This window comes from Mesorhizobium sp. LMG 17147 (genome assembly GCF_024297145.1).
Taxonomy (GTDB): domain Bacteria; phylum Pseudomonadota; class Alphaproteobacteria; order Rhizobiales; family Rhizobiaceae; genus Mesorhizobium.
Genome location: NZ_JANCTC010000022.1, coordinates 1 through 55,386, shown reverse-complemented (window position 1 = coordinate 55,386; position 55,386 = coordinate 1). Strand labels below are relative to the sequence as shown.

At 62.5% G+C, this 55,386-nt stretch carries 57 protein-coding genes and 4 pseudogenes (1 of these 61 only partly in view); 18 read left to right on the top strand and 43 right to left on the bottom strand.

Going from position 1 to position 55,386, the window contains the following annotated elements; translation table 11 throughout:
* On the bottom strand, window positions 1-16 hold the 5' end (the start) of the coding sequence (locus tag NMG46_RS25840) for a LysR substrate-binding domain-containing protein (RefSeq protein WP_254820230.1). It extends 839 nt beyond the left edge of the window; only the first 16 of its 855 coding nucleotides appear in the window; the start codon lies at window positions 14-16; its stop codon lies beyond the left edge, outside the window.
* 114 nt (window positions 17-130) lie between these two features.
* Between NMG46_RS25840 and NMG46_RS25835 the strand changes: the two genes are divergently transcribed.
* Together NMG46_RS25835 and NMG46_RS25830 are read left to right on the top strand one after the other, a co-directional pair.
* Complete coding sequence (locus tag NMG46_RS25835; RefSeq protein WP_254820229.1) at window positions 131-538, top strand: 4-oxalocrotonate tautomerase family protein; 408 nt, start codon at window positions 131-133, stop codon at window positions 536-538.
* 139 nt (window positions 539-677) lie between these two features.
* Entirely contained in the window at window positions 678-2,900 is a 2,223-nt protein-coding gene (locus NMG46_RS25830; RefSeq protein ID WP_254820246.1) for an AMP-binding protein, read from the top strand.
* Window positions 2,901-2,918: 18 nt separating this feature from the next.
* Here NMG46_RS25830 and NMG46_RS25825 read toward each other — a convergent pair whose 3' ends face one another.
* The 4 genes from NMG46_RS25825 to NMG46_RS25810 form a co-directional block, all read right to left on the bottom strand.
* Entirely contained in the window at window positions 2,919-3,182 is a 264-nt protein-coding gene (locus NMG46_RS25825; protein WP_254820228.1) for a hypothetical protein, read from the bottom strand.
* A 189-nt stretch (window positions 3,183-3,371) separates the two neighbouring features.
* Complete coding sequence (locus NMG46_RS25820) at window positions 3,372-4,187, bottom strand: phosphatidylcholine/phosphatidylserine synthase (RefSeq protein WP_254820227.1); 816 nt, start codon at window positions 4,185-4,187, stop codon at window positions 3,372-3,374.
* A gap of 3 nt (window positions 4,188-4,190) precedes the next feature.
* Entirely contained in the window at window positions 4,191-4,889 is a 699-nt protein-coding gene (locus NMG46_RS25815; protein ID WP_254820226.1) for a phosphatidylserine decarboxylase, read from the bottom strand.
* A gap of 127 nt (window positions 4,890-5,016) precedes the next feature.
* On the bottom strand, window positions 5,017-6,165 hold the full coding sequence (locus NMG46_RS25810) for a DUF4375 domain-containing protein (RefSeq protein WP_254820225.1): 1,149 nt from the start codon (window positions 6,163-6,165) through the stop codon (window positions 5,017-5,019).
* A gap of 415 nt (window positions 6,166-6,580) precedes the next feature.
* Here NMG46_RS25810 and NMG46_RS25805 point away from each other — a divergent pair, with 415 nt between their 5' ends.
* Window positions 6,581-7,447, top strand: coding sequence for an SMP-30/gluconolactonase/LRE family protein (locus NMG46_RS25805; RefSeq protein WP_254820224.1), 867 nt, complete (start codon window positions 6,581-6,583; stop codon window positions 7,445-7,447).
* A gap of 5 nt (window positions 7,448-7,452) precedes the next feature.
* On the opposite strand, the gene NMG46_RS25800 is transcribed toward NMG46_RS25805, so the two are convergent.
* The 4 genes from NMG46_RS25800 to NMG46_RS25785 form a co-directional block, all read right to left on the bottom strand.
* Window positions 7,453-7,800 (bottom strand): antibiotic biosynthesis monooxygenase, encoded by a 348-nt coding sequence (locus tag NMG46_RS25800; protein WP_254820223.1) that lies wholly within the window; start codon window positions 7,798-7,800, stop codon window positions 7,453-7,455.
* An 87-nt stretch (window positions 7,801-7,887) separates the two neighbouring features.
* Window positions 7,888-9,774: an ABC transporter ATP-binding protein/permease gene (locus NMG46_RS25795; RefSeq protein ID WP_254820222.1), complete on the bottom strand. Its 1,887-nt coding sequence runs from the start codon at window positions 9,772-9,774 to the stop codon at window positions 7,888-7,890.
* Window positions 9,775-9,794: 20 nt separating this feature from the next.
* Window positions 9,795-10,169, bottom strand: a complete 375-nt coding sequence (locus tag NMG46_RS25790) for a helix-turn-helix transcriptional regulator (RefSeq protein WP_254820221.1) — start codon at window positions 10,167-10,169, stop codon at window positions 9,795-9,797.
* 60 nt (window positions 10,170-10,229) lie between these two features.
* Entirely contained in the window at window positions 10,230-11,660 is a 1,431-nt protein-coding gene (locus NMG46_RS25785; protein ID WP_254820220.1) for a LysM peptidoglycan-binding domain-containing protein, read from the bottom strand.
* Between the two features lie 113 nt (window positions 11,661-11,773).
* On the opposite strand from NMG46_RS25785, the gene NMG46_RS25780 reads away from it, so the two are divergent.
* Entirely contained in the window at window positions 11,774-12,385 is a 612-nt protein-coding gene (locus tag NMG46_RS25780) for a TIGR00730 family Rossman fold protein (protein WP_254820219.1), read from the top strand.
* A gap of 139 nt (window positions 12,386-12,524) precedes the next feature.
* Here the strand turns inward: NMG46_RS25780 and rarD are convergent, their stop codons facing one another.
* The 8 genes from rarD to cysS form a co-directional block, all read right to left on the bottom strand.
* Entirely contained in the window at window positions 12,525-13,457 is a 933-nt protein-coding gene (gene rarD, locus NMG46_RS25775) for an EamA family transporter RarD (protein WP_254820218.1), read from the bottom strand.
* A gap of 154 nt (window positions 13,458-13,611) precedes the next feature.
* On the bottom strand, window positions 13,612-14,151 hold the full coding sequence (locus NMG46_RS25770) for a hypothetical protein (RefSeq protein WP_254820217.1): 540 nt from the start codon (window positions 14,149-14,151) through the stop codon (window positions 13,612-13,614).
* A gap of 4 nt (window positions 14,152-14,155) precedes the next feature.
* Window positions 14,156-15,778, bottom strand: coding sequence for a citramalate synthase (gene cimA / locus NMG46_RS25765; RefSeq protein ID WP_254820216.1), 1,623 nt, complete (start codon window positions 15,776-15,778; stop codon window positions 14,156-14,158).
* Window positions 15,775-16,731, bottom strand: a complete 957-nt coding sequence (gene pip, locus NMG46_RS25760) for a prolyl aminopeptidase (RefSeq protein WP_254820215.1) — start codon at window positions 16,729-16,731, stop codon at window positions 15,775-15,777. The genes cimA and pip overlap by 4 nt, the downstream gene beginning before the upstream one ends.
* Entirely contained in the window at window positions 16,728-17,204 is a 477-nt protein-coding gene (locus tag NMG46_RS25755; protein WP_254820214.1) for a GFA family protein, read from the bottom strand. The genes pip and NMG46_RS25755 overlap by 4 nt, the downstream gene beginning before the upstream one ends.
* The gene (locus NMG46_RS25750; protein WP_254820213.1) at window positions 17,201-17,692 is read right to left on the bottom strand and encodes a GFA family protein; all 492 of its coding nucleotides are present in this window, start codon (window positions 17,690-17,692) and stop codon (window positions 17,201-17,203) included. The genes NMG46_RS25755 and NMG46_RS25750 overlap by 4 nt, the downstream gene beginning before the upstream one ends.
* A gap of 6 nt (window positions 17,693-17,698) precedes the next feature.
* Entirely contained in the window at window positions 17,699-18,085 is a 387-nt protein-coding gene (locus NMG46_RS25745) for a VOC family protein (protein ID WP_254820212.1), read from the bottom strand.
* Window positions 18,082-19,551 carry a cysteine--tRNA ligase gene (cysS, locus tag NMG46_RS25740; RefSeq protein ID WP_254820211.1) on the bottom strand — a complete coding sequence of 490 codons (1,470 nt, stop codon included), beginning with the start codon at window positions 19,549-19,551 and terminating at the stop codon, window positions 18,082-18,084. Before cysS ends, NMG46_RS25745 begins: the two co-directional genes overlap by 4 nt.
* Before the next feature lie 419 nt (window positions 19,552-19,970).
* Here cysS and NMG46_RS25735 point away from each other — a divergent pair, with 419 nt between their 5' ends.
* A complete protein-coding gene (locus NMG46_RS25735) occupies window positions 19,971-20,120 on the top strand; it encodes a hypothetical protein (RefSeq protein WP_254820210.1) in 150 nt (49 codons plus the stop codon).
* A 57-nt stretch (window positions 20,121-20,177) separates the two neighbouring features.
* Here NMG46_RS25735 and NMG46_RS25730 read toward each other — a convergent pair.
* Window positions 20,178-20,938, bottom strand: a pseudogene (locus NMG46_RS25730) (SOS response-associated peptidase).
* A gap of 121 nt (window positions 20,939-21,059) precedes the next feature.
* On the opposite strand from NMG46_RS25730, the gene NMG46_RS25725 reads away from it, so the two are divergent.
* The 4 genes from NMG46_RS25725 (at window position 21,060) to NMG46_RS25710 (ending at window position 23,427) form a co-directional block, all read left to right on the top strand.
* Window positions 21,060-21,485 (top strand): NUDIX hydrolase, encoded by a 426-nt coding sequence (locus NMG46_RS25725; RefSeq protein ID WP_254820209.1) that lies wholly within the window; start codon window positions 21,060-21,062, stop codon window positions 21,483-21,485.
* A gap of 48 nt (window positions 21,486-21,533) precedes the next feature.
* A complete protein-coding gene (locus NMG46_RS25720) occupies window positions 21,534-21,911 on the top strand; it encodes a TIGR02301 family protein (RefSeq protein ID WP_023677748.1) in 378 nt (125 codons plus the stop codon).
* A 373-nt stretch (window positions 21,912-22,284) separates the two neighbouring features.
* Window positions 22,285-22,542, top strand: a complete 258-nt coding sequence (locus NMG46_RS25715) for a hypothetical protein (RefSeq protein ID WP_008874920.1) — start codon at window positions 22,285-22,287, stop codon at window positions 22,540-22,542.
* 81 nt (window positions 22,543-22,623) lie between these two features.
* Window positions 22,624-23,427: an alanine and proline-rich secreted protein Apa gene (locus NMG46_RS25710; protein WP_254820208.1), complete on the top strand. Its 804-nt coding sequence runs from the start codon at window positions 22,624-22,626 to the stop codon at window positions 23,425-23,427.
* Between the two features lie 33 nt (window positions 23,428-23,460).
* Here the strand turns inward: NMG46_RS25710 and NMG46_RS25705 are convergent, their stop codons facing one another.
* A complete protein-coding gene (locus tag NMG46_RS25705) occupies window positions 23,461-24,792 on the bottom strand; it encodes a dihydroorotase (RefSeq protein WP_254820207.1) in 1,332 nt (443 codons plus the stop codon).
* An 83-nt stretch (window positions 24,793-24,875) separates the two neighbouring features.
* Between NMG46_RS25705 and NMG46_RS25700 the strand changes: the two genes are divergently transcribed.
* The 3 genes from NMG46_RS25700 (at window position 24,876) to NMG46_RS25690 (ending at window position 28,571) form a co-directional block, all read left to right on the top strand.
* Entirely contained in the window at window positions 24,876-25,736 is an 861-nt protein-coding gene (locus tag NMG46_RS25700) for a folate-binding protein YgfZ (RefSeq protein WP_254820206.1), read from the top strand.
* Window positions 25,736-26,368, top strand: a complete 633-nt coding sequence (locus NMG46_RS25695) for an HD family hydrolase (protein WP_023677753.1) — start codon at window positions 25,736-25,738, stop codon at window positions 26,366-26,368. The genes NMG46_RS25700 and NMG46_RS25695 overlap by 1 nt, the downstream gene beginning before the upstream one ends.
* A gap of 64 nt (window positions 26,369-26,432) precedes the next feature.
* A complete protein-coding gene (locus NMG46_RS25690; RefSeq protein WP_254820205.1) occupies window positions 26,433-28,571 on the top strand; it encodes a bifunctional diguanylate cyclase/phosphodiesterase in 2,139 nt (712 codons plus the stop codon).
* Between the two features lie 129 nt (window positions 28,572-28,700).
* Here the strand turns inward: NMG46_RS25690 and NMG46_RS25685 are convergent, their stop codons facing one another.
* From NMG46_RS25685 to NMG46_RS25645, 9 genes and pseudogenes are all read right to left on the bottom strand, one after another.
* Window positions 28,701-28,973: a DUF3303 domain-containing protein gene (locus NMG46_RS25685; protein WP_254820204.1), complete on the bottom strand. Its 273-nt coding sequence runs from the start codon at window positions 28,971-28,973 to the stop codon at window positions 28,701-28,703.
* Window positions 28,974-28,995: 22 nt separating this feature from the next.
* On the bottom strand, window positions 28,996-30,459 hold the full coding sequence (locus NMG46_RS25680; RefSeq protein ID WP_254820203.1) for a RimK family protein: 1,464 nt from the start codon (window positions 30,457-30,459) through the stop codon (window positions 28,996-28,998).
* Window positions 30,456-31,562 carry a peptidase C39 family protein gene (locus tag NMG46_RS25675; protein ID WP_254820202.1) on the bottom strand — a complete coding sequence of 369 codons (1,107 nt, stop codon included), beginning with the start codon at window positions 31,560-31,562 and terminating at the stop codon, window positions 30,456-30,458. The genes NMG46_RS25680 and NMG46_RS25675 overlap by 4 nt, the downstream gene beginning before the upstream one ends.
* Before the next feature lie 208 nt (window positions 31,563-31,770).
* Window positions 31,771-32,562 (bottom strand): anti-sigma factor, encoded by a 792-nt coding sequence (locus NMG46_RS25670; RefSeq protein WP_254820201.1) that lies wholly within the window; start codon window positions 32,560-32,562, stop codon window positions 31,771-31,773.
* On the bottom strand, window positions 32,559-33,077 hold the full coding sequence (locus tag NMG46_RS25665; RefSeq protein WP_254820200.1) for a sigma-70 family RNA polymerase sigma factor: 519 nt from the start codon (window positions 33,075-33,077) through the stop codon (window positions 32,559-32,561). The genes NMG46_RS25670 and NMG46_RS25665 overlap by 4 nt, the downstream gene beginning before the upstream one ends.
* A 152-nt stretch (window positions 33,078-33,229) precedes the next feature.
* A complete protein-coding gene (locus tag NMG46_RS25660; protein WP_254820199.1) occupies window positions 33,230-35,944 on the bottom strand; it encodes a DUF2339 domain-containing protein in 2,715 nt (904 codons plus the stop codon).
* A gap of 84 nt (window positions 35,945-36,028) precedes the next feature.
* Window positions 36,029-36,181 (bottom strand): hypothetical protein, encoded by a 153-nt coding sequence (locus NMG46_RS25655; protein WP_254820198.1) that lies wholly within the window; start codon window positions 36,179-36,181, stop codon window positions 36,029-36,031.
* Window positions 36,182-36,194: 13 nt separating this feature from the next.
* A complete protein-coding gene (recO, locus tag NMG46_RS25650; protein WP_254820197.1) occupies window positions 36,195-36,980 on the bottom strand; it encodes a DNA repair protein RecO in 786 nt (261 codons plus the stop codon).
* A gap of 115 nt (window positions 36,981-37,095) precedes the next feature.
* A pseudogene (locus NMG46_RS25645) lies at window positions 37,096-37,502 on the bottom strand (porin); the annotation flags it as partial.
* A gap of 285 nt (window positions 37,503-37,787) precedes the next feature.
* On the opposite strand from NMG46_RS25645, the gene NMG46_RS25640 reads away from it, so the two are divergent.
* From NMG46_RS25640 to NMG46_RS25630, 3 genes and pseudogenes are all read left to right on the top strand, one after another.
* Complete coding sequence (locus tag NMG46_RS25640; protein ID WP_254820196.1) at window positions 37,788-38,591, top strand: CPBP family intramembrane glutamic endopeptidase; 804 nt, start codon at window positions 37,788-37,790, stop codon at window positions 38,589-38,591.
* 107 nt (window positions 38,592-38,698) lie between these two features.
* Window positions 38,699-38,932: pseudogene (locus tag NMG46_RS25635) on the top strand (transcriptional regulator); the annotation flags it as partial.
* Window positions 38,933-39,095: 163 nt separating this feature from the next.
* The gene (locus tag NMG46_RS25630) at window positions 39,096-40,211 is read left to right on the top strand and encodes an adenylate cyclase (RefSeq protein ID WP_254820247.1); all 1,116 of its coding nucleotides are present in this window, start codon (window positions 39,096-39,098) and stop codon (window positions 40,209-40,211) included.
* A 46-nt stretch (window positions 40,212-40,257) separates the two neighbouring features.
* Here NMG46_RS25630 and era read toward each other — a convergent pair whose 3' ends face one another.
* The 9 genes from era to rpoZ form a co-directional block, all read right to left on the bottom strand.
* Window positions 40,258-41,184 carry a GTPase Era gene (era, locus tag NMG46_RS25625; RefSeq protein WP_023677765.1) on the bottom strand — a complete coding sequence of 309 codons (927 nt, stop codon included), beginning with the start codon at window positions 41,182-41,184 and terminating at the stop codon, window positions 40,258-40,260.
* Window positions 41,181-41,906, bottom strand: a complete 726-nt coding sequence (gene rnc / locus NMG46_RS25620; protein WP_254820195.1) for a ribonuclease III — start codon at window positions 41,904-41,906, stop codon at window positions 41,181-41,183. The genes era and rnc overlap by 4 nt, the downstream gene beginning before the upstream one ends.
* Window positions 41,907-41,910: 4 nt before the next feature.
* Window positions 41,911-42,660 carry a signal peptidase I gene (gene lepB / locus NMG46_RS25615; RefSeq protein ID WP_254820194.1) on the bottom strand — a complete coding sequence of 250 codons (750 nt, stop codon included), beginning with the start codon at window positions 42,658-42,660 and terminating at the stop codon, window positions 41,911-41,913.
* Between the two features lie 77 nt (window positions 42,661-42,737).
* Entirely contained in the window at window positions 42,738-43,151 is a 414-nt protein-coding gene (gene acpS / locus NMG46_RS25610) for a holo-ACP synthase (protein WP_254820193.1), read from the bottom strand.
* On the bottom strand, window positions 43,148-43,729 hold the full coding sequence (locus tag NMG46_RS25605; RefSeq protein WP_254820192.1) for a DUF2062 domain-containing protein: 582 nt from the start codon (window positions 43,727-43,729) through the stop codon (window positions 43,148-43,150). Before NMG46_RS25605 ends, acpS begins: the two co-directional genes overlap by 4 nt.
* A gap of 231 nt (window positions 43,730-43,960) precedes the next feature.
* Window positions 43,961-44,371 (bottom strand): VOC family protein, encoded by a 411-nt coding sequence (locus NMG46_RS25600; RefSeq protein WP_254820191.1) that lies wholly within the window; start codon window positions 44,369-44,371, stop codon window positions 43,961-43,963.
* Window positions 44,372-44,437: 66 nt separating this feature from the next.
* Window positions 44,438-45,016, bottom strand: a complete 579-nt coding sequence (pyrE, locus tag NMG46_RS25595; RefSeq protein ID WP_254820190.1) for an orotate phosphoribosyltransferase — start codon at window positions 45,014-45,016, stop codon at window positions 44,438-44,440.
* A gap of 127 nt (window positions 45,017-45,143) precedes the next feature.
* The gene (locus NMG46_RS25590) at window positions 45,144-47,372 is read right to left on the bottom strand and encodes a bifunctional (p)ppGpp synthetase/guanosine-3',5'-bis(diphosphate) 3'-pyrophosphohydrolase (RefSeq protein ID WP_254820189.1); all 2,229 of its coding nucleotides are present in this window, start codon (window positions 47,370-47,372) and stop codon (window positions 45,144-45,146) included.
* A gap of 111 nt (window positions 47,373-47,483) precedes the next feature.
* The gene (gene rpoZ / locus NMG46_RS25585; RefSeq protein WP_023677773.1) at window positions 47,484-47,885 is read right to left on the bottom strand and encodes a DNA-directed RNA polymerase subunit omega; all 402 of its coding nucleotides are present in this window, start codon (window positions 47,883-47,885) and stop codon (window positions 47,484-47,486) included.
* A 279-nt stretch (window positions 47,886-48,164) separates the two neighbouring features.
* Here rpoZ and NMG46_RS25580 point away from each other — a divergent pair, with 279 nt between their 5' ends.
* Window positions 48,165-48,746 (top strand): NYN domain-containing protein, encoded by a 582-nt coding sequence (locus NMG46_RS25580; protein ID WP_023677774.1) that lies wholly within the window; start codon window positions 48,165-48,167, stop codon window positions 48,744-48,746.
* Window positions 48,743-49,420: a uracil-DNA glycosylase gene (locus NMG46_RS25575; protein ID WP_254820188.1), complete on the top strand. Its 678-nt coding sequence runs from the start codon at window positions 48,743-48,745 to the stop codon at window positions 49,418-49,420. Before NMG46_RS25580 ends, NMG46_RS25575 begins: the two co-directional genes overlap by 4 nt.
* A 26-nt stretch (window positions 49,421-49,446) precedes the next feature.
* On the opposite strand, the gene NMG46_RS25570 is transcribed toward NMG46_RS25575, so the two are convergent.
* From NMG46_RS25570 to dapA, 5 genes and pseudogenes are all read right to left on the bottom strand, one after another.
* Window positions 49,447-49,968, bottom strand: a complete 522-nt coding sequence (locus NMG46_RS25570; protein ID WP_254820187.1) for a hypothetical protein — start codon at window positions 49,966-49,968, stop codon at window positions 49,447-49,449.
* 107 nt (window positions 49,969-50,075) lie between these two features.
* Window positions 50,076-50,303 (bottom strand): hypothetical protein, encoded by a 228-nt coding sequence (locus tag NMG46_RS25565; protein ID WP_254820186.1) that lies wholly within the window; start codon window positions 50,301-50,303, stop codon window positions 50,076-50,078.
* A gap of 170 nt (window positions 50,304-50,473) precedes the next feature.
* A pseudogene (locus NMG46_RS25560) lies at window positions 50,474-51,201 on the bottom strand (GH25 family lysozyme).
* Window positions 51,202-51,303: 102 nt separating this feature from the next.
* Window positions 51,304-51,783: an SsrA-binding protein SmpB gene (gene smpB, locus NMG46_RS25555; protein WP_254820185.1), complete on the bottom strand. Its 480-nt coding sequence runs from the start codon at window positions 51,781-51,783 to the stop codon at window positions 51,304-51,306.
* A gap of 25 nt (window positions 51,784-51,808) precedes the next feature.
* The gene (dapA, locus tag NMG46_RS25550; RefSeq protein ID WP_254820184.1) at window positions 51,809-52,690 is read right to left on the bottom strand and encodes a 4-hydroxy-tetrahydrodipicolinate synthase; all 882 of its coding nucleotides are present in this window, start codon (window positions 52,688-52,690) and stop codon (window positions 51,809-51,811) included.
* 227 nt (window positions 52,691-52,917) lie between these two features.
* Here dapA and NMG46_RS25545 point away from each other — a divergent pair, with 227 nt between their 5' ends.
* Window positions 52,918-54,957 (top strand): lytic transglycosylase domain-containing protein, encoded by a 2,040-nt coding sequence (locus tag NMG46_RS25545; RefSeq protein ID WP_254820245.1) that lies wholly within the window; start codon window positions 52,918-52,920, stop codon window positions 54,955-54,957.
* Window positions 54,958-55,039: 82 nt separating this feature from the next.
* Here NMG46_RS25545 and NMG46_RS25540 read toward each other — a convergent pair.
* Window positions 55,040-55,386, bottom strand: a 347-nt coding sequence (locus NMG46_RS25540) for an ISAs1 family transposase (RefSeq protein WP_254820183.1), incomplete at its 5' end; no start/stop codon positions are given.

The window sequence follows — 55,386 nt, the reverse complement described above, 5'->3', positions numbered from 1 at the left end:
GATCGAACACCTGCATAATTCGATACTATCAAAGTGTTTATCAGAAACAATTCGATTTTTCTGATCAAAGAACGATGGCATGATTTTCTCGACGGCGAAGAGACGCCGCTTGAAGCCGAGGAGAAGAAACATGCCGATCATCAATGTCAGCGTTACCGGCAAACCCGACACCGGTTTGTCAGCCGCCATTGCCAAGGAGGTAACTGAACTGACGGCCATGCATCTGCGCAAAGACGCAACGATTACAGCTGTTGCCATTTCCTATCACGACCCCGAGCACTGGTTCGCCGGCGGCAAGTCGCTGGCCGAGCATGGCGCCAACACGGCTTGGCTCGACATCAAGGTTGTCGACGGCACCAACACCAAGCTCGAGCTGGAGGCGTATCTGCAGGCAATTTTTGCCGCATTCGGCCGGCTTCTGGGCAAGGTGCATGAGGAAAGCTACGCCCTCGTGCATGAAGTGCCTGCGGCGGCCTATGGCTTTGGCGGCAAGACGCAGGAATTCCGCTTCATCAGCGGAAGGATGAAAGCGGCGTAGCTGCGATAGGCAGCCGAATCCAGGGATGACAGGAGAAAAGGAAAATGGAGCCGCATTGACGTTGATCCAACTTCGGCTAGGTTCTCACCCGAAGCGGCCACTGAAGAGCCGTGACGTGAGATTGTTGGGAGATGCGGCGATGATCCTGACACTGGCGCTGCTTGCGGGTCTTGTCGCGGCCTGGCTGCTGATCGGCGTGGTGGAGACGTTCCGCCTCGGCCTGCGTTTGAGCCAGGCGCTGCTCTACGTGCCGTTCAAGCTCGCCTACCGGATCAGCGACGAGCGCATCAAGATTGCCCGCAAGTCGGCGGCCCCGGTCATCTACGTCGTTTGGCATCAGTCACGCATCGAGCCGGCGCTGATGCTGTCGCTGCTGCCGGAGGACACGCTGCACATCCTCGACCAGGCTTCGGCCAGGTCGCCGTGGCTGGAGCCGTGGCGTGAGCTCGGCCGCACCATCGCCTTCAACGCCGAGCATGTCTTCGTCAGCCGCAGATTGGTGCGGGTGCTGAAGGGCAAGGGCCGGCTCGCCGTTTACCTGCCGGATGCGGTCGAGCCCGACGTCAAGTCGTTTCGGTTGTTTCGCGCCATCACCCGTATCGCCATGCAGGCCGACGCGCGCATCGTGCCGATCTTCGTTGCCGGCGCACGCAGCCTGCCGGCTTCACTGACGCCGGCGGACAAGGCGCCCCGCCACTGGTTTCCGCAGCTGTCGATCAGCGTGCTGGAGCCGATGACCATTGCCGAGCTGGTGGCGCGGAATCCCGATCAGGCCTCCAACACAAATGCGTTGTTCGATCGCTTCGCTGAGGCCAGGCTTTTCGGCAACGATCTCGATCGCGGCCTGTTTCTTGCCATGCGCGATGCCGCCGACCGGGTTGGCGCTTCGCATCCAATTGTCGAGGACGTCATTGGTGGCGCGCTGAGCTACCGGAAAATGTTCATCGGCGCCAGGGTTTTGGGCCACCGCTTCGAGGCAATTACAGCGCCGGGCGAAGCGGTTGGGCTGCTCCTGCCCAACGCCAATGGCGTCGTGCTGTCGTTCGTCGGACTTTTGTCGGCTGCGCGGGTGGCAGCAATGATCAACTATACCGCCGGCCCGGCCAGCGTCACCGCCGCCGTCCGCACGGCGATGATCCGCACCGTGGTCTCCTCACGCGCCTTTGTCGAAAAGGCCAACCTCGCCGACATCGTCGAGGCGGTGGAAAAAGGCGGGGCGAAACTGTTGTGGCTGGAGGATGTTCGCGCAAGCGTGACCGTGCTGGACAAGGCCGCAGCCGCCTTGCTGTGGCGCTGGCCGCTGCAGCGCCAGGATGCGGCCAAGCCGGCGGTGATCCTGTTCACCTCCGGCTCGGAAGGCACGCCCAAGGCCGTGGTGCTGTCGCACCGGAACCTTCTTGCCAATGCGATGCAGGCGGAAGCCCGCATCACCATCTCGCCTGCCGACATCCTGCTAAACGTGCTGCCGGTGTTCCACTCGTTCGGGTTGACCGGCGGCACCATCCTGCCCCTGGTCACCGGAGTAAAGCTGTTCCTCTACCCGTCACCGCTCCACTACAAACTTATTCCGGAGGTGGCGCGCAAGGTCCGGCCAACGGTGATGTTCGGCACCGACACGTTCCTCGCCAACTATGCCCGCACCGCCAAGGACGGCGATTTTTCCAGCCTGCGCTTCGTCGTCGCCGGTGCCGAGGCAGTGAAGCCGGAGACGCGCCGGGTTTACCGTGAGCGCTTCCAGGCCGAGATCATCGAAGGTTTTGGCTTGACCAAGGCCGCACCGGTGGTTGCCGTCAACACTGCCATCCACGGCCGCGACGGGACGGTCGGGCGGCTGCTGCCGGCCATGCGCATGAAACTCGAACCGGTCAAAGGCATTAGCGACGCCGGCCGGCTGTGGCTCGACGGGCCGAACCTGATGATGGGCTACATGACCGCCGATAGGCCGGGCGAGCTGCAGCCGCTCGAAGGCTGGCACGACACCGGCGATATCGTTTCGGTCGATCGCGAAGGCTTCATCACCATTCGCGGCCGCGCCAAGCGCTTCGCCAAGATAGCCGGCGAGATGGTATCGCTTGGTGCGGTCGAGATGCTGGTGCAGTCGCTGTGGCCGGAAGAGCATCACGCCGTGGTGGCAGTGCCGGACAAGCGGCGCGGCGAGCGCCTCGTTCTGGTCACCACCGCCGATAATGCAGATCCCGACGAATTGCGCGAATTCGGCAAAAAAGCCGGGGCGGCCGAACTGATGGTGCCGAACGACATCGTCAAGGTCGAAGAGATCCCGGTGCTGGGCTCCGGCAAGACCGACTATGTCTCGACTAGAAAGCTGGCGCTCGAGAGGCTGGGACTGAGCGCAGCCGCCTGAGGTTTGCTGTCGAAAACTCTAGAGGACCACCACCGACAACAGCAGAATGACGCCGACGGCCATCATCAGCAGGCCCGGCCAGTTCTGCGACAGGCCGAGAAAACGGAGCCCGCGCTGCCGCGGCTCCAGCGTCGGACCTGGTGTTGCGAGATTGGGCGTCGGACTATCCGGCGCGGTGGAGACAGCGGCCGGCTCACTGAGCCGCCCGCGCAAGATGGCCGCAACCGCCATATAGACGAGGCCGGCGACAGTTAGTAACGCGCCGATGAGGATAACAGCCATTTCTCCTCGTTTCCGATGGTTCTGCCCGATGCGGCAGCTTGCGCGGCGTTGACGACGTATCACGACCAGCCGCTCAAACGGACCTACCAACACAAACGGTCTGGCCGCCCAGCAAGTTCCGAAAACGGATTTTTGAGGTGCGTTCCACAGCGCCGCGTGCTCTGCGAGCCGCTCCCAAGTCAAAATCCGTCAGCCAATGTCCGACGACGGCGCCTTCTCACCCTCGCGCTTGGCGCGTCTCGAATAGGCGCGCACGCTGAACGGCAAGAAGACCAGGTAGCCGGCAACCGAAGCCGTCAGCGTATACCAGGGATAGGTCATCAAAAGCAGGACGTAGAGAACGACTGCGAGAATGATCGGCAGCACCCTGTCGCCCGGTATCCTGACGCTCTTGCCGGAATAGACGGGCAGTCTGCTGACCAGCAGGAACGCCACCAAGATTGTAAAGCCGGTGGCAATGAAGGCCGCCAGGCGGCTGGGTTCAAGCCCAAGCCTGAGGAAGAACAGATAGAGCGGCAGCATCACCAACACCGCACCCGCCGGCGCCGGCACGCCGACGAAATATTCGGTCTGCCACTGCGGACGGTCGAGCTCTTCGTCGAGCACGTTGAAACGGGCAAGCCTCATCCCACAGGCGATGGTGAACAGCAGCGCGGCGATCCAGCCCGGCGAACCTGCCCTGTCGAGTAGAAAGGCATAGAGCACCAGCGCCGGTGCCACGCCGAAATTGACGATATCGGCCAGCGAATCCATCTGGGCGCCGAATTTGGAAGTCGCCTTCAGCATTCGCGCCAGACGGCCGTCGATACCATCGAGGAAGGCGGCGAGCAGCACCATCACCACCGCTGGCTCGAAGCGGCCCTCGAAGCCGAAGCGAATACCGGACAGGCCAGCGCAGATGGCAAGCACCGTGACCAGATTGGGCAGCACCATGCGCATCGGGATTTCGCGAATGCGCGGGCCACCGCCGCCATGCGCCTCGAATTTCTTGAACGGCGGCGCCACCGGTCAGGAGATCCGCACGAGCGGCGTTGCAGCAACGCCGCCGAATTCCGCCAGCACCGTCTCACCGCCAACCGCGGTCTGGCCGACGGCGACACGCGGCGTCGCGGTCGAGGGCAGGAATACATCGACGCGCGAGCCAAAGCGGATCAGCCCAAAGCGCTCGCCGGTGCCGATGGCGCCGCCGGCCTCGGCCCAGCAGACGATGCGCCGCGCCACCAGGCCGGCAATCTGCACCGCGGCGACCGTTCCATTGGGGCTTTCGATGACCAGCCCGTTGCGCTCGTTCTCGGTGCTTGCCTTGTCGAGTTCGGCGTTGAGGAATTTTCCTGGCCGATGCTCGATCCTGGAAATGCGGCCACGCACCGGAGAGCGGTTAACGTGGCAGGAAAAGACGTTCATGAATACCGAGATGCGGGTCATTTCGCCGCCGCCGAGGTTAAGCTCGCGCGGCGGCACGGCCGGGCCAACCGCCGAGACGATGCCGTCGGCCGGGCTGACAACCAGCCGGTCGTCGATCGGCGTGACACGCTCGGGATCGCGGAAGAAATAGGCGCACCAGGCCGTCAGGATGAGACCGATCCAGAACAGGGTCGAGGAGAAATAGCCAAGAAAGAGTGTCGCCGCGCCGAACGCAGCGATAAAGGGATAACCCTCGCGATGGATCGGAACGAACGCATTCTTGATCGTGTCGACGAGGCTCATGGGATCAGGACAACCTTGGTTCCAAGTCCGGCCTCAATAGCGGAAACACCCCGCGGTCGCAACGCGACAATGGGAGCGCTCGGGGGTGGCGGTCGCCGCCGTCTCAGAACGGCCAAGCGGAATCCACTCAGGCACCCGCTGCTGCCGCTTGGTCGAAATACTCCTCGAGCTCGCGCCGATCGGCCTCCGCCAGGCTCTCTTCGTGGCTGCCGCGCAGCGCGCCGCCGTTCGGGGTCGACTGGAGGAAGAATACATGCCCGTCGGCCATAACCACCCAGTTCACAACTGCGCCGCCTTCCCTAGGCACGACCGAGTTCGCCGAGACGACAGCATCGGTCGGATCGAACCCGGCCCTGCGTAGCAAGAGGTCGACAGCGACCGGCGCATGATAGGCTGCGGCCAATTCGAGCACCGTTTCTATTGCCTGCGCTTCAACACGGGCAAGTCTCTTGCCGACGCGCGGGGCGCCGGCAGCGAATGGATTCTCGCCCGGACGCGCGACGGACGGATCCTTCGGGGCGATATATTCATAGACGGCCGCATGCGTGGGCGTGGCGACGGCTAGACGCGGCTCCTTGGCATTGGTGCGCAGCTGAAAAGCCAACAGTTTTTCGCCCTCGACGTCCAGCACCCTTGCCATGCCGAGCGCCAGCTTGACCTCGGGCCTAGGCGCCTCGGCGCATGCAAGGCCGACGCCGACATCACGCCAGCCCGTCATTTGATTGACCAGCTTGCCAACAGAACGATGGAGTAGCCTCGGCTCGCGCCGGGGATTGGCCATGGCCAGTTGATGGATGGCGTCGTCGCAGTCGGGATCGTCGACAATTTTCAGTTCGGGCCACGAAGCGATCCAACGCGCCGAAAGCGCAAGCATCGACGCGGCCTTATCGGCTTCATAGAAAAGCTCATCAAGTGTGTCGAGGAAGTCGTCACGGCCGCCTTCGAAGCCGGTCTGTTCCTCAGTCTCCTCGGGGTGCTCCGCGACCCAGGCAGCCATTTGGTCCAGAGCGCCTAGTTGTTCATGCGCGCCCATTGCGGCAAGGCCAACGCGTGCGTCGGCAATGACGTCGGCGAGAATTCCATAAACGTTGCAGTTGTGAATGAGCTGACTGTGGCCGCCATTATTCACCTGCGCCAAATAGAGGTCGGCATGGTACACCTGCATCGCCTTCTGGTTTATCTCGAAGCGCGTGTAGAGCGCCTTGCTGAGCATGGCGTCGACGAAACCGTCAACGGCTACAACGAGCTTGAAAGGCTCATCAACCGCCTGTTCCACCGCGGAGCGCGGCACAATTACCGAAGGTAACGGCCTGCCTACGAATGACTGCTCGGAGCGAGCCGGCGAAATGAGCGCCGACCGACGAAATTTCCCCTTAGCCCAGCGAGAAAATCTTTCGAACACGTCAACCCCTTTTGTGCTTTGGCAACAACAGGATTCTGCGGGCCAACGTGATTCTTGCATTTGACTTTCCCGTCCGCAAGCACCGGCCGGTTATACTTCATTGAAGAAGAATGAGTGAAGGCGCACGGCGCATCGCGCGGTTCCGTGCGGCTACTCAGGTCAAATATAAACGACGCCGTCGCCATCCTCATTGTCGGAACGCAGCACTCTCGCCCGTCCTTGGCAAGACAGCGCCTCTCATCGGCCTTTCGGCCATGACGATCTGCGCAAACCCGGAGGTTCTCGGCCCATGCAGAAATCAGCAGCTAGGCAAGTGCAAGTGGTGATGAACGGCTTGGCTTTCGGCGAGTCACCGCGCTGGCACGATGGCCGGCTGTGGTTCTGCAACTGGGGTACGGGCCAGATCATCGCCGTTGACGCCCTAGGCAACAGCGAGATCGCGCTCACCGTGCCGGCCACCCTGCCCTATTCCATTGACTGGCTGCCGGACGGGCGCCTGCTTGTCGTATCCGGCCGCGAAGGGCTGATCCTCAGGCAGGAGGCAGACGGGACATTGGTCATCCATGCCGATCTGAGACAACTATCAAAGAGCCCGTGGAACGAGATCGTCGTCGATGGACGCGGCAACATCTATGTCAATGGTGGTGGGCCTGCTCCGGGTCCCGGCCAGCATTTCGGCCCCGGCGCCATCGTGCTGGTAGCGCCTGACGGCTCGGTTCGGCAGGTAGCTGAGAACCTCGCCTTCGCCAATGGCATGGCGGTGACGCCTGACAACAAGACGCTGATCGTTGCCGAGTCCCACGCCAACCGGCTGACCGCCTTCGACATCGCTGCCGATGGCGGCCTTTCCAACCGCAGGATCTGGGCCAATCTCGGCAACGGTTTTCCCGACGGCATCTGCCTCGATGCCGAAGGTGCGGCCTGGTATGCCGATGTTCCGAACAGGCATTGCGTACGGGTGCGCGAGGGCGGCGCGATGCTCGAAAGCGTCGACGTCGACCGCGGCTGCTTCGCCTGCATGCTCGGCGGCAGCGAGGGAAAAACGCTGTTCATCGTCGCCGCCGAATGGCGCGGCTTCGAACATATGATCAGCGATGCCCGTACCGGCCAAGTGCTCAGCGTCGACGCTACTGCGCCAGGCGCCGGCTGGCCGTAGAGAGCTTACATCCCGGGAATCCGCTGATAGTTGGCAATATCGGCCTTGACGCCAAGTCGCGCAATGGTCTCCTGAGGATTGAAGCCGCTGCGCTCATGCGCAGCCTTGATGATCGGCACGACCTTGTCGACAGCGGCCTGCCCTTCCCATTCGACAATGGTCACGAGGTTGAACTCGCCCGGCCCCGAGAATTGCTCAAGCAGGAAATCCTGGACGAACCCTTGCTGCTGGCGCAGCAATTCATGCGTCATCCGGACCTTGGCAAGAATCTCCTCGCGGGCGTTGGCCGGAACGACAAACTTGTCCACCCGGAATACGCTGCCGCCACTAACTGCCTGATTTATCCCATTCATATCGATTGTCTCCGTTTTGAACGACGCATCTTGCTGCGATCCAAAACGGCCTACGATCTCAACTTAAGTTGAGGTCAAGCACGATTTTCAGCTCACCTCCGAGGTGCGGCGGCGGACGACGACGCCGAACTCGTCACTTTCGCGGGCAATGCGCAGCCGCTCCTCGGCCTCGCTTGCCTCGCGCTGGCGGTCCCACATCGATGCATAAAGGCCGCGCTTGGCCATCAAGGCGGCATGGGTGCCGCGCTCGGCGATCTGGCCGTCCTGCAGGACGATGATTTCGTCGGCGGAAATCACTGTAGACAGCCGATGGGCGATGACGAGGGTGGTGCGGCCCTGGCTGACCAGGTCGAGTGCCGCCTGGATCTCCTGCTCGGTGTGGCTGTCCAGCGCCGAGGTCGCCTCGTCGAGCATCAGGATCGGCGGAGCCTTCAAGATGGTGCGGGCAATCGCCACCCGCTGCTTCTCACCGCCGGAGAGTTTCAGCCCGCGCTCGCCCACCATTGAGCGATAGCCGTCGGGCAGCCGCTCGATGAACGGTCCGATCTGGGCCAGTTCTGCCGCCTTGCGCACATCCTCCTCGCTGGCGCCGATGCGGCCGTAGCGAATGTTGTAGGCGATGGTATCGTTGAACAGCACCGTATCCTGCGGCACCATGCCGATGGCGGCGCGCAAGCTCTCCTGCGTCACGTCGCGAATGTCCTGGCCGTCGATCAGAACCTTGCCGCGCTGGATGTCGTAGAAACGAAACAAAAGCCGCGAAATGGTCGACTTTCCGGCTCCGGAGGGACCGACAATGGCCACCGTCTTGCCTGCTGGCACCTCGAAGCTGATACCCTTCAGGATCTTGCGGTTGGCGTCGTAGGAAAAATGCACGTCACGGAACTCGACATTGCCGGCGCTGACGACCAGTGGCTTGGCGCCCGGCCGATCGACGATCTCGCGCTTGACGTCAAGCAGATCGAACATGTTTTCGATGTCGGTCAGGCCCTGGCGGATTTCGCGGTAGATCATGCCGATGAAATTCAGCGGCACCGAAAGCTGCATCAGCATGGCGTTGACGAAGACGAAGTCGCCGACGCTCTGTGTGCCTGCCTTCACCTCGAGTGCCGACAGCACCATGACGACGGTCATGCCGATGCCGAAGATCACGCCTTGGCCGAAGTTCAGCCAACCAAGCGAAGTCCAGGTCCTGGTCGCCGCCACCTCATAGCGCGCCGTGGAACGGTCGAAGCGCTCGGCCTCCATGGCTTCGTTGTTGAAATATTTGACTGTTTCGTAGTTGAGCAGCGAATCGATCGCCTTCGTGCTGGCTTCATTGTCGCTGTCGTTCATCTCGCGGCGGATCGAAATACGCCAATCGCTCGCCCTGACGGTGAACCAGACATAGAGCCAGACCGTGACCGCGATCACCAAGACGTACAGCCAGCCATAGGTGACGGCGAAGATGCCGGCGGTGAGCGCGAATTCGACGATCGTCGGCGCAGTCGCCAGCATGGTGAACCGGACGATCGTCTCGATGCCTTTAGTGCCGCGCTCGATGACGCGCGACAGTCCGCCGGTGCGCCGTTCGAGGTGGAAGCGCAGCGACAATTCGTGCATATGCACGAAGGTGCGGAAGGCGAGCCGACGCACGGCATGCTGGCCGACCCGTGCAAACAGGGCGTCGCGCAGCTGGTTGAAGCCGAGCTGCACCAGCCGCACGGCATTGTAGGCGACGACCAGCATGACCGGCGCCAGCAGGAAGGCCGGCAGCGGCGGCGGCGATTTGCCATCGCCGGCCAGTGCGTCGGTCGCCCATTTGAAGAAATAGGGTCCGGCCACTAGGGTCAGCTTGGCGACGACCAGCAGCACGGTGGCCCACACCACCCGGGCCCTCAGGTCGGCGCGGTCGGCCGGCCACATATAGGGCCAGAGATTGCGCAACGTTCTGAAGGTCGAGCCGGAATCGGCGGAAACGGTTTTCTCGGCCATTCTTGTTTACCTTTTATATCTTAGCGGCCGGAGCAGCAGGAATCGACCAGCGCGGCCAGCGATGCCGAAACATCGGCGAGCGCGGCGCGGTCGAGCTCATAGCGCGAGCGCTGGCGGTCAGGCTCGAAGCGGATCAGCCCGGCCTCGACCAGGATCTTCAAATGCTGGGAAACGGTGGACTGCGCCAGATCGAGATGCTCGACGACCTCGCGACAGCAGCACGAACGGCTGGCGGAAAGGTGTTTGAGAATTTCGATCCGCGCCGGATGCGAAAGGGCCGCGAGCCGGACAGCGACAGCGCGGCTATCCGGCGTGCATTTGGCCAGCGTGCAGTTGGCCGGCGCGCGTTCATCTGCCGCCCGGCGTCGGTCCATTACGGGGGGAGATTCGATCATCGTGCATCGGCGATAAACGATGACTGGCCCTGTCGCAAGCTATCCTGATGGGCAGAACGGCTACTCGGTCTTGACTGGCGCCGTCGTCATCTGGTCGCCCATTGCCTTGAGATCGGCGGGCTCGCCTTCCTTCGATTTCTCCGGCACCTTGAACACCTGCCCCGGCCAGATGCGGTTCGGATTGCTGATCTGGTCCTGGTTGGCGAGATAGATGGTCGAGTAGCGCATGCCTTGGCCATAGACTCGCCGCGAAATCCGCCACAGCGTGTCATGGCGGCGGATAATGACTGCGCCATCGGCATGTTCGAGCTTAGGAGCGACGGTCTCGGGAGACTCGCCCGGGGATGATGCGACGGCCATTTCGGCCGGAGCCTCGGTGGCAGGAGTGGGGGTGGTTGCCGGCGTTTCGGCGGCTGTTGCCGGTGTAGTCGGCGCGGCTTCGGTCGCCGGCGCATTCGGCTCGGCCGGTTTTATCCCGGCAGGCTTCGGCCCGGCCGGCGCCACGGCGGCAACCGCCTCGCCTGGCTCGCGCTCGAACGGCACGGCGGCACGGGCCACCACCCTCACGCCGTCGGCGTCGAGCGCGTCGACATGGATGGTGTAGGTGCCGACCGGGATGTCACGTGTCGCTTCGACCAGGAAGTGGCGGTCGGGCGAGGTCTTCGCGTCGCCGAGCAGGATATCGTTGGCATAGGCGCGCACCTTGCGGCCGGGATCAGTGACGCCGGCAATGAAAATCTTGTTGCCGTCGATTTCGACGGCTTCGACGACGACCTTGGGCTCCGCCGCGGGAGCAGCAGGCGCTGCCGGTGTGGCGGGCGCCACCGGAGCCGGTGCGGCTTCAATGGCGGCCGGCGCGGCGGCGGCCGGCAGTTCGGTGCCAGTGGCAGGCAGTGCGGCATCAGATTTTGCCTCAGGGGCCGGAACAGTGAGCAGTTCGGACGGCTTGCCCGGCTCCTCGACCATTGCCAGCACTTGGCCGGTGGAATTCTGGGGGATCGAAACGACGGCGGTCTGCGCCGAGGCGGTCACGACATTGCCAGCCGTCGAGCGCAGCGTGATCGTGTAGTCGCCGGGCTTCAGCGGATCGTCGAGAATAATGGCAAAGGCGCCGTCGGGACCGGCGACCGTCGAGCCGAGCACAGTCGAACCGTTGAGAATCTCGACCTTGGCGTTGGTTGCCGCATTGCCGGCGACGACGATCGAGCCGTTGCTTTCGACGCGCACGATGTCGAAGGTCGGCACGATTGCACCTGCTGCGGTCGGCGCAGCGGGCGCTGCCGCATCGGTGGACGCCGCGGGCGCAGGCGGCAACCGGCCCTCGGTCGCCGGAGCGACCGGTTTCGAAGCCGGCGGCGTCAGCGCCGCGACCTCCGCAGGCCGGGTAGAACTGAGATACGGGTCGAGCGCGCCCGATAGATAGGCGGTTCCCGCCGCGGCGACAGAGCCGCCAGCCGCGAACAAAAACGCCTTCAACGGATTAATTGCCATGTTTCCCTGCCCCTTAGCCACCTAATTCGGTCTAGCCTGTTTTACCAAATCCGACAAGAAAAAGCCCGCCCCAGGGCTTGACCATGCCAATAGTCCCTATCACCAATCATAACATGAACACGATTCGATCTGTCTGCGTCTATTGCGGCTCGTCCCCGGGCCGAGATGAAACTTATATCAAGGCCGGACATCTGCTTGGCCGCTCGATCGCCAAGTCCGGCCTGCGTCTGATTTATGGCGGTGGCACCAAAGGGATCATGGGTGCCGTCGCTGAAGGGGCATTAAAGGCCGGCGGCAAGGTAACCGGTATAATTCCGCGTTTCCTGATCAACCGGGAGGCGACCGAAACCGCGCTTAACCGGCTCGACGAGCTCGTCATCACCGACAATATGCATGAGCGCAAACACAGGATGTTCGAGAAATCCGACGCCTTTGTGGCGTTGCCCGGCGGCATCGGCACGGTCGAGGAGATCGTCGAGATCATGACTTGGGCCCAACTCGGCCACCACCGCAAGCCGATCGTCTTCGGTAACGTCGGAGGGTTCTGGGATCCGATGCTAGCGCTGCTCGACCACATGGCAACGGAAGGCTTCATCCACACGGCGCAACGGGTAAAGCCGCTGGTGGTCGAGGATCCGGAAGCAATCGTCGCCGCCATCATGGTGGCGGGATCGTCCGTCGACGCTCCGACGGAGGGCGTACAGTCGGTGATTGATAAGATGTAGAGTGAATAGTGAATAGTGAATAGTGAAACACAAGACGTTCCAGACCGCGCCTGTCTATCCACTACTGACTATTCACTATTCACTCCTCTCCCTACTGCCTTCCTTAAATCCGCAATAACCCGCCAGCCGCCTTTCTTCGTTACGCGGCTCGAGCGGATGCGGCGACAGTCTTGCGCACCGACGAAAACATCGACCAGGAGTACATCGCCAGCGCCGCCCAGATCAGCCCGAAGGCTATGGCCTGAACGCTGCCGAAAGGTTCGCCGAAAATCAGCACCGCGATCAAAAAGACGATGGTCGGCGCGATATATTGCATGATGCCGATGGTGGAGAGGCGCAGCAGCCTGGCGCCAAACGCAAACAACAGCAGCGGCACGGCGGTGACCGGCCCGCAGCCGATCAGCAAGGCGGTGTCGTTCAACGAGCTGGAGACGAAATGATCCTGTCCTGTGGCGATCAGGAAAATGATGTAGCCGAGCGCCGGCACCGACAGCAGCAGCACTTCAAGCAGGAAGCCCTGGCTCGGGCCGATTGGCAGCGTCTTGCGGAAGAAGGCATAGGCGGCAAAGGAAAAGGCCAGCACCAGCGACACCCAAGGCAGCTTGCCGGCGTCGATGGTCAGCACCGCGACGGCGATTGCCGCGAGCACCACCGCCACGATCTGTAGGCGGTCGAGCCGTTCGCCGAGCAGCAGCGCGCCGACAACGACGCTGACCAGCGGGTTGATGTAGTAGCCAAGCGCGGTCTCGATGGTGCGGTCGACCGCGATCGCCCAGACATAGATGCCCCAGTTGACCGAGATCAGCGCCGCCGTCAGCACCGCCATCGAAATGATGCGCGGCGAACGAACTGCCGCTTTGAAATCGGCAGTCCTGCCTGCCCAGACCAGGACAGCGGCGGCGATCGGCACTGACCAGACGATGCGGTGGGCGATGACTTCGGCCAGCGGCAGATGCGCGACAGCCTTCATGTAGAAGGGCAGCAGCCCCCAAAGCAGGTAGGCGCCAAGCGCCAGCAGAAAACCGCGACGAGCTTTGGTGTCGGCCTCGATGTGAAGTGCTTGGGTAGTCATGGGCGAAGGCTATGCGCCAGCGGCTTGCCCAAAACCATCGCAAATTGCTGATGGATCAATGGAGTCTCGCTGATGGTTCAACCCGACCACCAAACATTGAACAATCGCGCCGTGTACGAGAGGGTAAAAGGCCCAACCAACACGACATGCGGTCTCAAGGCTGAGCTGGTTTCTCGTTAAGTTCGAAAAAGACGCTGTCGGGCGAACCCTCATCGTGCCTGAAGCCCGTCAGCTCTGCCGCAAGATCGAGGGGAAGGTCAAAAACAAAATCGACCTCGGAACCCTTGGTATCTTCTTCATCCTGTTTGGAAAAACACTGCTGCTTCAGCGCTTCGAAAGAAGCGGGGAGATCACCCGTGACATGCAAGTCCCTCACAGTCTTGTCACCGCTGTGCCAGACTTTCCAAATGTTCCTTCCGTTGCGCCAGAGCTCGGCGCGGCCGAACATGACATGCTCTTCTATGTGCGCGATAACCACTTCCCGCCCTTGCGAGATCGCCGCCAGATATTGTTGAGGTGGGTTTGGGAAGCTGCAGGGATCCAGAATGATAATCGCCCAGTTCTTTTCGCTGGCATAGGCATTCACTGGCGCTTCGAAAATCTCCGATGAATCGCCAATTTCGCGCCCGAACAAGGCCGCAGCTTCCTTTATTTCATAACCACGAAAACCAAGCCAGCTTATCGAGAAGCCCATCTCCCTACTCCGCCGCCACCAGTCCCGCCATCTCCCGGTTCTTCATCAGCTTGTAGACGATCGAATCCATCAGCGCCTGGAACGAAGCATCGATGATGTTTTCGGAGACGCCGACCGTCCACCAGCGCGCGCCGGTGCCGTCATGCGATTCGATCAGCACGCGGGTGATCGCCTCGGTGCCGCCATTGAGGATGCGCACCTTGAAGTCGGCCAGCTCGAGATCGGCGATCTCGCTCTGGAATTTGCCGAGATCCTTGCGCAGCGCAATGTCGAGCGCGTTGACCGGGCCATGGCCTTCGGCGACCGACATCTTCTCCTCGCCCTCGACCAGTACTTTCACAATCGCCTCCGAGACCGTCTTCAGCTGGCCGTTGGCGTCGAAGCGGCGCTCGACCATGCAGCGGAACGAGGTGACGCGGAAGAATTCCGGCAGGCCATGCAGCATCTTGCGCGCCAGAAGCTCGAAGCTGGCGTCGGCGCCTTCGTAAGCGTAACCCTCCGCCTCACGTTCCTTGACCACGGCGATCAGAGCGTCGAGGCGACGGTCATCCCGGGGCACGTCGATGCCGCGCCGCTTCAGCTCGGCGAGGAAATTGGCCTTCCCACCTTGGTCCGAAACCATGACGCGGCGGCGGTTGCCGACAGTCTCTGGCGGCACATGCTCGTAGGTCGCCGGCTCCTTGGCCAGCGCCGAGGCATGGATGCCGGCCTTGGTGGCGAAAGCGGAGGCGCCGACATAGGGCGCCTGCGCTTCGGGCGCGCGGTTCAGCAACTCGTCGAAGGCGCGGGACAGACGCGATACACCGGTCAACGCCTCTGCCGAAATGCCTGTAGCAAAGCGGCCCGAAAAGGCCGGCTTCAGCGCCAATGTCGGCACGATCGAGATCAGATTGGCGTTGCCGCAGCGCTCGCCGATGCCATTCAGCGTGCCCTGGATCTGGCGCACGCCGGCCTCCACGGCGGCAAGCGAATTCGCCACCGCCTGGCCGGTGTCGTCATGGGCGTGGATGCCGAGATGGTCGCCCGGTATGCCGGCGGCGACCACCTTTTCGACGATGGCGCGCACCTCAGAGGGCTGGGTGCCGCCATTGGTGTCGCACAGAACCACCCAGCGCGCGCCGGCTTCATAAGCCGTTCTGGCGCAGGCCAGCGCATAATCGGGGTTGGCCTTAAAGCCATCGAAGAAATGCTCGCAGTCGACCATCGCCTCCTTGCCGGCAGTGAGCGCCGCCTCGACCGAGGTCTTGATCGCCTCGAGGTTCTCCTCATTGGTGCAGCCGAGCGCGACGCGGACGTGGTAGTCCCAGCTCTTGGCGACGAAGCAGATGGCATCAGATTTGGATTGGATCAGCGTCGTGAGGCCGGGGTCGTTCGAAGCCGACACGCCTGCCCGCTTGGTCATGCCGAAGGCAACGAATTTGGCATCGGCCGTGCGGCGCTCGGCAAAGAAGGCGGTGTCGGTTGGATTGGCGCCGGGGTAGCCGCCCTCGACGTAGTCGATGCCGAACGCGTCCAGCAGCTTGGCGATGGCGATCTTGTCCTCGACGGAAAAGTCGATACCCGGCGTCTGCTGACCATCGCGCAGCGTGGTGTCGAACAGATAAAGGCGCTCGCGAGCCATGGTCATTTCCCGGCAAACATGTCCGTTGCGCGGATCAGCCTGTCGAGGATGCCCGGCTCCGAATAGGCGTGGCCGGCGCCTTCGATCAGATGGAAGTCCGCTTTCGGCCACGCCTTGTGCAGCGCCCAGGCATAGCGCGCCGGGCACGGCATGTCGTAGCGGCCGTGAACGATGGTACCCGGGATATCCTTAAGCTTCCATGCATCGCGCAGCAGCTGTCCCTCTTCCAGCCAGCCGGCATGGACGAAATAGTGGTTCTCGATGCGGGCGAAAGCCAGGGCATAATCATCCTGGCCGAAGGGACCGCTGGTTTCCGGTTCCGGCAGCAGCGTGATCGTCTCGCCCTCCCACAGGCTCCAAGCGCGGGCGGCCTCGACCCGCGCCACAGGATCGTTGCCGACCAGCCGTTTGCGGTAGGCGGCCATCATGTCGGCGCGCTCAGCCTCCGGAATGGGTGCCAAAAACCGCTCCCACTTGTCGGGGAACATCTCCGAGACGCCGAACTGGTAGTACCATTCGAGTTCGGCGCGGGTCAGCGTGTAGATGCCGCGCACGACCAGTTCGCTGACCTGCTCGGGGTGGGTCTCGGCATAGGCCAGCGCCAGCGTCGAACCCCACGAGCCGCCGAACACCAGCCATTTGTCGAAGCCGCACATTTTTCGGAGGCGCTCGATGTCGGCGACCAGGTGCCAGGTGGTGTTGGCTTCGAGCGAGGCATTGGGCGTCGATTTTCCGCAGCCGCGCTGGTCGAACAGAACGAGGTCGTAGAGCTTCGGGTCGAACAGCAGCCGGTGCTTTGGAGAAATGGTGCCGCCCGGCCCGCCATGCAGGAAGACAGCCGGTTTGGCCCCCTTGGTGCCGGAGCGCTCCCAATAGACCTGATGGCCATCGCCAACGTCGAGCATGCCGGACTCGAAAGCCTCGATCTCGGGATAGAGGGTACGGAATTCGCTGCTCATAATTTCAGGCCCTGCTGCGGCCAGTTGGCCGTCTCGTGATCGGGATGCTGGAAGGAGATGATGGATTCCTGTCGCGCGTAGAAATCCGGGTCGTCGTGGATCGGTGCGTCGAAGATCGTCTCGACCCAAGGCAGCCTGGCGGCGTAGTTGACCTGGATCTGCGGCGCCAGATCGGAACGGTCGTCGAAGGCGCCGATGGCGATCTCCAGCGCGCCGGGCTGGCGGTAGGTCAGCGGTGTGCCGCAGCGGGCGCAGAAGCCGCGATCGATGTTGACCGACGACTGAAAGTAACTCGGCTCCTCGCGCACCCATTCGAGGCCGTCGCTCGGCACTGTCACCAGCGCGCCGAAAAACGACCCGAACTGTTTCTGGCACATGCGGCAATGACAAATGGACGGGCGACCGAGCGCCCCGTGGATGCGGAAGCGCACGGCGCCGCACTGGCAGCCGCCGGTACGAACGGTTTCGGTCATGATTTTTCCTCCGGCGGCCATTGTTCGGTGTCGTGGTCGGGATGTTGGTAGGAGACGAGGTCGGCGAGATAGGAGGCAGACGAGACGTCGGCCATCGTTTCCTCACCGGGCAATTCGTGAACATGATCCACATAGGGGAGCTTGGCTTCGACACCCCATTGGATCGTCGGCGCAATCTCCTCGGGGTGGTCGAATACGGCGATGGCGAGCGCCACGCCATCGGGCGCTTCGAAGGTCAGCGGCGTACCGCATTCGGCGCAGAAACCGCGCAAAGCCGCGTTGGACGAGCGGAAGCGTTTGGGCTCGCCGCGCGTCCAGTCCAGCCTGGCGCCGCGCACCGAGACCAGCGGCAGGTAGAAATTGCCGCTCGCCTTCTGGCACATGCGGCAATGGCAGACGGAAGCATCGCCGAGCGTGCCTTCGACGCGGAAGCGCACGGCGCCGCACTGGCAGCCGCCTGTATACACCGGTCTGTTGTCGAGGCTCATCGCGCACTACTCCGGAGCATGGCAGACCGCCTCGACATTGTTGCCGTCGGGATCGAGGACGAAGGCGCCATAATAGTTCGGATGGTAGTGCGGGCGCAGGCCAGGCCCACCATTGTCTTTGCCGCCGGCGGCGATTGCGGCAGCGTGAAAGGCATCGACCTCGGCGCGGCTGCGCGCGGTGAAAGCGACATGCTGATGATGCTTCGACTTGTCCTTGCCGGCGTGCAGCCAAAACACCGGCCGGTCGCGGCCGTAGCCGCCGACCTTGGCGCCGCCGGTATATTCCTGCGGCACCATGTAAAGCAGCGAGGCGCCGAGCGGCGCCATCGCCCTGTCGTAAAAAGCCTTAGACGCGTCGAAATCCGAAACGGTGATGCCGAGATGATCGATCATCTTTTTACCTCCCAGGTGATGATGCGTTGGCCGGTGACGGGGTCCTTGCCGTCCTTCAACTGGATGCCTTGCGTCAGCAACTCGTCGCGGATGCGGTCGGCGTCGGCCCAGTTCTTGGCGGCGATCAACGTGAGGCGTTGGGCGATCGCCTTGGCAACGGCGTCTTCATCCACCTTGGCTGTTGTGACGTCGAAGCCGAGGAACAACAGCGATGCCTTCAGTGAAGCGGCAGCATCGTTGTCTTCGGCGGCAGCGTTGCCGTTACCAGCGTTGAAATCAACGGCATCGCCAGCCAACTGCGTCAGCAACTGGAATGCGGCATAGGTGGCAAGGTCATCCGACAGCGCTTCGATCACATCCGCCGGCACCGGCTTTGCCGTCGGCGGCGCCAGATCGGCCGCTCGCTTCCATTTGCGCAACGTATTCTCCGCCTCTTCCAGCTTGCGCACGGAAAAGTCAATCGGCTCGCGATAATGCGTCATCAGCATCGCCAGCCTGAGCACCTCGCCCGGCCATTTGCGGCCGCCAAAGGTATCCGTCTCCAGCAATTCGGTGATCGAATAGAAATTGCCCAGGCTCTTGGACATCTTCTGCCCTTCGACCTGCAGGAAACCGTTGTGCATCCAAACCTTGGCCATCGTTTCGGTGCCGTGGGCGCAACGCGATTGCGCGATCTCGTTCTCGTGGTGCGGAAAGATCAGGTCGAGACCACCGCCATGGATGTCGAACACCTCGCCGAGATAGGCGGCCGACATCGCCGAGCACTCGATGTGCCAGCCCGGCCGACCCCTGCCCCACGGGCTGTCCCAGCCCGGCTCCTCGGGCGAAGACAATTTCCACAGCACGAAATCCTGCGGGTTCTTCTTGTGCGCGTCGACGGCGACGCGGGCGCCGGCCTGCTGCTCATCGAGATTGCGCTTCGACAACTGCCCATAATCCGGCATGGAAGCGGTGTCGAACAAGACTTCTCCAGCCGCGACATAGGCATGGCCGCGTTCGATCAAGCGTTGAATCAAGAAGATCATGTCGACTTTGCCGTCGGGCCTGGGCTCGACGAACTCGGTGGCGCGCGGCTCGACCGTCGGTTCCAGGCAACCGAGCGCCGCAACGTCCTTGTGGAACTGACCGGCGGTCTTTTCGGTGACCCGCCTGATCGCTTCGTTCAACGACAGCTTGCCCGATGCAATTTCGCCGCCGAAATCGCGCAGCGCGCGAGCGTTGATCTTGTCGTCGACGTCCGTAATGTTGCGGACATAGGTGACGTTCGCTTGCCCGTAGAGATGGCGTAGCAAACGGAACAGCACGTCGAAGACGATCACCGGCCGCGCATTGCCGATATGGGCGAAGTCATAGACCGTCGGGCCGCAGACATACATGCGCACGTTGCGCGGATCGATCGGGAAGAAATCCTCCTTGCTCCGCGTTAGCGTGTTGTAGAGGCGCAGGCTCTTCGATGCGTCAGACATACGTGCGTTCCCGGTGTGTTACTTTGGTTGAGCATGATCTTTCGGGATCGTGCTCTGGATGAAGCCAGTTACGCCGAGGCGCAAATCGGGCTCCAGCCTGCTGGCCGGGGCGTTTGTCCAATCTTGGAGGAGATGAGGCGAAAACGTCCAGGACCAGCGCGAGGCTAGCCGATAATGCAAATGCCACAAATGGCGAAAGGCGTTTTCATGGCCGGCTTTATCGCCTTGCCCGGTGTTGCCGTCAAGTCGCTACCTTCGCCAAAAATATCGTTGGATCACAGGAAATGCGGCACTGAAACATTTTATTAAACATGTCGGCACTGTCATGAAACATTCGCCGGCTAGATCAGCAAGCGTCACGATTTGGTCGGATTCGGCCAGCAAACGCAGACACGAAGACGTTACTAGGGAAGAGAAGAATGCCCAAGCAGGAACCCAGCCGTGCCAAGCAACCGGCGCTCGCCAGCTATTACCGAGCGATCGGTCCGGCAGCAATCGTCGCCGCTCTTCTGCACACCGCGAAGAAGAAGAAGCCGGCACAGAAGATCGTCTCGCCGCGCGCTGCCTGAGAATGCGGTCGGGTGAAGATTGAGGCGCTCACGGCGAGCCAGTAACAGTAGCTTTTGCTAAAATAAACTCATCTGATTGTCGTTCGCGCCGGAGTTCTGGCGCTTGACCTTCTCGGGCTCAGCTCGATGACGCCCTTCTCCTGAATCTCCGACCCGGTATTGGCGACCTTATTGACGAGGTCGGAAACCGGGATCGCTTCGAAGAAATCGGGCTGGGCGGGTCTCAGCAGATCGGCCACGTCGCGCGGCTCGAGCGTGCGGCAATCCAGCCAGCGTGCGAAATCCTCGGGATGGATCACTACCGGCATGCGGTCGTGGATATGCGCAGTATCGGCATTGGCGTGGGCGGTCAGAATGGCGCCGGTGTCCATTTCCGAGCCGCCCGGCTCGGCATAGGTCTCAATCAGCCCGGCGAAGGCGACAAGCCCGCCCTGTCTTGGCCGCACCCAATAGGGCTGCCCTCTTCTGCCACCGGTCTGGTGCCATTCGTAGAATCCCGAAGCCGGCACCAGGGCGCGGCGATGGCGCATGGCAGCGCGAAACGACACCTTTTCCGAAGCCCCCTCGGAACGCGCGTTGAACAGCAGCGGGAAGTTACGCGTATCCTTCACCCAAGCAGGGATCAGGCCCCAGCGCACCAGAATCGAGCGGCGGTCGGGCAGGTTCGAGCCCGGCGCCTGCGTCAATCCGGCGAGCGCCATCAGCACCGGCTGCGTCGGCGCGATATTGTAGCGGGCCGGAAACTCCTCAAGTTCCGCCAGGCCGAGAAAGGCAGCGGTCTGGTCCGGAGTGGCTGTCAAAGCAAAGCGTCCGCACATGAATTCAGCTTTCGATTGGTGGCGTATGAAAGTGGCCATGGAACCTGCCTTTCGCAACCGCTAAAGCTGTTCGCCGACGGTCGGTCCACAACGGGCTGTGCCAATCGAGCGATCCGGAGCCATGGAAGCACGCAAGATCATTCCGGCAGTCTCGGCCTGCGTCGTGCGCGAGAACACGGTGCTGCTGGTCAAGCGGGCCAGGCCGCCCTCGCAAGGCCTCTATGCCTTTCCCGGCGGCAAGGTCGAAGCCGGCGAGACGCTGGAACAGGCAGCACGGCGCGAATTGCTGGAAGAGACCGGATTGCAGGCGCGCAGCTACCGGCCGCTGCGGGAAATCCACATCGACGGCAGCGGGGACGGACATCCGGTCGACTACTGGCTGACGGTGTTTGGGGCCGATTATGCCGGCGGCGAGGCGGTTGCCAGCGACGACGCCGAAACCGCGGCTTTCTATACGCTGGCCGAAATGATGGCGATGCCGCTCGCCGATGCAGTGTTTGAAATTGCCGACGATCTACTCGGTCCCAAAAAAGACGGCGAGACGTGAGCCAGAGAATCGCCTTGCAGGCGACAAATTGTTCCAGCACAAAGCCTCATGAGCCGCACGTCTTCGTTTCTCGCCGCATGCCTCGCCGTCAGTGTGGTTGTCGGTGCGCGCCCGGCGATTGCCGCCGAAGCACCGTTCGAGCCCGGGCTGATGCGGCTGGCGGAAGTGCTCGGCTCGCTGCATTTCCTGCGTAATCTGTGTGGCGAGAAGGGCGATCGGTGGCGAGCCGAGATGGAAAAACTGATCGCATCGGAAAATCCGAACCCGGAGCGGCGCGCCCGCTTCATCGCCAGCTTCAACCGCGGCTACCGGTCGTTCGGCGGCACTTATACGCAATGCACGGCCTCGGCGACGGAAGCCATCAGCCGCTACATGAAGGAAGGCGAGACGCTGTCTCGCGACATCGCTTCGCGCTACGGAAACTGACGACGGCAGCCGCCTTCCGGAAAAGCCGCATCAAGGGTCGGCGCCGTCGCGGCGGACGCGTTCGACACTTCCCCGCTTGCCTCGACTGAGGTCTTGGTGCAAACCTAATGTTGCACTTTTGCAACTATGTTAACGAAACGTTAGCGCGCAGATGTGAAATTAACTCAAACTGAAGGTTTCCGTCCCCTTGGCCGACCTAATCGGCTAAGTTTGAAACGGATCGGATGCAGGTTTGCTAGACGCGACGGAATTTGTAGACAGCGACCAAAAAAATGTCGCATTTACAGATACTTACTTGCGCCTGCGTGTAAAAGGGACAACTCAAGCTTGATCCCTGTCCAACGGATCACCGCTTGAAAGGGTGGACATCGCAATGGAACATGGCGTCAACGACATCGACGCGCTGGTCAGGGAAGAAAAGCGCCTGACTGCCGTGGAAAGCCACAGCGAAGCCTGGGCAGAAGGATTGTCGGCGGGGATCGAGCCGGAAATCATCGCCGAGGCAGCCCTCGAAACGGCATTCGGCGAAATGCTGCGCGCCAATGGCGAGACCTCGGCGCTTGCCCTGCTCGATCGCATGCGTGAAAAGGTGATTGCCGGGGCCTTCGAGCCCGAAAGACTGCGGCACTGATTCCCGGTTCTTTGACGACGGCGCGCCGCCGGACATCATGTCCGGGCACATGGATGGGCTGGAACCAGGGAGTAGCAGGCGGTGAATTTTTCGATATCAGGCAAGCCACGCGGCCTGGTCCTCGGCATTTGGCTTACTGCTTCCTGCGCCACAATTCCCCTTGCACTGTTTCTTGCGAGCAGTCCCGCTCACGCCCTCAGCGAGATCAAACGCGAAGACCTGCCCTCGCCGGTCACGCCGCCGCCGGACGGCGACATGTCGCCGTCTGGAAGTACCGTGCCGATGCCCGGCCCGCTCGGCACGGTACCACCTCCAGCCCGCCAGCCGACTCCGTCCGACGAGCCAGAGCAAACCGAACCGAAAGAGCCAACGGACGATGGCGGGATGGCCAATCCGCATGTCGATCCGGACGCGCCTGTGCCCGAAGTCGTCTACGACCTGGCCAAGTTGCCGGAACCGGTCAGGCGCATGCACGATCTGATCGTCGAGGCGTGCAAAAGCGGCGACATCGAAAAGCTTCGGCCGCTGATCGGCACGGGAGACATGATGACCCAATTGTCGCTGGGTGACATCGAGGGCGACCCGATCGCCTTCCTGAAGGGCCTTTCGGGCGATACGGAAGGCCAGGAGATCCTCGCCATCCTGGAAGAGGTGCTCAGTGCCGGTTATGTCCATGTCGATGCCAGCACGCCGCAGGATCTCTATGTCTGGCCCTATTTCTTCGCCCTGCCGCTGGACAAACTCGATGCCAGGCAGCGGGTCGAGCTGTTCAAGATCGTCACCGCCAGCGACTATGACGATATGAAGCAGTTCGGTGCGTACATCTTCTACCGAGTCGGCATCACGCCGACCGGACAATGGACGTTCTTCGTTGCTGGGGATTGAGTGGTTTAGCCTGGCCCTTATGAGGCAGGGAGCTTAGCCCGCCAACGCCTCGCAAAACTCCACCGCCCTGCCCTGGCTCGGCGCGACGATCTCGCCTTCCCACATCACGCGCCGGCCGCGAACGATGGTGCCGACCGGCCAGCCGGTCACCTGCCTGCCGTCATAAGGCGTCCAGCCGGCCTTGGAGCCTTGCTGGGCGTTGGCGATGGTCTCGCGGCGCTTCAGATCGACGATGGTCAGATCGGCATCGTAGCCGGCGGCAATGCGGCCTTTCCTGGCGATGCCGAAAATACGCTGCGGGCCGTGGCTGGTCAGGTCGACAAATCGCTGCAGCGTCAGCCGGCCGGCGTTGACATGGTCCAGCATGATCGGCACCAAAGTCTGCACCCCGGTCATGCCGGACGGCGACGCCGGATAAGGTTTTGCCTTCTCGGCCAGCGTGTGCGGCGCATGGTCGGAGCCGAGGACATCGACAACGCCTTGCGCAATGCCCTGCCAGATCCCCTCGCGATGGCGCGTGGCGCGCACCGGCGGGTTCATCTGGATCAACGTACCGAGCTGCGCATAGTCATCGGCGCTCAGCGTCAAATGATGCGGCGTCGCCTCGCAGGTCGCGACATCCTTGTACTGTTCGAGGAAGCCTATCTCCTCGGCGGTCGAGATGTGCAGCACATGGATCCGGGCGCGAACCTGGCGCGCGATGCGCACAAGGCGCTCCGTGCAGCGCAATGCAGCGATCTCGTCGCGCCACACCGGATGTGAGGACGGATCGCCCCCGATGCGCTCGCCAAGCCGCTCGCGCAGCCGGAACTCGTCCTCGGAATGAAAGGCGGCGCGGCGGCGTGTGTTCCTCAGGATCGAGGCAACGCCTTCGTCGTCCTCGACCAGCAGGTCGCCGGTGGACGAGCCCATGAACACTTTTATGCCGGCCGCACCCGGCAGCCGCTCGAGATTGCCAACGTCTTTTGCATTGTCGCGGGTCCCGCCGACCCAGAAGGCAAAGTCGCAATGCATGCGGCCGGTGGCACGCCGCACCTTGTCGACAAGGGTTGCCTCGCTGGTGGTCAGCGGATTGGTGTTCGGCATCTCGAAGACGGCGGTGACGCCGCCAAGCACCGCTGCGCGGGAGCCCGTCTCCAAATCTTCCTTGTGCTCCAGTCCCGGCTCGCGGAAATGCACCTGACTGTCGACGACGCCCGGCAGGATATGGAGCCCGTGGCAGTCGATCGTCTCGCCCGCCGATGCCTGGCGGAGGTCGCCGATGGCAGCGATGCGCCCACCATTGATACCGACGTCGCGAAAACCCTCGCCGTCGTGATTGACCACGGTGCCGCCTGTCAGGATGAGATCGTAGAGGGGGGCCATGCGGATCCGGTCTCTTGCGGGGGAAGTGCCAGCGGCTTACGTAATGACCGATAGTTTTGCAAGATCAGGCTCGTTTTCCCACCATGCCCTTTGCCTCGCTCAGAGATCGCGCACTCGTTTCCGTGTCCGGACCGGATGCCGAGCACTTTTTGCAGAACATCCTGACCACCGACCTAGACGCGCTCGGCCGCGGCGAAGCAAAGCCCGGCGCCTTACTGACGCCGCAAGGCAAGATCCTTTTCGACTTCCTGATCTCGCGCGCCGGCGAAAATACTTTCCGGCTCGAATGCCGTGCTGAGACCATCGATGACTTCATGCGCCGGCTGACGCTCTACAAGTTGCGCGCCAAAGTCGAAATTGCCAAGGCAGATCAGTCGGTTGTGACCGTCGTATGGGAAAGCGATTCAACTGCCTCGCAATTTGAATCCGCACCGTTTGCCGATGCGCGGTTTGTCGATGCTATCGTCACGCGCTTCTATAGTGGCGCCGCAGACAGCGGCGACCTTGCCGCATGGCAAGCCTTTCGCATCGCCAATGGCATTGCCGAAAGCGGCAGCGACTATCAGCTCGGCGACGCGTTTCCGCATGATGTGCTGCTCGACGAGATCGGTGGCGTCGGCTTCAAGAAAGGCTGCTACGTCGGCCAGGAGGTCGTCTCGCGCATGCAGCATCGCGGCACTGCCAGGCGCCGGGTGTTGATCGTCTCGGCCGAACGCCCCCTGCCCACTTCGCGCGCAGAGCTGGCCGTGGCGGGGCGACCAGTCGGCACGCTTGGCTCTACCGCCGGCACGACAGGCCTTGCCATTGCCCGCATCGACCGGGTCAAGGCAGCGCTCGACGCCGGCCTGCCGATCCTGGCTGACGACGTCGCCGTGTCGCTCGCCATCCCGTCCTGGGCGAAGTTCAGCTTTCCGCAGGAAGCCGTCGGCGCGGAGGACGCCTGATGGCGGCCGACCGCGCCGGGGCGCCGCCGCGTGCCTGGCAACGTATGCTGTCCGGCCGCCGGCTCGACCTGCTCGATCCTTCGCCGCTCGACATCGAGATCTCCGATATTGCCCATGGCCTTGCCCGCGTCGCACGCTGGAACGGCCAGACCAGAGGCGATCACGCCTTTTCGGTCGCCCAGCACTCGCTGCTGGTCGAAACGCTTGTCGGCGAACTGATGCCGGATGCCGACGCCGACGCGCGGTTGGCGGCGCTGCTGCATGACGCGCCGGAATACGTCATCGGCGATATGATTTCGCCGTTCAAATCCGTGATGGGCGGCAGCTACCGGGATTGCGAGATCAGGCTGCAGCGCGCCATCCATCTGCGCTTTTCATTGCCGGCCGAACTCGACGCGGGGCTGCGCAAGGAAATCAAGCGAGCGGATCAGATCGCCGCTTATTTCGAAGCAACGCTGCTTGCGGGTTTTTCGACGGCAGAGGCGACCGAGTTCTTCGGCAGGCCGCGCGGTTTCAACGCCGAGCGCTTCGATGTCACGCCGCGCTCGGTGACCTGGGCGCAGAATGCCTTTCTCAAACGGTTTGCGGCAATCGAAAAGTCGCGACGCCAGACTGCCGTTCCAGCCGGCTGAAAACGGTAAATTAACCGGCAGGGACAACAGTGCCGTGGTTAACCATGGTCCATAGGCTTGCCTCATGCCCGTTGCCGGTATCAAGGCTGGTTCATCCGTCCGCCGACGGAGGGCCAAAGGCGTTGGTCTGCCGCGACGGATCGAAGACGAGCTACGCGAACAGAACGAGCGTTTTTCGGCAGCGATCGAGAACATGTCGCACGGCCTGTGCATGTTCGATGCCGATGAGCGGATGATCATCTGCAACAGGAACTACATCAGCATCTTTCGCCTCGACGCCGAAGTGGTGCGGCCCGGCATCCGGTTTTTCGACATCCTCCAGCACAGCGTGGATATCGGCATCGCCTCGCAAAGCGCCGAGCAACTCTATGCCATCCGCAAGCCCTATATCGACCAGGCAAAACCTTCCACCTATGAGGAAACGCTTGCAGACGGGCGCATCGTCAACATTTCGCACCGGCCGCTGGCGTCAGGTGGCTGGGTCTCGATCTACGAGGACATCACCGAGCAACGGCGCGCCGAGCAGGAGTTGAAAGAGCAGCACCGCCGTTTCGACGCAGCACTTGCCAACATGTCGCAAGGCCTTTTGATGTACGATGCGGACGGCAAGCTGATCGTGCGCAACGAACGTTTCCTGGAACTTTATCATGTCAGGCCCGCCGACTTCCCGCTTGGCATGAGCCACCGTGATGCGTTCAAGCGGCTGCTGGAACTGGGCATTTATACAAAGCTCGACCCCGACAGCGAAATCTCGCAAATCGAAGCCTGCCTGCGGGCGGGGAAAACACACGTAACGCATCGTCATCTCGCCGACGGCAGGACGCTGCTGGTTGCGCGCCGGCCGATGAGCGGCGGCGGCTGGGTCGCGACGTTCGACGATGTCACCGAGCGCAGGCGTGTGGAAGAGCGCATGACCCATCTTGCGCACCACGACACACTGACCAACCTGCCCAATCGCTCGATGCTTCGCGAACGGCTCGACCAAGCCCTGAGCGAGACGAGAGACGGATCGCTGGCGATATTCTCGCTCGACCTCGATCACTTCAAGGCAGTCAATGATACTTGGGGTCACCCCGCCGGCGACTGGCTGCTGAAATGCGTGGCCGAACGGCTGCAACGGTGCCTGCGCAATGAAACGGACGTTGTCTCCCGCTTCGGCGGCGACGAATTCGTCATAATCCTGTTCAATCTCAAAAGCCCGGGCGACGCGGAAAAGCTGGCCAAACGCATCGTCGAGATCATCGGAAAGCCGTTTCGCGACAAAAGACACGACATGCGTGTCGGCATCAGTCTCGGCATCGCGCTGTTTCCAAATGACGGCAAGGACGCCGAGACTTTGCTGAAAAACGCCGATATGGCGCTCTATCGGGCAAAGAGCGAAGGGCGCAACCTCTACCGCTTCTTCGAACCGGCCATGGACGCGATGGTGCGGGCCCGCCGGGCGCTCGAAATCGATCTCAGGGCAGCGCTGTCGCGCCGCGAATTCGAGCTGGATTTCCAGCCGATCATGAACATCGCCTCCGGCGAAATCGTCGGTGCCGAAGCCTTGATGCGCTGGCGATCGCCGGTGCGCGGCCTGGTGCGGCCGGACGACTTCATTCCGGCCGCCGAGGAGACCGGGCTGATCGTGCCGCTCGGAGAATGGGCGCTGCGAAAAGCCTGCACGACCGCGGCAGGCTGGGCGGCTTGGCGCATCGCAGTCAATGTCTCCGCCGTGCAGATCAAAAGCGGTACCTTTGCCCGCAGCGTCATTTCGGCACTGGCGTTCTCGGGCGTGCCGGCCAACCGACTTGAACTGGAAATCACCGAAACGGTGCTGATGGACGAGAGCGATCTGGTGCTCAAGACACTCAGGCAGCTACGCGATCTGGGCGTCCGCATCGCGCTGGACGATTTCGGCACCGGCTATTCCTCGCTGGGCTACCTCAGGCGCTTTCCCGTCGACAAGATCAAGATCGATCGCTCGTTCACCCGTGACATCGACAGTCGCGATACCGCGGCGATCGTGCGCACCATCATCGGGCTTGGCGCACAGCTGGGCATCACCGTCACCGCCGAAGGTGTCGAGACCGAAGCGCAGCTTGAATTCCTGCAAAAGGAGGGTTGTGTCGAGGCCCAGGGCTATTTGATCGGCGTGCCGTCAAAGGCGTCGGACATCAATCGGCTGCTGAGGTCGAGCGCGACGATCCGGCAGTCCGGCTAAGTGCGACAGTCTCGCGGAAGCGCGGGCAACCGGCTTGGATCTCCTTGAGATGACGCTCGATTCGCGTGTTAATTCCTTGATAGAGAAGGCGGAATTCAGGTGTGGCGAACCAGGAGGTTCCTTGCCGGGTCAGAGGTGCCCGCTCAATGCCTCAACCATATCCTTGTTCGTCGCCACAGGAACAATCTCGAATTCGACCAGATCGGCCCATTCGATGACCCACCGCTGCAGGAGCGTGATGTCATCGGCCTCCACCAGCAGGAAGCAGCGGCTCATATCCGCTGCGATCCAGCTGTGGTGCACGAGAAGCGCGTCCGGCTTCAGGCGGCCCTGGTCGCGGAAACGGCGGTAGATCTCCTTGCGGTCGCAGCCGCGAAAATCCTCGGTTACGAAGAACAGCATCTTTTTCCCCTCAGTTCGGATATTATCGCCCCGGCCGGTCCAGCCGCTCCAGGAACCACTGCGTCAGCCGCACCCAGACCTCGTCCTTTTCGCCAGAGTCTTCCCAGCCGTGGTCGAGGTTGGGGTTGTCGTTGACCTCGATGACGAAGACGCCGTCCCTGGTTTCCTTGAGGTCGACGCCGTAGAGGCCGTCGCCGATGCAACGCGCCGCGCTCACCGCCGTCTCGACGACATGGGCCGGCGCTTCCTTCAGGGTGAAGGTCTTGATGCCGCCCTGATCGGGCTTGCCGTTGGCCTTATGATTGACGATCTGCCAATGTTTCTTGGCCATCAGATAATGGACGGCAAACAAGGGTTGGCCGCCGAGGACACCGACGCGCCAGTCATATTCCGTCGGAATGAATTTTTGCGCGATCAGGAGGTCGGAATCCTCCAGCCATTCGGTTGCAAGCGACTTCAACTCTTCGAAAGTGCCGCATTTCTTGACGCCGCGCGAAAACGAGGAGTCCGGGATCTTCAGCACCAGCGGGAAGCCCAGCGTCTGCGCCGCAAGTTCCAGGTCCGAGGTGCCGGCTATCATCACCGTTGGCGGCACCGGTACCTTGTTGTAGGTCATCAGCTCGTTGAGATAGACCTTGTTGGTGCAGCGGATCATCGACAGCGGATCGTCGATGACCGGCATGCCTTCCTGCTGGGCGCGGCGGGCAAAGCGGTAGGTGTGGTTGGAGATCGAGGTGGTCTCGCGGATGAACAGCGCGTCGTAGTTGGCGAGCTTGGCCAGATCCCGCTTGGTGATCGGCTCGATTTCGACGCCCATCTTTTCAGCGATCTTGGCCCAGTGGCGCAGCGACGAAATCTCCGACGGTGGCAGTTCCTCATGCGGATCGACCAGAGTGGCGAAAGTGTAGCGCGCCGGCGTGCGGCCCTTGGTGTCGCGCCACTCGCGGTTGGTGTAGGTCTCCAGGCACTGGAGAAAGTGCGTTTCCTCGTCCTCGGTCATCCTGGCCAGGGGATGGAACCCGATCTTGCGGATCGAGGCCCATTCGGCGCTGTCCCTGATGTGGACCTCGAGCGCCGGGGCACGGAACCAGTCGAACAGAAGTTTTGCGAAGCGGTCCCAGATCCTGGATGGTCCGATGCCGAAGAAGATGCAGACCTTCTGGGGAAAAGCGCCACCCAGGTCCTTGCGGCACTTGTTGAGTGCGAGTTCGAGTTCCGGCAACGCGTGCTCATAGAGCTTGCGCTCCGACAGGTCGATCATCGTTTCGACCGTCGGGATGACCTTATGGCCGCGCGAACCAGCAAGCAGCGACGCGTAATAGCCGCGGCTCTGGTAGCCGTAATTGTTCGACAGGTTGATGACCTTCGGCCGCTGACCGCGAAACAGTGCCGGATGGGCAAGGTAGTCGCGATTGGTGATGATCTTGTGCGGCGTCGCCACTTGGTCGAGATCGTTCTGCCGGCCGGTAAGGATGACCCAGGTCATTGGCTATCGCGCTTTCCGAGAGTGATGGCGGCGCGCAATCCGTCGCGGCCGAATTGCGCCATGTTCATGAAGATGCCGTAAGGCACGGGAATGTTGGCAGCATCGAGGATCGTCTCCTGCCGCTCGTCCTCGACCCAGGGGTCGTGGATCAGGATATGATCGCCGTCGTCACCGATGGCCAATACCCAGTGCGGAACCTTCTTGCCGAACATCAGGAAGCCGCTGATCAGGACCAGCACCAGTTTTCCCTCTGCGATCGCGGTGCGAATGTCGTCAAGCCCGAATGAACGGTAATTCACCGGGATGCTGTAAAGTTCCGCGCGGCGGCGAAAGTCGACCTGCGCCAGCTCCATGACGCGGCGCTTGTCCTCGCTGCGCACCGACTGCAGGAACAGCGCGCCGTAGAAGGAGACATAGATCTCAGCAGCAAGCCCGCTCTCATAGCCGGCGACAGCAAGCCCGAACGGTTCGCAGCCGCCCGGCCCCGACATCATGAAAACGGTCGTCGCCTCACGCCACAGCCTGATTTCCATCACTGGATCCGGCACGAATCCGGGGCCGAAGTAAGCCATCGCCATCATCAGGCAGCATGGTCCGCAAGTGAATTCGCAAGTTTGCTGATAAAACGGCACTTCGGTGGCCACCGGAATGTCGCCGCGCAAGGTCTTTTCATAGCGCAGCGCCGTGGCGCCATCCTCGTAATAGTCCGGCTCGCGGCCGATCTTGCGGTAGCCGCTCTGCTCGTAGATCTGGATCGCGCGCGGGTTGTCCTCGCGGACTTCCAAACGAAGCATCATGCGGCCGTGCTCGAAAGCGGCGGCCTCGGCCTCTTCCAGCAGCAGCCGGCCAACGCCACGGCCGCCGAAAAATGGACCAACGGCGATCGAATAAAGCCTCGCGACGCCGCTGCCCTTGCGAAACAGCACGACTGCATAGCCGGCGACGCGGCCATCGCTTTCGCCAACCAGCAGCTCGGCGGTGTCTCGTTCGATCAGTTGGCGAAAGGAGCGGCGAGAAATGCGATCGCTCGAGAAAACGGCTTTTTCGATGGCGGCGAGGTCATCGACGTCGGACGCGCGGGCCTTGCGAATCTCGGCAGGCATGCGGGCTCAGAAAACCTCGATTGGGTTGTGGAAACGGCCCTAGTTTAAACATCGGTCACACCAGCCGAAGTGCCAGCATTAAGCAAGCGCTATCGCACCTCGATTAGGGCCGAATTGTGACAGTTTTGACTGCAGGCAGGTCGCGCAAAGGCTTTGAACGACCTCCGTGTTTAGGCATCGGCGCGGCTTCGGAAGAGCGAGAGCCTGCTCAGCTTTGCAAGCCCGCCAAAAGCTGGCCATAGGCGCTCTTGGCCACTGCGGCCAGTTGCTCGCGCGGCAGCGAGCCGACGACGGCGCAGCCATAACCCTTGTCCAGCCAATAGACTGCCTCAGGACCATCGTCCTCCCCATAGGTGCCCTTGGCCTTGGCTGCCGATTCTGCGGTGACGAAGAGCGATATGCGCTCGCCCTTGACGTCCTCGTAAAGCAGCATCGCGGCCTTGCCCTGGCCGGCGGGCAGCAGCCGGCCACCGACCAGTTGGAATCCTTGCGCGGCCAGATCCGGCGCGACGAGCTTCAGACCCACCTGGTTCGACAACCAGCTCTGCAAATGATCCTTGTCGCTTGCCGGCACTTCCACCGCATGCCGCGTTTCGGCGGCATAGATGACGTGGGCGGCGATCGCCTCTTCGGCAAGCTGGTCCTCGGCGGTATTTTCCAGGCCGAGGCGGCCGATGCCGGCAAGGTAGCCGCCAGCACCGCCAATCGCCAGGATGGCGGCAGCGGCGGCCGCAAGCCACCAACGCGAGCGCGACGGCGATACTCTGACCACCGGCGCCTCGCCAAGCACCACCTTGCTCAACCGCACCGGCACGGGTTCGTCCAGCACGCCATTAAAGGCTGTGCGCAACGCTTCCCGGTCGGCGGCGTAGCGTGCGCTCTTGGCCTTCATCTCGGCATTGGCCTCGAGCCATGCCTCATAGGCCGTCCGCTCGTCGCCCGGCAACTCGCCATCGAGAGCCATGTGGATGTCGCGTTCGGAGAAATCGCGCCGGCTCATTTCTCAACGATCCTTATCGAGCGGCGGCGCGCGGTATCATCCAGCAGCGCTCGCAGTTCGTCACGCCCGCGCGCGATGCGCGACATCAAAGTGCCAGCGGGCACTCCAAGGATGTTGGCGGCTTCAGCATAGGAAAACCCTTCGATGGCGACCATCACAAGTGCCGCGCGCCGGTCAGGGCTGATCGCCTGCAGCGCGTCGACGATCTCGCGCGAGGCGATGCTCTCGACCTGCTCGGCGGGTGCTGCCTGCGCCTCGCTTGTCTCGAGCGGCAGCATCGCCGCCTCGCCGCGCCGGTTCACCTTGCGCATCTGGTCGATGAACAAATGGTGCATGATCGTAAACAGCCACCTCCTGGGGCTTTCTCCTGTCTGCCAATTGTCGAGCCGCACAAGCGCCCGCTCGAGACAATCCTGGACGAGATCGTCGGCGGAATCGCGGTCGCGCAACAGCGAGCGTGCATAGCGGCGCAGACGCGGTATTTCACCCAGGATTGCTGCCTTCTTTTCGTCCATGACCGCTGGTTCTGGAGCCCTGTCCGTGGTGATTGAACGCGCCTTTGCAGCGCGGCGCAAGCGGCCAGCGCGAAGCGGTCCGCCGCCCCGGTCACCCAAGCAACTGAATAACGCTGCCGGTGGCAGGTTTATTCCCGGCCAAATTGAAATCGTCAGCTATTGCTCGTCTCAAGCTTTGCTTTCGCCGCCCTTGTCAGCAAACGCTGATAGAACAGGCCGATGCCGATGAGCACCGCGCCGAGGCCGATGAAGGACAGCGCCCGCAACACGCCTTCCAGTTCCGACATGTCGAAGATGAAGACTTTGAGCACGGCGATCGAGATCAGCGCCGCCGACGCTATGCGCAGCACCTGGGACTTCAGCCAGACACCGGCGGTGAGCAGCACCACGCCGATGACCAGCCACAGTGCCGAATAGGTATAGGTCTCAAGCTGGCCGAGACCGCTCCACAGTCCGATGAACTCACCCTTGAACAGGCGCCTGACCGACAGCGTGGCATAGGCAAAAGCGAGCACCGCCGCCACCACCGCCAGCATCGCCGCATACCATTCCGGCCGCTTGTCACGGGAATAGAGTGCCAGTGCGCCTGCCGCGACCGCCGGCAAGAGGTAGGCGAGGAACAGAAGGTTGAACACCGGAATGCTGCCGGTCGATTCATCCGTCAGCAACGGGTTCAGCGCCAGAAAATGCTGGAGGACGATGAAGGCGACCGAGACCACGCCTGCTGCAATCGAGCCGTAACGCAGCACCTGACTTGGCGAGCGCATGTCGATAGCGACCAGGATGGCACCGGCACCGATGGCGATCAGCGTGTAGATCGCCTGTTCGGCAAGCGTCGCAGCAGCCGTATCGATGACGCCGCCATGCATGGCATGGCGCACCAGCATGGCGACGGTGAGCAGGCAAAACAGCGCCGCGCCGGCCTCCATGGCAAGGCGCGGTCGGCCGTTGGTAGTTCGGGCAAGCTGCCAGGCGGCAAAGCCGAAAGCGAGCGCCGGCACGCCATATCCAAGCAGCAGCCAGTTGAACACCGGCGTCTTCGACAGGAACTCGGCACCGACGATGGTCGGGTCGAAGGCAGCGCGACCAAGCACTGCAATCACCGCACCAACGGAAATCCAGCCAAGCACCGGATAGCTACGCCAGCGCGTCGCCAGCGCCGGCACGGCGGCGGCTGCTCCGAGCAGGATGGTTGTCCAGCCCGAACCAAAGGCCATGTGCAGCATCAGCAGGCCGGCAATTGCCGCCCCGCCGAGCGCGAAGGAGACGGCAGCGCCGCCGGTTAGCGGCGGCGCTTCGCCGCGTGCTATCCATTCGCCGCCGGCAGCGAAGACCCCGACCAATACGGCTGCGACCGCCGCATAAGCAAGGTCACGGTCGAGATTGCCGAAGGTAGACCAGAGCGCCAGCAGGATGACCAGTGGCGCGACAGCGCTCCAGGCCGCCCACGTGGCGGCGCGCAGCCAGCCATGGGCCGCAAAACGGCGCGCTGCCCAAAAGCCGATGCCGATGAAGACCAGGCCGAGAACGATGCCGACCCTGAGCATCAAGGCATCGGACGCCACAACCGGCATGCCGTCGACGCCAAGAGCGCCGCCCGAAAAATCGGAAGCGATCGTGGTCGGCGGAATGATGCCGAGATAGACCAGTACAGTCGCCAGTCCGGCGGCGTGCAGCAGTGCCAGCGCCCGCGGCCGATATCGCGCCACCGCCACCAGGGCTGCGACAAGGGCGGCACCCGGCAATGCACCGCGGATCGCGGCGAAGGCCGGATCGACGAACAGGGCCAGCGCCGAAAGCCCGACGAAGAAGCCCGGCGCGATCGACGGCCAATCGAAGCCGCTGCCGGCGACCGCTTCGTCGCGGCGGCCAAGCCAGACGAAGGCGAGCACGGCCAGTGTCACCCCGTCGATAAAAAGGATGACGGAAAGGTTCGTCCCCGGTGCTTCGGTCATGTAGAAGATGGTCCAGATGCCGGTGGCGACGAAGGCAGCGGCCATCAAAGGCCTCCAGTCGCGGATACGGGCGATGACGCCGGTGGCGACGAGCACGATCGCCAGATAGCCGAACAGCGCCCACGGATTGGGCGCCTGCGAGGCGACCAGCAGCGGCGTCACCATGGCACCGAGCAGGCCGACGCCGGCCAGCGCCTGACCGTGGACCAGGCTTGCCGCGATCGTCGCCACCCCGATGGCGCCGAGCAGCGTGAAAGCGAGCGTCGGGCCGATGAAGCCGTAAATGCTGTACGCGGCGTAGACGGTACCGAACAGGATGAAGGCGCCTGCCGCCGCCAGGATTGCCGGGATATAGGCACCGGCGGCACCTTGCACCGGCACCCTGAAGCCGGTGCGCCGGATGAACTCGCCGCCGGCGACCAGCACCAGCCCGAGTGCCGCCGCCATGGCGAGCCGCACGCGCGGCCCGAAAATGCCGGCCTCGATGGTGTAGCGGATCAGGAACAGGCCGCCCAGCGCCAGCGCGATGCCGCCGACCCAGACCGCCCAGCGAGTACCGAGAGCCGTTTCGACGTCGGACTGGCGAGCTGGCTTCGCCGCGGCCGCCGGTAGCGCCGACTCCGGCGCGGATGGCGCCGCGGTATCGGCCTCGGCCTCTGTGGCTGATGCGACCGCTGCGGTCCCTGGCGATGCCAGGTCGGCTGCGGCCGCAAGCGGTATTGCGGCATCCGCCGGTTTGCTGTCGTTTGCTGCCGGTTCCTTGGCTTGCGGCGGCAGCGCAGGCGTGCCCGAAAGCACAAGGCTGCGCAAGGCGCCAAGCTCGCGCTCGATCAGGCCGATACGGCTCTGCTGGCGTGAAATGATGACGAACAGCGCGATGATGGCGACGAGGCCAATCAGGCTTTCAAACATGGCGGTTCCCCCAAACCAGGCCAGTTGTCACTGACACTCAATGTTCAGTGACATTCAAATGCGGCGGCCAAACGGCCGGTCCATTCAACGTGCCACCAGATTGGCCGCCGGAAAGATCGAGCATGTTTCAGCGCCCAAAGCCAGCAGCTTGCCGTTGACATCCTTCAGCGCCGCTTCCGAAACCGCCAGCGTGCCGCCCTTGTGCCAAGGCCGAGCGGCGAAACGTTGCCGGGACAAGGTTCAACGTCGCTCATCTGGTGGTCTCCCCGGCGGTTTCTGCGGCGCTCGCCTTGCCGGATTCATGGCCGGGTGAATGATGCTTGCGCAAGGCGGCGAGAAACCCGGCGCGGGCGCCGGGAGGCTCGATGCCGCGCGGTTCGTAGACATGGCGGGTCAAAAAGAAGCCGGTCAGCCGGAAGGCGTCCTCGATCGCCGCCGGATCGGCGCGCAACCCGGAGCCGCGCTGCAGGAAGGCAGGCAGCGCCAGCATCTTGTCGCGCCACGGCGCGCCCGCCGCCCGCGACACGGCGCGGCCGGATTTCGGCGAGACATAGGCAAGGTCCTGCCTGGTGCCGGTCGCCGCACACTGGCTGAGATCGAGGCCGAAACCGAGTTCGTCGAGGACCAGCAGCTCGAAGCGGGCCACCAGCTCGCCGGCGGCATCGGCATCGTCGAGATGAGCGATCATCACCGCAAGCGTCTCGTAAAGGCCGCCATGGGCGTCACGCTCGGGCAGAAGACGCAAATGTGCGGCCATCGTCTGCAGGCCGTAGACGGCAACGGCGCTGTCCATCAACCGGGCGGCGTTCATCTCGATCGCCTCGACCTGGAAGGTGCCGAGATGCTCGTCGAGCCGCGCCCGCCACAACAGGTCGACGCGATTGCCGGGCTGCAAGACCGGCTGCTGTTTGCGCGAACGGCCGCCGCGCACGAGGCCGAGATGGCGGCCATGCACGCGCGTCATCACCTCGAGAATGGCGCTGGTTTCGCCATGCTTGCGGGTGCCCAGAATGATTCCCTCGTCGCGCCATTCCATGACGAGAGCTTGTCACCGGTTGGATGGCGAAATCAAGATGAGCGACTTATCCGCCGCAAACCAAAACGGCCCGTAGCGTATCGCTACGGGCCGTTTCTGCGAGATCGTCGTTTGATCAGAACGAGCGCCGGAAGCGGAAGATGCCGCCGATCGCGTCGGCATCGTCGGCATCCAAATTGTCGTAATAATCGACTTCGGCGGTGATCGTGTAGCCAGGAACGATGGTGTAGGCGACATTGGCCGCAACAGCGAAGTCTTTGTCGTCGGTATAGGAGAGCTGGGCGTTCAAAGAGGTCTTCTTGTGACGGCATAGCTGCCGCCGCCCCAGACGGCAAATTTGCCCGCCCACGGCTTATAGAAGTTCTTCGCGACGTTGTCGTCGCTGCCGTAGCCTGCCATCACGAACAGGGTCAGGTCAGTAATCGGCTTGACGTCGAGGCGAGCTTTGCCGGCCCATTCTTCCGACGTGCTATAGGCGCCGACCGCCGTGATCGCACCCCAGTCGCCCTTGCATTTGACGCCGCGAGGCAGGGTGTATGACGGAGAGACGACGAACGAGAACGCTGGACGACCGCAGTGTCGGCAGGCGTTCCAACCGGTCTGACTGGCCGGTTCTGCATGAGATATCGGAAATTTCTCAGAACCCGCTCAGGATTTCGGGTAGCGCCGGTGCCAATAAGAAACGGGTCGACCGAGGTGGTCGGCGCATAGCCTCCCGGAATGATTCGGCCGGCTGTTCAAGATGCAAATCGACCGATTGGGCAGCCCGGCGACCTCCCATTGTCGTCTGCCCGTGAGAGGCCCGACATGACTTCTTTCCTGCGCCTGGTGCGGCAGCATCAGTTGGCTGCCTTCTTTTCGTTGGCGCTTGCCCTGACCTGGTTTGCCTTCATCCCATTCTACCTGTCGAATGGCGATAGCATTCCCTGGTTTACCTTCGGCCCGATGGTGTCCGGATTCGTCATCGCAGCCCTTTCCGGAGGCTGGGCTTCGGTCAAGGCCATTCTCGCTTCCATGGTGAAGTGGCGGGTATCTCCGCTCTGGTATCTGGTGGCATTCGGCCTGCCATTGGGCACGCAGCTTGCCTCGATCCTGGTCAATCCGCTGTTCGGCTCGGCAATGCCGGCCTGGGGCAACATTCCAGCCGTCACTGAGATACTGCCGATCATCGCGCTCTATGCGGTCTTCAGCGGCCCGCTTGGTGAAGAGCCGGGATGGCGCGGCTTTGCGACACCGCGTCTGTTGACCAAGCATTCGGCGCTGGCCGGAAGCCTGATCCTCGGCGCGATCTGGGCGATCTGGCATTTTCCGCTCGGCCTGGTCGGCGATCTCAGCCTCTACGGCACGATCAACGTCGTGCTGGCGGCAGTGGTGTTCACCTGGCTCTATCAGAACACCGGCAGTGTGCTTCTCGCCATTCTGATGCATGTCACCCATCAGAACAGCGTGCGCTTCCTGGGCAAGGCGTTCATCGACGCCGACCATGTGCAGCAGCAATGGATCGGTGTTGCGATCTGGGCGGTGGCTGCGATCGCGATCGTTGCCGTCTACGGCACCGAGAGCTTCGTCCGCAGGCCGGCAACGCAGCCCGCCCTTGCTGGCGCCGTCTAATTTGCGGCGTCCAAATCCAAAGCGCCGCTTTCGGCGGCGACAGACCTTGACCCAGCCCTCCAGCCGTAGGCCAATACAGGCACGGCTTCAGGGAACGGGCCGTTTCGATGGCGGGTTCGGCCACTGACCAGGTTTTTCAGTTTGGCGGTTTCACGCTCGATCTGGGCAAAGGTACGCTCAGACGGGCCGAACAGCCGGCCTTCCTGCGGCCGAAAGCCTACGCATTGCTGACGCATCTCGCCCGCCACATCGGCCGTGTGGTGCCGAAGTCGGAATTGATGGATGCGGTCTGGCCGGGTGTTTTCGTCACCGAGGATTCGCTGACGCAGTCGATTCGCGAGATCCGCAAGGTGCTCGGCGAGGAAACGATACGGACCGTATCGAAGCGCGGCTACATGCTGATCCCTGAAATCGAGCCGGTGCCCGAACTCGGCGCCCAGCCGATCGTGGCGGTGCTCAGATTCCGCAATGACGGCGCCGATCCGGCCGGCGAAGCGATCGTCGATGGTATTGCCGAAGACATTTATCAATGGCCTCGCCCGCTTCGGCACGTTGACGGTGCTGGCGCGCAACTCGAGCTTCTCGTTTGCGTCCTATTCGCCTGGCGAATGGCCTGTCGTGCGTTCGTGCATCGGCGCCGACTATGTCGTCGAGGGCTCGGTGCGGCGGCAGGCAGACAGCATCGTCTGTGCGGTCAATCTCGTTGACGCAGCCAGCGCTTCCCAGCTCTGGGGCGATCGCTACCAGGCCGATTACGCCGGGCTGTCCGCCATCCAGCAGGAGATCGTCGAAAAGATCGTCGGCCGGCTGGTGGTTCGGATGAACAATGCCGGCCTGCAACGTGCCTCGCGGCAGCCGGTAGCCAGCCTCGCCGCCCATGAACTGGTGCTGCGCGGCGTCGCCTTGCTGCGCGATCCGGCGCAAAGCGAACTGAAACAAGCAGCAGCGTTTTTCGAGGCTGCTATCGTCAGGGACCCGGCCTATGGCCTCGCCTACACCTATCTGGCGCTGTCGCATGTGCTTAACAGCGAATTCGGACCGAGCAGCGACGCCGTGCTGACGAAGGCCCGCGACCTGGCCGACCGGGGCATCGCATTGTCGCCGGACCAGGCAACGGCACACCGCATCCAGTCGCTGGTGCGGCTCAATATGCGCGACCACGAGGCGGCCGAGCATCATTTGCGCATCGCGCTCGAGCTCAATCCGGGCGACGCAGACTGTATCGAGCAGATGGGGCATCTGTTGACGATGCGCGGCCGGCCGCTCGACGCGCTCGCCTGGCTGGCGCGCGCCATCCGCATCAACCCGCTGCATCCTCACTGGTATCAGTACGATCGCGCGCTCGCGCTATACATGCTGGGCGAATACCGCACGGCTGCCGAGGCGCTGGAGCTGGCGACGCGACCGACGCCGTGGATCCGCACCCGGCTTGCCGCCTGTTACGCTCAGTTCGGCGACATGCAGGCGGCAAGGCGCCAGGCTGCGCTGATCAACGCCGACGGCTCCGATTTCTCACCGCTCGACTATGCAAGAACGGGCATCCCGTTCGAAAACGCGTCCGACGCCGAGCATCTTGCCAACGGCGTGTCGTTGGCACTTGGGGACCGCTCAGAATCTTGAGACGACCAACAGACAGCTCGACCGATCGGCCAAATCTTTGGATAGCTCAGTGCGGAAATTCGAGCCCCATCTCGCGGTAGCGCTCGGGATCGTCGCCCCAGTTCTCGCGCACCTTGACGAACAGGAAGAGGTGCACCTTCTGCTCGAGGATGCCTGCGATCTCCATACGCGCGGCCTGGCCGATGGCGCGGATCGTCTCGCCCTTATGGCCGAGCACGATCTTCTTCTGGCTGTCGCGCTCGACATAGATTGTCTGGTCGATGCGCACCGACCCGTCCTTCTTCTCTTCCCATTTCTCTGTCTCGATGTGGGAGGAATAAGGCAGTTCCTGATGCAGCCTGAGATAGAGCTTTTCGCGGGTGATTTCGGCTGCGAGCTGGCGCATCGGAAGGTCGGAGATCTGGTCTTCAGGGTAGTACCAGGGTCCGGCCGGCAGGGTCTCGGCGAGATAGTCCAGTAGGTCCTTGCAGCCGGACCCGGTCAGCGCCGAAACCATGAAGGTGCGCTTGAACGGCACCCTTTCGTTGGCTGCCGCCGACAATGCAAGCAACGTCTCGTGCTTGACCCGATCGACCTTGTTGAGGATCAATACCATCGGCTGCCGGACATCCTTCAGCCGCTCGAGGATGGCATCTGCATCGCCCCGGATGCCGCGCTCGGCATCGATCAAGAGCAGCACGATATCGGCGTCCTTGGCACCGCCCCAGGCTGTGGTCACCATCGCGGTGTCCAGCCGGCGCTTCGGCTTGAATATGCCCGGCGTGTCGACGAAGACGATTTGGGCGTTGTTGTGGGTGGCAATGCCGCGCACGATGGCGCGCGTGGTCTGCACCTTGTGTGTCACGATCGACACCTTAGCGCCGACCAATTGGTTGACCAGCGTCGATTTCCCCGCATTGGGCGCGCCAATCAGCGCGACGAAGCCGGAGCGGGTAGCGGGCGCTTCTGTTGCCGGAGCTTCGGTGGCAGTCATGCGGCACTCCCTTGATCGAGCCAGACGCCTTCCCGCTGCAGAAGTGCCGCGGCTGCAGCCTGCTCCGCTTCGCGCTTGGAGCGCCCGCTACCGGTCGCCGGCGGATACGCGCCGACCTTCACACTGACGGTGAACAGCGGATCGTGGTCCGGTCCCTCGCGGCTGTCGATTATGTAAACCGGCACTGCGCTTGCCGCCTGATGCGCCCATTCCTGGAGTTCGGTTTTCGCATCGCGACGGGCGGCGTCAATGGCTTGCGAGCGCGGCTGCCAGTATCTGTGGATAAAGGCACGGGCCGCTTCCAACCCGCCGTCGAGATAGAGCACGGCGATCAGCGATTCCAATGCATCGGCGCGCAGATTGACGCGCTTGCGCCCATCGAGGCCGCGTACGTCCGAACCGGCGCGAATGAGTTCCGGCAGGCCGATCTCATCGGCGATTTCCGCCAGGGCCTCGGCGTTGACCAGGGCGTTCAGTCTGAGCGACAGCTCACCCTCGGCAGCGTCGGGAAATGCCGCCAGCAGCATATCGGCAACGACAAGGCCGAGAACGCGGTCGCCCAGGAATTCGAAACGTTCGTAGTCGACGCCGGCATGACTGCCGCGAGCGCTGGCATGGGTCAGCGCCCGCTGCAGGCGCTGGTGGTCGCCAAAACTGTGGCCGGTGCGCTCCTTGAGCGCCTCGGCGAGCGCATCGGCGGTCAGCCGTTTCGTCGCCGCCATGGTCCTAATTGACGAAATGGAACAGGCGCGAGGCGCGCATCTGCGACGGCCATTTCCAGATTTCGAGCGGGCTGGCGCTGCCGCCGATCGAGAAGAAAACGAGGTTGGCGCGGCCGACCAAATTCTCGTCCGGCACGAAGCCGACGGTGAAGCGGCTGTCCGACGAGTTGTCGCGATTGTCGCCCATCATGAAATAGTGACCGGGCGGCACCTTGAACTCTTTGGTATTGTCGCCGATCGAAGCCTGCGTCAGGTCGAGCGTGTCGTAGCTGACGCCGTTCGGCAGCGTCTCGCGATAGACATCGACCGGCCCGTTCTCCTCGGTGATGTCGCGGTTGTCGATCTGCCCGACTTTGACGCGCGGCACGCCCACGTCGTTGATGAAGAGCTGGCCATCCTTGACCTGGATCTTGTCGCCCGGCAGGCCGACGACGCGCTTGATATAATCGACGGAAGGATCCGGCGGAAACTTGAACACCACCACGTCGCCGCGCTTCGGCTCGGAGCCCCAGATGCGGCCCGAAAAGATGTTCGGCCCGAACGGCAGCGAATAGCGGGAGAAGCCGTAGGACCACTTGGTGACGAAGAGATAGTCGCCTTCGAGCAAAGTCGGCCGCATCGACCCGGACGGGATCGAGAACGGCTGGAACAGGAGCGTGCGGATGACCAACGCAAGCAGCAGGGCCTGGACGATGACGCTGACGGTTTCGCCAAGTCCACCGGATTTCTTCTGGGTTTTTTCAGCCACGCTCATGTCGTCCTCGATTGTGCGTTGGATGGTATAGAGTCTCGGCGCGCGCTGGGCAACGTCATGCCGGTGGTCAGATGCAATCAATGTGGCGCTTCTTCGACCGGCAACGCTTCAATGATCACAAAGGCTTGAGCGAGCGGAAAATCATCGGTTATGGTGAGGTGGATCACGGCTCGGTGCCTTTCAGGCAGGATTTCGTCCAGCCGCGCTGCCGCCCCGTTGGTGAGCGCCATGGTCGGCTTGCCGCTGGCCAGGTTGACGACCCCCATGTCACGCCAGAACACACCCTGTGCAAGACCGGTGCCCAACGCCTTGGCGCAGGCCTCCTTGGCAGCGAAACGCTTGGCGTAGGAGGCCGCACGCGCCGCGCGGTTTTCGGAGCGCGCCTGTTCGATCTCGGTGTAGATGCGTTGGATGAAGCGCTGACCGTGACGTTCCAACGACTTCTCGATGCGTCTGATGTCGATGAGATCGCTGCCGATACCGATAATCATTCGGCGGGAACTTCCGGCCCGGTTTTTCCAGCCTTTGCCGCTCTTTCGGCCAGACGCTTGCGGCGCTGCTCCTGGAAAGTGACCATGCCCCAGCGGGTAATGCCGTAAAACAGCAGCCCGAAAACCAGGCCGAGCGGTATTGCGCCAACCGTCATCGGCTTCAGCACCGGTCCCCACAATTGCGCGAAGGAAAGATTGTGCAGCATGTCGCCGAGATGGGCAGGCGGTCCGTGTGCCGGCAGGTGTTCATGCAGGATCAGCTTGCCGACCTCCCAGGAGGCGGCCCATAGTAGCGGAAAGGTAAGGGGGTTGCCGAAGACCGTGCCGAGTGCTGCGGCAACCAGATTGCCGGCGATCAGCCAGCACAGGATGGCGGCAATGATGAAGTGGAAGCCAAGCGGGAAAAACGACGCGAATACGCCCGCCGCAACACCGGCGGCCACGGCATGCGGCGTGGCTCTAAGCCGCAGGATGCGCTTGGAAAAATACCGCAGCGAGCGCGAGAACGAGCGGCGCGGCCACAAATAAGTACGCACCCGCTCTAAGAAACCATCAGGCTTGCGCCGTCGAAAAAGCACTCTGTTCCTGTTCCTAGTTCCGTCAATAGCTTCACGCCGGCTTCTCCAGCCGGGCGCGACAGCCCTATGCTGCGCTCTGCCGTCGCCGAAAAGCAACTACGACTTTGATATAGCGATGCGCTGGCCGAAGAACAACGAGGCCGAGGGCATCCGCTCGGTGGCCGGTCGCGCCAGCCTTGGGTATCGCCGTTCTGAACAGGGCATGATCGCGGCGAATTTAAGGAGCGCCACTTAGGGTCGATATTCGCTGACCTCGACGAGGTTGCCGTCCGGGTCACGAAAATAGACCGACATCATCGCGCCACGAGCGCCGGCACGCTCGACCGGGCCGACCTCTATCCCCACGCCATTGGCGGCGAGGTTGGCACATATCTCAGCGAGCGGCCGGGCGGCAATCAAGCAGAAATCCCCGGAGCCCAGCGTCGGCGCCTTGGCCTTCGGCTCGAAGGTGTGCCCGACCTCATGCACATTGATCTTCTGCATTCCAAACAGCAGCGCCGTTGGTCGGTCCGGCTCGTCGAGGCGCTTGAAGCCAAGCACGCGCTGATAGAAGTCGCAGGTGTCTTCAACGGAGCGAACCGTCAGCACGAAATGGTCTATGCCGGCAATCACGGCAGCGCCTCTTGACTTGTTTTTATGCATTTCTTTGTCCCAAAACCGCTGCACATCCTCGGTTCAAGCCCGAGGACAAGCTGGGGGCGACATGCATTAGATATTGCGGCTGCCCGGCTTGATCGCCGGTATGGCGGCAAGCTCGGGCGGCAGCCTGTCGGCCGGATATGCCGGAACCTCGTATTCGGCGAGCGCGATCAGCGGCACGCCGACATCGCTCTTACCGGCCGAGCGGTCAATGATGCACGCAGCGGCAACGACATCGGCACCAAGTGCGCGCAGACAGTCGATGGTCTCGCGGATCGACAGGCCGGTGGTGACGATGTCCTCGACAATGACGACGCGCGATCCCTTGGCGATCTCGAAGCGGCGCAGCCTGAATTCGCGCCCTTCCCGCTCGACCCAGATCGCCGGCACACCAAGATGGCGCGAGGTCTCATAGGCCGGGATCAGCCCGCCGATCGCCGGGCCGACGACGTAGTCGATCCTGCCGGGCACGCCAGTGCGGATCTTTTCGGCGAGCGCCTTGCACAAGCGCTCGGTCTTGTCGGCATGCATGAAAACGCGCGCCTTCTGCAGGAAGACCGGGCTGCGCAGGCCGGACGTCAGGATGAAATGCCCTTCAAGAACGGCGCCGGCCTCGCGGAAAATGCCCAGCACTTCGTCGGTGTTCATCGCTCACTCCATGCCCATGGTGAATGTGAATGGTGAATTGTAGTGAGTAGTGAGTGCACTCTATTCACTATTCACTATTCACTATTCACTATTCACTATTCACTATTCACTATTCACTATTCACTATTCACCCATTCACGCGTCGCGCGTCGCTGACGCTCGAATTGTCCTTCAGCTGCGACAGCAGCCGGTTCAAGTGCTTGAGGTCCCACACTTCGAGATCGATCAGCATTTCGGTGAAATCGGGCGCGGTGCGCACCATCGACAAAGTGTGGATGTTGGCATCGTTGGATGCGACGACTTGCGCAATGTCGGCTAGCGAACCCGGCGCGTTGATGGCGGTGACCGAGACGCGCGCCGGGAACCGCTCCTTGGTGCGCTCGTCAATATCCCAGCGCACGTCGATCCAGCGCTCGGGCTGGTCGTCAAAGGCCTGCAACGCCGGCGACTGGATCGGATAGATGGTGATACCGGTTCCCGGCTGCACGATGCCGACGATGCGATCGCCTGGCACTGCCCCTTCCGGCGCGAAGCGCACCGGCAAATCGCCGCGCACACCGCGGATCGGCACCGCATCGTCGCGCGGCTGGTTTTTATCCTTGCGCGCGGCGCGGCCCGGAATCTGGAACAGCATGCCGGCGGCATTGCGGATCTTCGACCAGCCCTCCTCGCGCTGCTTGGGCGCGACCAGCGTGACGCGCTCGTCCTTGTAGTCGGGGAACACCGCCTTCATGACATCGGTGGAGGCAACTTCGCCTCGGCCGACCGCGGCCAGCACATCCTCGATGTCCTTGCGCGCGAGGCGGTGCAGCACCGGCTTCAGGCTTTCCTTGGTGAAGGTCTTGCCGGACCGTTCGAAGGCGCGCTCCAGAATGCGGATACCGAGACCTGAATATTGCTTCCGAATAGCGTTCTTGGTGGCGCGGCGGATGGCCGACCGCGCCTTGCCGGTAACCACCACCGATTCCCATGCCGCAGGCGGCACCTGCGCCTTCGAGCGGATGATCTCAACCTCGTCGCCGTTCTTCAGCTCCGTCATCAGCGGCATGATGCGGCCATTGACCTTGGCGCCGACGCAAGTGTCGCCGACATCGGTGTGGACGGCATAGGCAAAGTCGATCGGCGTGGCGCCGCGCGGCAGCGCGATCAGCATGCCCTTCGGCGTAAAGCAGAACACCTGGTCCTGGAACAGTTCCAGCTTGGTGTTTTCGAGGAAGTCCTCGGGGTTGTCGCCTTCGGCAAGCTGCTCGATGGTGCGCCGCAGCCAGGCATAGGCATTGGTTTCCTTCGAGATCGCATGGGCGGCACCATTCATCTTGCCGCCGGTATCCTTATAGATCGAATGAGCGGCGACGCCGTATTCGGCGATCTTGTTCATCTGGTAGGTGCGGATCTGCAATTCGACGCGCTGGCGCGACGGGCCGACGATGGTGGTGTGGATCGAGCGGTAGTCGTTCTGCTTCGGCGTGGAGATGTAGTCCTTGAAGCGGCCGGGCACCATCGACCAGGTGGTGTGAATGGCGCCGAGCGCCCGGTAGCAGTCCTCGACCGTATCGACGACGACGCGAAAGCCGAAGATGTCGGACAGCTGCTCGAACGACAACGCCTTGGCTTCCATCTTGCGGAACACCGACCACGGCTTCTTCTGCCGGCTCTTGACCTCGGCCTTGATCGAATATTTGTCGAACAGCGTGGAGAGCGCCTTCTCGATTTCGGACAGCACGCCCTTGTTGCGCTCGAAAATTTCGGCCAGCCGTGCGGTGACGGCGCGGTAGGCTTCCGGATTGATGAAGCGGAAGGCGATCTCCTCGAGCTCCTCGCGCATGCCTTGCATGCCCATGCGCCCGGCCAGCGGCGCATAGATATCCATCGTTTCCTCGGCGATGCGCAGGCGCTTGGCTTCCGGCACATGGTCGAGCGTGCGCATGTTGTGCAAGCGGTCGGCGAGCTTGACCAGCAGCACGCGAACGTCTTCCGAGATCGCCAGCAACAGCTTGCGCAGGTTCTCCGCCTGCTCGGCCTTTTTGGAGACGAGGTCGAGCTTCTTCAGCTTGGTCAAGCCTTCGACCAGCTTGCCCATTTCCGGGCCGAACAATTCGTCGATCTCGGCCCTGGTCGCCGTGGTGTCCTCGATCGTGTCATGCAGCAAGGCAACGGCGATCGTCGCCTCGTCCATATGCATTTCGGTAAGGATGGCGGCGACTTCGAGCGGATGCGAGAAATAGGGATCGCCGGAAGCACGCTTCTGGTGGCCATGCTTCTGCATGGCGTAGACATAGGCCTTGTTGAGCAGCGCCTCGTTGACGTCAGGCTTGTAGCGCTGGACGCGCTCGACAAGCTCATACTGACGCATCATGGGCAGGATCTCGCAATGCTGAAATGAATCATGCGCCGCACTGGCGTACGGCGCATGTCATAGATAGCCACGAAACCGCCGACGCGAAAGTGTCGGCAGTTGTCGCTAAGATCAATAATCGTCGCTTTTTTCCGGCGGCACCAGACCTTCGATGCCGGCCAACAGGTCTTCTTCGGTCATGCGATCGAAGGTGACGTTGTCCTCGGCGTCGTCGGCATCGGTGGCCGCAACGGCGCTGCCGGTCTGGTCGGCAATCGCCTCGCCATCGGCTTCCGGCTCATCGACCTCGACATGCTTCTGCAGCGAATGGATGAGATCTTCCTTGAGGTCGTCAGGTGACAGCGTCTCTTCGGCGATTTCGCGGAGCGCAACGACCGGGTTCTTGTCGTTGTCGCGCGGTACGGTGATCTGCGCGCCCTGGCTGATCTGACGGGCGCGGTGGCCGGCCAGGAGCACCAGCTCGAAGCGGTTGTCGACCTTGTCGATGCAATCTTCAACGGTTACGCGGGCCATGAGTTGCCCCTTTCATGCCTGGATTTGATGGAAAACAGGCGCGGTCCATAACCCGAACGCCGCCAAAACACAAGCTTTTATGGCGGCGCGCAGCTCTGACGCGGGCCGCCTGCGACGACACAGCGCCGATCACAATTGCTTGCGGTGCCGCATGGTGCCTTGGATTGCCGTAAAACTGGCGTTATCTCGAATGATGAAGGCCAACAGGTCTATTATCAGACCGGCCGATAGTCGCCACGCATTTAGACGATCGCTTATTTCGAAAAAGGACATTTTTCCATGTTCGATCCTCGTGAAAAAATCGCTCTCTTTATCGACGGTGCCAATCTCTACGCCACCTCGCGCGCACTGGGCTTCGACATCGACTACCGCAAACTTCTGGCGAGCTTCCAGAAACGCGGCTATCTGCTGCGCGCCTATTACTACACCGCGCTGGTCGAGGATCAGGAATACTCCTCGATACGGCCGCTGATCGACTGGCTCGATTATAACGGCTTCAAGGTGGTGACCAAACCGGCCAAGGAATTCACCGACTCGACCGGCCGGCGCAAGATCAAGGGCAATATGGATATCGAGCTGACCGTCGATGCGCTGGAGCTTGCCGACGTCGTCGACCATTATGTCATCTTCTCAGGCGACGGCGATTTCCGTACGCTGGTCGAGGCGCTGCAGCGGCGCGGGCGCAAGGTGTCGATCGTCTCGACGATGGCGTCGCAGCCGCCGATGATCTCCGACGATCTGCGCCGCCAGGCCGACCATTTCATTGACCTGATGACACTCAAGAACGAAGTCGGCCGCGATCCGTCGGAGCGGCCGGTGCGTCGGCCCGAACCGGCCGAAGTCGACGAGGAAGACTATTGACGGTCGTTGCCTTGACCGCGCCTCTGGTCGTCTCGCCCGAACCCAATCGCGATTGCCCGCTCTGCCCGCGGCTGCACGACTTCATCGCCGAGTGGCGACGGCGCGAGCCGTCCTGGTTCAACGCGCCGGTGCCGACCTTTTTACCGCCGGAAGGCGAGGACGCGGTGCGCTTGCTGATCGTCGGCCTGGCGCCTGGCCTGCGCGGGGCGAACCGGACGGGGCGCCCCTTCACCGGCGATTTTGCCGGCGACCTGCTCTACAACACGCTGATCGCGCACGGCTTTGCGCGCGGCGAATTCAAAGCGCGACCAGATGACGGGCTGGAGCTTGTCGGTACGGCGATTACCAATGCGGTGCGCTGCGTGCCGCCGGATAACAAGCCGGTTGGCGCCGAGATAGCGACCTGCCGGACGTTCCTGGTGCCGACGATCGCGCGGTTTCCAAATCTGCGCGCTGTGCTGGCACTGGGCTCGATCGCGCACCAGTCGACCGTGCGGGCGCTCGGCCAACGCGTTGCCGCCTACCCGTTCCGGCATGGTGGGCAGCAGCAGGCCAATGGCATCACGCTGTTTTCCAGCTATCATTGCTCGCGCTACAACACCAATACCGGCGTGTTGACGGAAGCGATGTTCGTCAAGGTCTTCAGTGAGATAGAATCTTTTCTGAAGACGTAGAATCGGACGAAGCCCGCCGGCAAGCCCTAGATTCGGGCAATCGCAAACAACCAGGCCAGGAGATCCAGCAACCACAGAAACAGTGGAAGCTGCAGCGCGACGCGCAGGCATTGGATGATCCGCCAATTGCTGGCCATGTCGGATTTGATGCGCCGCGCAAGCGCTCGGTGCATCCCGTCCGGGGTTGCAGGAGGGTGCTGATCGACGAAGTCCTGGAGCAGCTTCTCTGGATCGAAACGGAACGTATAGTTATAATACGGCCACACCATAATCGCGACCAGTAGCCCGATAAGAAAAAGCAATGTCAGTGCCAGCAAGTCCCAAGGCCCTACGCCATCCAGGAGCGCCCTGCCTCCAAGGAGAGAACTCGCGAACGCAGTTGAAAAAATCAGATTGCCGGCGCGCGTATTGAGACTTTCAACCACGCCCTGCTGGTGTTGGAGCCCACGCACTGCCTCCGCGTAGACAAATGCCAGGCGGGGATCGCCGCCGTCCGTCGCAGCAGGCGGGGCGTTGCTGTCATTGGTTGATGAAGGGCGCTCCGGCATCAAATGCAGTTAGCACAGCGCCGCCCCGATACGAATAGTTGGTGGAAGCATAAGGCGGGACGGTGACGTTCAACTTTTAGGGAAACAATGAATCGGGCGGCGATTGATCAATCTACAAAATCCCATGAAATCTCAGCTTTGAACCTCGCAATCGCCTCCTCGACTAACTCCAAAGGAATATCCTTCCGATACAGAGTTACCTCTCGGGTTCGCCTTGTGTCGTCACGGAAAATCTCCAACACTTGGTCGCCTTCAATCCAAAGCTCGACGCCGATTCCGTCCCGGTCGGCTACGTCGCTTGCGACTATCCAAGATTTTTTTGGTCCTGCGGTCATTGGCTAATCCAAAGTATGCGGCCAAGCTAGCGTATCTCCGCCGAGGAAGTCTCCAAAACGGTCGTAAGCTGAACTCGAAACTGAGACGCTATCGAATAGCCGTATTTGTCAAGGCTTCGTCGTTCTGTCTTCGGGCCGGTGAGGGTGCTTTCGGGCGGACACAAATAGTGTCAATCCGACGCCGTCGCTTCAGGCGCTGCGGCAAACATCGTTGCCAGCGTCGCCGGCCCGCCTTGGAGAACATTCAGGTCGACGTCGCCGCTGATCCCGTCGACGCGGCCCCGGTTGTGGTACTGCCAGTAATCCAGTCGTCATGGCCTGGCCGCAGCGCCAGCGAACGCAGCCAGCGCGGGCGGCCGGCTACCTGCCCGGCATAGGCTTGGGCGGCCTCGTCGGTCACATAGAGGATGGCCGTCTTGCCGAACGCTGCTTCGACCGGGCCGAGGAAGGCTGAGAGTTCGGCGCTCAGTTGTTCGGGAGTTGGGCGCTGCGGGCAATTGCCGCCGAACTCGATGTCTACCACCGGCGGCAGCAAAGGCTGATCGCGCGGCACCACCGAGATGAAGTTGCGTGCCTGATCGGCACCGGGCCTGCAGAAGGTGAAAAAGTGATAGGCGCCGACGGCAAGGCCGGCGGCGCGGGCCGCACGCAAATTGGCCGCGAAGGCATCGTCGACATGGTCGCCGCCTTCAGTTGCCTTGATAACGGCGAAGGCGACATCGTCGGCGGCCACACGCCGCCAGTCGATCTGCCGCTGATGGTGGGAAACGTCGATGCCCCTGACCGGATATTTGCCGCGATCCGGAGAAAACGTCTGAAAGTAGGTATAGCCGCCGGCCAGGATGAGGCCCGCCATGAGCAGACCGGCAGTACCCCACAAGACGATCCGGTTTTTCAACAGAGACCTATCCCCATTGGCCCGCCCTGCCCGCCGCCATGCTCCGGGCGTTCGTCGCTCGAAAAGCCAAATCATTGGTTTTTCGTCCGCTTCGGACCGCCCTCACCCTCGCTCTTTCAGCAGCCGGCCCTTCTCGCGCGACCAGTCGCGCTGCTTTTCGGTCTCGCGCTTGTCGTGCAGCTTCTTGCCGCGGCCAACGGCGAGCAGCAGCTTGGCACGGCCCTGGTCGTTGAAGTACATCTTCAGCGGCACCAGCGTCATGCCTTCGCGGTCGACGCTTTGCGCCAGCTTGGCCATCTCGCGCTTGTTGAGCAGGAGTTTGCGGCGGCGGCGTGGCTCGTGGTTAAAGCGGTTGGCCTGCAGGTATTCCGGCAAATAGGAATTGATCAGCCAGATCTCGCCCCCCTCGACGGAGGCGTAGCTGTCCTGGATGTTGGCCTGGCCCTGGCGCAGCGACTTCACCTCGGTGCCGGTCAGCACCAGGCCGGCCTCGATCGTGTCGAGCACCTCATAGGAAAACCGCGCCTTGCGGTTCTCCGCAACGGTCTTGTTGTTGGGATCGGCTTTTCTGACTTGATTCATGGTGCGGAGAGGTGGCGCCTCATCCCTAGTTTATCAAGCCGGCGTGCTTCATCGCTGCGTCGATCTTCTCGGCGGTCGACGGCTCGACCGTCATTAGCGGCGAGCGCAGCACGTTTTCGACCTTGCCCAGCTTCGACAGCGCATATTTCGCGCCGGAAACGCCGGGCTCCATGAAAATCGCCTTGTGCAGCGGCAACAGACGGTCCTGCAAGTCGAGCGCCTTGGCGCTGTCGCCGGAAAGCGTTGCCTCCTGGAATTCGGCGCAGAGCCTGGGCGCGACATTTGCTGTCACCGAGATGCAACCGACACCGCCATGCGCGTTGAAGCCGAGTGCCGAGGCGTCTTCGCCGGAGAGCTGGATGAAATCCTTGCCGCAGGTGGCGCGCTGCTCTGAAACCCGCTCGACCTTGCCGGTAGCATCCTTAACGCCGACGATGTTCTTGAAGTCGTGCACCAATTGCCCCATCGTCTCCGGGCTCATGTCGACCACCGAGCGCGGTGGAATGTTGTAGATGATGATCGGCAGGCTGGTCGCCTTGGCGACGGCGGCGAAATGCGCATAGAGGCCGCGCTGCGTCGGCCTGTTGTAATAGGGCGTCACGACAAGGGCCGCGTCGGCGCCCGCCTTCTCGGCATACTGGACCAGGCCGACCGCCTCTTCGGTGTTGTTGGAGCCGGCGCCGGCGACGACCGGAACCCGGCCCTTGGCGACCTCGATGCAAACCTTGACGACTTGGCGGTGCTCGTCATGCGACAGCGTCGGCGACTCGCCGGTGGTGCCGACCGGGACCACACCCGTCGTGCCTTCCGCGATCTGCCAGGCTATAAACGCGCGAAAGGCTTTCTCGTCGAAACGGCCGCTCTTTTCGAACGGTGTGACGAGCGCGGTCAGCGAGCCTCTCAGCATGTCGTCCAACTCCTTGGGGCCTTTCGGGTTTTGTCGTGCGCGCCTTCTAGCCGAAAGCGAAGCGGCGCACCATAGTCTCGACATTGTTGCGCGGCAAGCATTGCGCCGGCAATCGTAATTCGAACGACCTCAATAAGATTTTCTTTACGGGCCCTTCACCACCGACGAATAGGCTTCGGTTCAACTGTGCCTGTTGTAACGTCGAAGAACAGGAAATGACCAGATCCATGCCGGCCAGGCGGCCTCATCTCTTCGCGCTTTTCGGCGCGATCGTAGCGCTGATACCCGGCGCGGCGATCGGTGGCAGCGTCGATATGCGGGTCACGTCGGCGATCCCGATGACGGCGCCGGACAACGATGCGCTGCCGCAGTCCCCGTCGCCTTCCGCCAGCGTTGCGATGCTGAAGAGCGGTCTCGACGCGCTGGCGGCAAACGACATTCAGCGCGCGCGCCGGATGCGCGAGGCGCTGCCGGCCAAATCGCTCGACCGGCACATCCTTGCCTGGGCGATAGCGCTTTATGGCGGCGACCAGGTGCCGAGCGGCGACATCGCCGATGCCGCGAAGATGCTGCCGAACTGGCCAGGCACGATCGCCTTGCGCAAGAACAGCGAGCGCGCGCTCTATCGCGAGAACCCCACGCCACAGGTCGTGGTGCGGGCGTTCGACGGCAGTCAGCCGCTGACCTTCGAGGGCGTGGTGATCCTGGCCCGCTCCTATGTAGCGCTGGGCGATACGAAGGCGGCGCGCTCGGTGCTGTCGCCATTCTGGCGCACCGAAAAGCTTGAAGCCAGAGACGAGGCGGCGGTCATCCGCGAGTTCGGCGCGCTGATCCCGGCCGCCGACCATCGCTTCCGCATGGAGCGCATGTTCTATGCCGACCGGGTCGCTTCGGCGCTGCGCGTCGCCGGTCTAGCCGGCGCCCAGCAATTGGCCGACGCCTGGGCGGCAGTCACCAAAGGCGACAAGAACGCGGCCAAGCTGCTGAAGGCGGTGCCGACAGCGCAGCGGGCGGCTGGCTATCTCTTTGCCGAAGCCGAATATCTGCGCAAGCAGCAGAAATTTTCCGACGCCGCCGCGCTGGTGATGAAAGCGCCGGGCGACCGTGACGCGCTGGTCGATCCGGACGCCTGGTGGGTCGAGCGCCGGGTGCTGTCGCGCGAGCTGGTCGACCAGGGCGACATGAAGACCGCCTACAGAATAGTCGCCGCGCACGCCGCCGAAAGTGCCGCCAATGCCGCCGAGGCGGAATTCCACGCCGGCTGGTACGCATTGCGCGGCCTCAACGATCCCGCCACCGCCGCCAAGCATTTTGCGCGAATCGCGGAGCTCGCCCAGGGGCCGATGTCGCTGTCGCGCGCCTATTACTGGCTCGGCCGCGCTGCCGAAGTCGGCGGGCCCGGCAATGCCAAGGATTATTTCAGCCGCGCCGCCAGCTACGGCACGACCTTTTACGGCCAGCTCGCCGGCGAGCGCGTCGGCCGGCAGACCCTCAACATCGTCTACCCCCAGCCAAGTGCCGCCGACCGCCGGAATTTTGCCACCCGCGAGGCGGTCAGCGCCATCAAGCGGCTGCAGGAGGCCGGCTATGACCGCTACGCCGAAACGCTCTACCGCGACCTTGCCGGGCAGCTGAACAGCCCCGGCGAACTGGCGCTGCTTGCGGCGCTGGCGGAAAGACAAGGCAACCATTTCATGGCGCTGAAGGTCGGCAAGATCGCCGGCGCCCGCGGCATCGACGTCGGCGCGCTGTCGCATCCGCTCGGCGTCATTCCCGACACCGCCAACGTCTCCGGCTCGGGCAAGGCGCTGGCCTATGCGATTGCCCGGCAGGAAAGCGAGTTCAACATCGGCGCTGTCTCCAGCGCCGGCGCGCGCGGACTGCTGCAGCTGATGCCGGGCACGGCCAAGCAATTGGCGAAGAAGGCCGGCATGACATTTTCTCAGGCCCGGCTGACCACCGATGCCGGCTACAATGCAACGCTGGGCGCTGCCTTTCTCGGCGAGCAGCTCGGCCGTTTCGATGGCTCCTACGTGCTGACCTTCGCAGGCTACAATGCCGGCCCCACCCGGGCCGCCCAGTGGGTGGCGAAATACGGCGATCCGCGCGGCAAGGACGTCGACGCCATCGTAGATTGGATCGAGCGGATTCCCTATACGGAAACAAGAAGTTACGTCCAGCGCGTGATGGAGAATTACGAGGTCTACAAGATGCGCATTTCCGGCAAATACGACATTGTCGGGGATCTGGTGAACGGCCGGGGTTAACGACCGGGCTTCAAGCCAAGTCAGGCTGCGATCCTTCGCGCCCCCCTCTGTCCTGCCGGACATCTCCCCTCTAGTGGCAGGGCTATCGCATATGAGTGATGGCATTGATGAGATAGTCGTCGTTCCAGGCGCATTTCTTGATGCGATGGCTGATGGGGACTTTGGCAGCATCGGCGGCCTGAAGGATGTTTCTGGCGAGGCGATTGAGAAGGGCTGTGTTGGCGGGAGCATTATCCTTGCGGGCACGGCTGAGATCCTCATCGAAATGGACATCAAGCATCCAATGCAGGCCGTTCTCGATGTGCCAATGAGCTCTAGTGAGGTCGAGCGCCCGTTGCGGCGACATGAGCGTGGAGGCCATGAACAGGCGCATCAACGGCCTGGCCTGATCGCGTCGGCTGGTGATGCGGATGAAGGCCAGGTGGCCGG

Coding starts and splice junctions, on each gene's coding strand:
- cimA (WP_254820216.1), bottom strand. CDS start 15,778: ATGACCATGGCTCGCGAGCGCCTTTATCTGTTCGACACCACGCTGCGC.
- NMG46_RS25705 (WP_254820207.1), bottom strand. CDS start 24,792: ATGGCCCCCCTCTACGATCTCATCCTGACAGGCGGCACCGTGGTCAAT.
- NMG46_RS25745 (WP_254820212.1), bottom strand. CDS start 18,085: ATGATCGATCATCTCGGCATCACCGTTTCGGATTTCGACGCGTCTAAG.
- NMG46_RS25715 (WP_008874920.1), top strand. CDS start 22,285: ATGGAACATGGCGTCAACGACATCGACGCGCTGGTCAGGGAAGAAAAG.
- NMG46_RS25695 (WP_023677753.1), top strand. CDS start 25,736: ATGGCGGCCGACCGCGCCGGGGCGCCGCCGCGTGCCTGGCAACGTATG.
- lepB (WP_254820194.1), bottom strand. CDS start 42,660: ATGAGCGTGGCTGAAAAAACCCAGAAGAAATCCGGTGGACTTGGCGAA.
- NMG46_RS25565 (WP_254820186.1), bottom strand. CDS start 50,303: ATGACCGCAGGACCAAAAAAATCTTGGATAGTCGCAAGCGACGTAGCC.
- pyrE (WP_254820190.1), bottom strand. CDS start 45,016: ATGAACACCGACGAAGTGCTGGGCATTTTCCGCGAGGCCGGCGCCGTT.
- NMG46_RS25580 (WP_023677774.1), top strand. CDS start 48,165: ATGTTCGATCCTCGTGAAAAAATCGCTCTCTTTATCGACGGTGCCAAT.
- cysS (WP_254820211.1), bottom strand. CDS start 19,551: ATGTCTGACGCATCGAAGAGCCTGCGCCTCTACAACACGCTAACGCGG.
- NMG46_RS25630 (WP_254820247.1), top strand. CDS start 39,096: ATGGTATTGCCGAAGACATTTATCAATGGCCTCGCCCGCTTCGGCACG.
- NMG46_RS25815 (WP_254820226.1), bottom strand. CDS start 4,889: ATGAGCCTCGTCGACACGATCAAGAATGCGTTCGTTCCGATCCATCGC.
- NMG46_RS25675 (WP_254820202.1), bottom strand. CDS start 31,562: ATGCCTGCCGAGATTCGCAAGGCCCGCGCGTCCGACGTCGATGACCTC.
- NMG46_RS25790 (WP_254820221.1), bottom strand. CDS start 10,169: ATGATCGAATCTCCCCCCGTAATGGACCGACGCCGGGCGGCAGATGAA.
- NMG46_RS25590 (WP_254820189.1), bottom strand. CDS start 47,372: ATGATGCGTCAGTATGAGCTTGTCGAGCGCGTCCAGCGCTACAAGCCT.
- NMG46_RS25735 (WP_254820210.1), top strand. CDS start 19,971: ATGCCCAAGCAGGAACCCAGCCGTGCCAAGCAACCGGCGCTCGCCAGC.
- NMG46_RS25680 (WP_254820203.1), bottom strand. CDS start 30,459: ATGACCTGGGTCATCCTTACCGGCCGGCAGAACGATCTCGACCAAGTG.
- NMG46_RS25660 (WP_254820199.1), bottom strand. CDS start 35,944: ATGTTTGAAAGCCTGATTGGCCTCGTCGCCATCATCGCGCTGTTCGTC.
- NMG46_RS25800 (WP_254820223.1), bottom strand. CDS start 7,800: ATGAATGGGATAAATCAGGCAGTTAGTGGCGGCAGCGTATTCCGGGTG.
- NMG46_RS25780 (WP_254820219.1), top strand. CDS start 11,774: ATGAACACGATTCGATCTGTCTGCGTCTATTGCGGCTCGTCCCCGGGC.
- NMG46_RS25795 (WP_254820222.1), bottom strand. CDS start 9,774: ATGGCCGAGAAAACCGTTTCCGCCGATTCCGGCTCGACCTTCAGAACG.
- NMG46_RS25570 (WP_254820187.1), bottom strand. CDS start 49,968: ATGCCGGAGCGCCCTTCATCAACCAATGACAGCAACGCCCCGCCTGCT.
- NMG46_RS25600 (WP_254820191.1), bottom strand. CDS start 44,371: ATGCATAAAAACAAGTCAAGAGGCGCTGCCGTGATTGCCGGCATAGAC.
- NMG46_RS25720 (WP_023677748.1), top strand. CDS start 21,534: ATGAGCCGCACGTCTTCGTTTCTCGCCGCATGCCTCGCCGTCAGTGTG.
- NMG46_RS25690 (WP_254820205.1), top strand. CDS start 26,433: ATGCCCGTTGCCGGTATCAAGGCTGGTTCATCCGTCCGCCGACGGAGG.
- NMG46_RS25685 (WP_254820204.1), bottom strand. CDS start 28,973: ATGCTGTTCTTCGTAACCGAGGATTTTCGCGGCTGCGACCGCAAGGAG.
- NMG46_RS25830 (WP_254820246.1), top strand. CDS start 678: ATGATCCTGACACTGGCGCTGCTTGCGGGTCTTGTCGCGGCCTGGCTG.
- rpoZ (WP_023677773.1), bottom strand. CDS start 47,885: ATGGCCCGCGTAACCGTTGAAGATTGCATCGACAAGGTCGACAACCGC.
- NMG46_RS25665 (WP_254820200.1), bottom strand. CDS start 33,077: ATGGACGAAAAGAAGGCAGCAATCCTGGGTGAAATACCGCGTCTGCGC.
- dapA (WP_254820184.1), bottom strand. CDS start 52,690: ATGCTGAGAGGCTCGCTGACCGCGCTCGTCACACCGTTCGAAAAGAGC.
- NMG46_RS25835 (WP_254820229.1), top strand. CDS start 131: ATGCCGATCATCAATGTCAGCGTTACCGGCAAACCCGACACCGGTTTG.
- era (WP_023677765.1), bottom strand. CDS start 41,184: ATGACTGCCACCGAAGCTCCGGCAACAGAAGCGCCCGCTACCCGCTCC.
- NMG46_RS25700 (WP_254820206.1), top strand. CDS start 24,876: ATGCCCTTTGCCTCGCTCAGAGATCGCGCACTCGTTTCCGTGTCCGGA.
- smpB (WP_254820185.1), bottom strand. CDS start 51,783: ATGAATCAAGTCAGAAAAGCCGATCCCAACAACAAGACCGTTGCGGAG.
- acpS (WP_254820193.1), bottom strand. CDS start 43,151: ATGATTATCGGTATCGGCAGCGATCTCATCGACATCAGACGCATCGAG.
- NMG46_RS25770 (WP_254820217.1), bottom strand. CDS start 14,151: ATGGGCTTCTCGATAAGCTGGCTTGGTTTTCGTGGTTATGAAATAAAG.
- pip (WP_254820215.1), bottom strand. CDS start 16,731: ATGAGCAGCGAATTCCGTACCCTCTATCCCGAGATCGAGGCTTTCGAG.
- recO (WP_254820197.1), bottom strand. CDS start 36,980: ATGGAATGGCGCGACGAGGGAATCATTCTGGGCACCCGCAAGCATGGC.
- NMG46_RS25725 (WP_254820209.1), top strand. CDS start 21,060: ATGGAAGCACGCAAGATCATTCCGGCAGTCTCGGCCTGCGTCGTGCGC.
- NMG46_RS25750 (WP_254820213.1), bottom strand. CDS start 17,692: ATGAGCCTCGACAACAGACCGGTGTATACAGGCGGCTGCCAGTGCGGC.
- NMG46_RS25640 (WP_254820196.1), top strand. CDS start 37,788: ATGACTTCTTTCCTGCGCCTGGTGCGGCAGCATCAGTTGGCTGCCTTC.
- NMG46_RS25670 (WP_254820201.1), bottom strand. CDS start 32,562: ATGAGCCGGCGCGATTTCTCCGAACGCGACATCCACATGGCTCTCGAT.
- NMG46_RS25805 (WP_254820224.1), top strand. CDS start 6,581: ATGCAGAAATCAGCAGCTAGGCAAGTGCAAGTGGTGATGAACGGCTTG.
- rnc (WP_254820195.1), bottom strand. CDS start 41,906: ATGGCGGCGACGAAACGGCTGACCGCCGATGCGCTCGCCGAGGCGCTC.
- rarD (WP_254820218.1), bottom strand. CDS start 13,457: ATGACTACCCAAGCACTTCACATCGAGGCCGACACCAAAGCTCGTCGC.
- NMG46_RS25785 (WP_254820220.1), bottom strand. CDS start 11,660: ATGGCAATTAATCCGTTGAAGGCGTTTTTGTTCGCGGCTGGCGGCTCT.
- NMG46_RS25755 (WP_254820214.1), bottom strand. CDS start 17,204: ATGACCGAAACCGTTCGTACCGGCGGCTGCCAGTGCGGCGCCGTGCGC.
- NMG46_RS25545 (WP_254820245.1), top strand. CDS start 52,918: ATGCCGGCCAGGCGGCCTCATCTCTTCGCGCTTTTCGGCGCGATCGTA.
- NMG46_RS25825 (WP_254820228.1), bottom strand. CDS start 3,182: ATGGCTGTTATCCTCATCGGCGCGTTACTAACTGTCGCCGGCCTCGTC.